Below are 56,194 nucleotides of genomic sequence, written 5' to 3' on the forward strand. Positions count from 1 at the left end.
GGAACGAGTCCGTGGTCGGGTCGAGAACCAGACTGGTGCCCGTGAAGCCGGTGTGGCCCGCTGTGCGCGGGGTGGCCATCGCCCCCATGTACCAGTGCTGGTAGAGCTCGAAGCCGAGGCCGTGCGCGTCGCCGGGGAACGCGGTGTTGAAATCCGTGAACAGCAGGTCAACCGACGCGGCCGAGAGGATCCTCGCGCGGCCGTAGACCCCGCCGTTGAGCAGGGTTCGGGCGAGGATCGCCAGGTCCCAGGCGCAGGAGAAGACCCCGGCGTGGCCTGCGACGCCGTCGAGGCTGAACGCGTTCTCGTCGTGCACCTCACCCCAGACCAGTCCGCGCTCCAGCCCGGACCAGGGGAGACGCGCGTCCTCGGTCGCCGCGATCTTCGGTTTCCAGGAGGCCGGCGGGTTGTAGCGGGTGCGGTGCATCCCCAGCGGAGCGGTGATCCGTTCCCGGAGCAGCACGTCCTCGGTCAGACCGGTGATCTTCTCCAGCACCAGCTGCAACGAGATCAGGTTGAGATCGGAGTAGAGGTACGTCGTGCCGGGCGGGTTCGCCGGTACCTCGTTCCAGATCAGCTCCAGCTTCCCCTCGCGGGTCGGCGCCTTGTACAGCGGGATCCAGGCACGGAATCCCGAGGTGTGCGTGAGCAGCTGACGGATGGTGATGTCCTGCTTGCCGCCGCCGGAGAAGTCGGGGAGGTACGAGGCGACCGTCGCCTCCAGCTCCAGCGTGCCGCGCTCGATCTGCTGCACGGCCAGGATCGACGTGAAGAGCTTCGACACCGACGCCAGGTCGAAGACGGTGTCCTCGGCCATGGGGATCTGCTGGTCCGCCGGGAACTCCACGCCGGTGTCGGTCTTCTCGTCGTACGCCGCATAGCGCACCGCCTTGCCGATCGGCTGGTGCAGGGCCACCGTCCCGCCCCGCCCCGCGAGCAGTACGGCACCCGCGTACCAAGGGTGCTTCGGCACGTCGGCGAGGTATCTCTCCGCTTCGGTGACGAGCCGGTCGAGCGGCTCCTGCAAGAGCCCCGCACGGGCGGCCGAACCGCGCCGGAGCGTCGGCGCGGTCCGGCCCGCAGGGCTCTTTGCCGCGGCCCCTGTGCTCATGTCCGACGACCCCGTCCCCGACTCCGTGGCAGACGCCGCTGCCGCAAACGGGATGGGCGCCAGGGCGAGTGCTCCGCCCAGGGCCAGCATCCCACCGCCCAGCCTCCTTCGGCTGATGCCCCCGCCCGCCGTGTCCTCGGTCATCCGGAACCCCTTCCCCATGCGTGAAAGTAACTTTCGAAATCTCTTCCGAGCGTGAAACTTCCTGCCGAGGCAGAGAGTACTGTCACCCTCCGCCGTCCCGAAGGCCCCGGGAGTCACAAAGAATCTGACACTGCATCAGAAAACCTCTTCCCTCGGTTGTCGGACTGCGGCATCCTGCCGCCCATGGAGACGGAGCTGAGTCAAAAACTGGGGATCGAGCACGCCATCTTCGGCTTCACGCCGTTCCCGGCGGTGGCCGCGGCCATCACCCGGGCCGGTGGATTCGGCGTGCTCGGCGCGGTCCGTTACACCGCCCCCGACGACCTCGCACGCGACCTCGACTGGATGCAGGAACACACGGACGGCAAGCCCTACGGCCTCGACGTCGTCATGCCCGCGAAGAAGGTGGAGGGCGTGAGCGAGGCCGAGGTGGAGGCGATGATCCCGCCCGGCCATCGGCAGTTCGTCCAGGAAACCCTCGCCAGACACGGAGTGCCCGAACTCGCCGACGGGGAGGCCTCGGGATGGCGCATCACGGGCTGGATGGAGGAGGTCGCCCGCAACCAGCTCGACGTGGCGTTCGACTACCCCGTCAAGCTCCTCGCCAACGCGCTGGGCTCGCCCCCCGCCGACGTCGTCGCCCGCGCACACGATCAGGATGTACTCGTCGCCGCGCTCGCCGGAAGCGCCCGGCACGCCCGCCACCACGCGGACGCGGGCATCGACATCGTCGTCGCCCAGGGATACGAGGCGGGCGGCCATACCGGTGAGATCGCCTCCATGGTCCTCGTACCGGACGTGGTCGACGCCGTGGGGCCGCTCCCGGTCCTTGCCGCGGGAGGCATCGGCAGCGGTGAACAGATCGCCGCGGGACTCGCCCTGGGCGCCCAGGGAGTCTGGCTCGGCTCCCTCTGGCTCACCACCGAGGAGGCCGATATGCACTCCCGGGCACTGACCGCCAAACTCCTTGCCGCGGGCTCGGGCGACACCGTCCGCTCGCGCGCCCTCACCGGCAAACCCGCGCGTCAGCTCCGTACCGAATGGACCGACGCCTGGGACGACCCGTCGGGGCCCGGCACCCTGCCCATGCCGCTGCAGGGGCTCCTGGTCGCCGAGGCCGTCTCGCGTATCCAGAAGTACGAGACGGGCGCCCTGCTCGGCACGCCCGTCGGCCAGATCGTCGGCCGGATGAACACCGAACGCAGCGTGCAGGCCGTCTTCGACGACCTGACCCTCGGCTTCGAACGAGCCATCGACCGGATCAACCGCATCGCCGGACGGAGCGCCTCATGAACCAGCCGCCCAACGGCTTCTGGGCCCAGGCCACCGCCGACCCCGACCGCACGGTCCTGGTCGCGCCCGACGGGGGGACATGGACCGCGGGCCGGCTGCACGCCGAGGCCAACCGCATGGTCCACGGACTGCGCGCGGCCGGCCTCGAAGAGGGCGATGCCTTCGCGGTCGTCCTGCCCAACGGCGTCGAGTTCCTCACCGCGTACCTCGCCGCCTCGCAGGCGGGCTTCTACCTCGTCCCGGTCAACCACCACCTCGTCGGGCCGGAGATCGCCTGGATCGTCTCCGACTCCGGTGCCAAAGTGCTGATCGCCCACGAACGCTTCACCGAGGCCGCGACCGCGGCCGCCGACGAGGCGAAGCTGCCCGCGAGCCACCGCTACGGAGTCGGTGCGGTCGACGGCTTCCGTCCGTACGCCGAACTGCTCGCGAACCGGCCGGTGTCGCCCCCGCAGGGGCGCACGCTCGGCTGGGTCATGAACTACACCTCCGGGACCACCGGCCGCCCCCGTGGCATCCGCCGGCCGCTGCCCGGCAAGCTCCCCGAGGAGAGCTACCTGGGCGGCTTCCTCGGCATCTTCGGCATCAAGCCGTTCGACGGGAACGTCCACCTGGTCTGCTCACCGCTCTACCACACCGCCGTACTGCAGTTCGCGGGCGCAGCCCTGCACATCGGCCACCCCCTCGTCCTGATGGACAAGTGGTCGCCCGAGGAGATGCTGCGGGCGATGGACACCCACCGCTGCACCCACACCCACATGGTCCCCACCCAGTTCCACCGCCTGCTCGCCCTTCCCGACGAGGTGAAACGGGGCTACGACGTCTCGTCGATGCGCCACGCCATCCATGGCGCGGCCCCCTGCCCCGACCACGTCAAGCGGGCCATGATCGAATGGTGGGGCCGCTGCGTGGAGGAGTACTACGCGGCCAGCGAGGGAGGGGGAGCCTTCGCCACAGCCGACGACTGGCTGAAGAAGCCGGGCACCGTCGGCCGGGCCTGGCCGATCAGCGAACTCGCGGTCTTCGACGACGACGGAAACCGGCTCGGCCCGGGCGAGCTCGGCACCGTCTACATGAAGATGAGCACCGGCGGCTTCAGCTACCACAAGGACGAGGGCAAGACCAGGAAGAACCGCATCGGCGACTTCTTCACCGTCGGTGACCTCGGCGTCCTGGACGAGGACGGCTACCTCTTCCTCCGCGACCGCAAGATCGACATGATCATCTCCGGCGGGGTGAACATCTATCCGGCGGAGATCGAGAGCGCCCTGCTCAGTCATCCCGCCGTCGCCGACGCCGCCGTCTTCGGCATCCCGCACGCCGACTGGGGCGAGGAGGTCAGAGCCGTCATCGAGGCCGCAGAGGGACACGAGGCGAGCGATGAACTCGCCGCCGAGATCCTCGGTCACTGCGACGGGCTGCTCGCCGGATACAAACGACCCAAGACGCTCGGCTTCATCACCACGATGCCCCGCGACCCCAACGGAAAGCTGTACAAACGGCGGCTGCGCGAACCGTACTGGGAGGGCCACGCCTGACAGCCTCGGCCGGTCCCGCCCACCGAGCCGGCCCCGTCCGCTGGCAGTCACGGCGCATGAGCCCGAGCGCGGCCATCCGGTCACTGACGAGCCGGCGGACCGCGGTCGTGCCGCTGATCGCCGCGCTCGCGCCGGTGTTCAGCAGGGGCGTGAGCCGGCGCCTCTCGTTCGGATCATGCCAGGCCGGCGGGGCCCGGCACGCACACCTGCGGCGTTGTCGTCGGTCACCCGTGCTCCCGCGCGTGAGCACAGGCGCACGGCGGGCGCTCCAGTACGTCCGTCAAGATCCCCGTCGGTATCCGAGACCTTGACCCCGGGGCCCCGCGCCGCACAGGATCACGCCATGACCGGTGTACGCAGCAGCACAGTCGACGGCGTCCTGACCCGCAGCGCACGGCGCACCCCCGAGCGGACCGCCCTGCGGTACGCCGACCGGGCCTGGACCTACCACGGTCTCGACGAGGCGGTCAGCACCGCGGCCGCCGTCCTCATGGACGGGCACGGACTGCGCCCCGGGGACCGGGTCGCCTCCTACGCGCACAACTCCGACGCGTACCTGATCGCGTACCTCGCCTGTGCCCGGGCCGGGCTCGTCCACGTGCCGGTCAACCAGAACCTCACCGGCGAGGATCTCGCGTACATCCTGAGCCAGTCCGGCAGCGCCCTGGTGCTCACCGACCCGGACCTCGCCGGCCGTGTCCCGCCGGGGCATGCCGTACGGCCGCTCCGCGATGCCCCCGGCTCGCTCCTGACCGAGCTCGGCACTCCGCGCCCCTTCACGTCCGCGCACGAACCGTCGGCGGACGACCTCGTCCAGCTGCTCTACACCTCCGGCACCACCGCCCTGCCCAAGGGCGCGATGATGACGCACGGCGCCCTCGTCCACGAGTACGTCAGCGCCGTCACCGCTCTGGACCTGCGCGCCGCCGACCGGCCCGTGCATGCCCTGCCGCTCTACCACTCGGCGCAGATGCACGTGTTCCTGCTGCCCTACCTCGCGGTCGGTGCCGAGAACACGATTCTCGACGCTCCGGACGCGGCCCGGATCTTCGACCTCGTCGAGTCCGGACAGGCGGACAGCCTCTTCGCCCCGCCCACCGTCTGGATCGGTCTCGCCAACCACCCGGACTTCGCGGCCCGCGACCTCGGTGGCCTGCGCAAGGCGTACTACGGGGCGTCGATCATGCCCGTCCCGGTGCTGGAACGCCTCCGAGAACGTCTTCCGGAACTCGCCTTCTACAACTGTTTCGGGCAGAGCGAGATCGGCCCCCTCGCCACCGTCCTGGGACCCGACGAGCACGAGGGCCGGATGGACTCCTGCGGCCGGCCCGTCCTCTTCGTCGAGGCCAAGGTCGTCGACGAGAACGGCAAGGACGTCCCGGACGGCACCGCGGGTGAGGTGGTCTACCGCTCGCCCCAGCTGTGCAGCGGTTACTGGGACAAGCCGCAGGAGAGCGCCGACGCCTTCCGTGACGGCTGGTTCCACTCCGGCGACCTCGCCGTCCGAGACGCGGACGGCTACTTCACCGTCGTCGACCGGGTGAAGGACGTCATCAACTCCGGTGGCGTCCTCGTCGCCTCCCGCCAGGTCGAGGACGCGCTCTACACCCACCCAGCCGTCGCCGAGGCCGCCGTCGTAGGGCTGCCCGACGAGCGCTGGATCGAGGCCGTCACCGCCGTCGTCGTCCTGCGCGGGGAGGCCACGGAGGCCGAACTGATCGACCACGCCCGAGGGAAGCTCGCCCACTTCAAGGCCCCGAAGCGGGTCGTGTTCGTGGACGGTCTCCCGCGCAACGCCAGCGGAAAGATCCTCAAGCGGGAGCTCCGCGACCGTTTGGCCTGAGAGGATCCGGAATCCTGCCGGCGGACGCGCGCGGCCCGGACACGACCGGGCCGCCGGGTTGATCTCCCGAAGCACCCGACGGAGGCCCGACCGGGTCGAGAGCGCCGCCGGCGGCGATACGCCGAGGAACTGGTCGATGCCCGCCCACGCGCCCAGGCGGAAGGTCAACTCCCCGGCTTCGCACGCTCGTCCACGATCCTCCTGAACTTGCCGACGGACCTCTCCAACGTCTCCGGATCGAGGATCTCGACCCCGACCGAGACCCCGATCCCGTCCTTGACGGCGGCCGCGACCGACGTGGCGGCCGCCGCCCGCTGTTCCGGTGTCGCCCCGGCCCGCGCCTCCGCCCGCACCGTCAGCACGTCCAGCCGCCCCTCGCGGGTCAGCCGCAGCTGGAAGTGCGGCGACACCCCGGGTGTGCGGAGCACGATCTCCTCGATCTGCGTCGGGAAGAGGTTCACGCCGCGCAGGATCACCAGGTCGTCGCTGCGCCCGGTGACCTTCTCCATCCGCCGGAAGACCCGGGCAGTGCCGGGCAGCAGCCGGGTGAGGTCGCGGGTCCGGTAGCGGATCACCGGCATGGCCTCCTTGGTGAGCGAGGTGAACACCAGCTCACCCTCCGCCCCCTCGGGCAGCACCTCGCCGGTGAACGGGTCGACCACCTCGGGATAGAAGTGGTCCTCCCAGATGTGCAGGCCGTCCTTCGTCTCCACGCACTCCTGCGCCACACCCGGGCCCATCACCTCGGACAGCCCGTAGATGTCGACGGCGTCGATCGCGAACCTTTCCTCGATCTCCCGGCGCATCTCCTGCGTCCACGGCTCCGCCCCGAAGATCCCCACCTTCAGTGAGGTCGTCCGTGGGTCGACGCCCTGGCGCTCGAACTCGTCCAGGAGCGTGAGCATGTAGGACGGCGTCACCATGATGATCTCGGGCCGGAAGTCCTGGATCAGCTGCACCTGCCGGGCCGTCATGCCGCCCGAGGCCGGAATGACCGTGCAGCCCAGGCGCTCCGCGCCGTAGTGGGCTCCGAGACCGCCGGTGAACAGCCCGTACCCGTAGGCGACATGGACCTTCTGCCCGGGCCGCCCGCCGGCTGCCCTGATCGAGCGGGCCACCACGTCCGCCCAGGTGTCCAAATCCTTCTCGGTGTAGCCGACGACCGTCGGGCGGCCCGTCGTCCCGCTGGAGGCGTGGATCCGCCGCACCTGTTCCTCCGGCACCGCGAACATCCCGAACGGGTAGTTGTCGCGCAGATCGGCCTTGGTGGTGAACGGGAACCGGGCCAGGTCGGCCAGCGAGCGGCAGTCGTCCGGGTGCAGCCCCGCCCGGTCGAACGCCTGTCGGTAGTGACCGACATGGTCGTACGCATGATGCAGGGTGGCCCGCAGCCGCTCCAGCTGCAGCGCCGCCAGCTCCTCGCGGCCCATCCGTTCCGCCGCGTCCAGCAGAACCGTCATGCGGATCTCCCTCGTTCTGTGCACCGTGCAGACGACCGATCATTCGGTCGTTCCTTCCGGGAGCAGTAATTCAGGATCTTCCCCGGTGTGGCAAGGGGTGCGACGCATCCGATCCGCGCCGCGGATACGCCCGTACCGAACACGGGCTGCGTCACCCGGTCGGCCCTGTTTGGATGGGTCCATGCCGACCTTTTGCACGTACGACGGGACCGAGCTCGCCTATCACGTCATGGGGGAGGGCGCGCCGCTGATCTGCCTGCCGGGTGGCGCCATGCGGGCCGGTGCCTACCTCGGGGACCTCGGCGGACTCTCCGGCGTACGGCAGCTGATCGTGCTCGATCTGCGGGGGACCGGGGGCTCCGCCGTACCGGACGACATCTCCACCTACCGCTGCGACCGGCTCGTCGAGGACGTCGAGGCGCTGCGCCGGCACCTCGGGATCGACCGTGTCGACCTGCTCGCCCACTCGGCGGCCGCGGACCTCGCCTCGCTCTACGCCGCGCGCTACCCGCAGGCCCTGCGCAGCCTGATCCTCGTCGCGCCCACCACGAGGGCGGTCGGCTTCGCCTTCGCCGAGCGCGAGGCCCGGGAGGCCGCCGCGCTGCGCAGCTCGGAGCCCTGGTATCCGCAGGCACTCCTGGCTCTGGAAGAGATCTGGGCGGGACGAATGACCCGCGAACTGCGCTCCGCAGCACGGCCGTTCCTCTACGGGCGCTGGGACGATGCCGCGCAGGCCCACGCGGCATCGTCCGCGCGGCAGATCAACACCGAAGCGGCACACGCCTATTACGGGGAGGGGGCGTTCGACCCCGTCGCGACGGTCGCCGCCCTGCGGGCCCTGCCGGCCCCGGTGCTCGTCCTCGCCGGTGAGTACGACGGCGTGACCACGCCCGACCGTGCCGCCGAACTGGCCGCGATCTGCCCGGAATCGGAGTTCGCCGTGCAGCGTGGAGCCGGGCACTTCCCCTGGCTCGACGACCCGGGCGCGTTCGTCCGTACCGTCACCGCATTCCTGGATCCGGACGTGCACAGCGTCCAGGCAGGTGGGATCAGGCTCGCCTACCGGGTGTGGGGCGACCCCTCCGCGCCGCCCGTCGTCCTCGCCCACGGACGCTGCGGCGACGGCACCACCTGGACCACTGTCGCCGAACGGCTCGCCGCCCGACACCGGGTGTACGCCTTCGACTTCCGCGGACACGGACTCAGCGACTGGCCCGGCCGCTACTCCTTCGAGTTGTTCCGCGACGACCTGCACGCCTTTCTGGAGGCCCGCAACCTCTCCGGTGCCACGGTCGTCGGACACTCCATGGGCGGCGCCGCGGCGTATCTGCTGGCCGAACGGCAGCCCGGCCTCATCGGCCGCCTCGTCATCGAGGAGGCGCCGCCGCCCTTTCCTCTCGACCCGCCCCGCGCACCGGCCGAACGTCCCACCGGGGAGCTGGACTTCGACTGGCCCCTCGTGCCCTCCACCGACGCCCAGCTCAACGAACCGGACCCGGCCGGCCGTGAACTCCTCGGCGAGATCACCGCCCCCACGCTCGTCATCGGCGGCGGACCGGGGAGCCAGATCGCCCAGGAGGACCTCGCCTGGATGGCCGGCCGGATCCCCGGCGCCAGGCACGTGACCATCGACGCGGGCCATCTCGTGCACACCGAACGACCGGAGGAATTCCTCGCTGCCCTCCGGTCGTTCGGTGTGGGCTGAGTGCCCGCAGCCCGCCGGCGGCGTCAGTCCCGGCGCAGCAGGGCCACCATCACCTCGTGCAGCGCCGAGTCGGCGTCCTCGACGCCCGACTCCGCCCGCCAGGCGACGAACCCGTCGGGGCGCACCACCACGGCGCCCTCGGCGCTCGTCCCGTGCGCCTCTGCCCAGTCGACACCGTCCTCCGGCTCCAGATCGCCGCCCGGCCCTGTGCCGATCCCGAACGCGTCGAGCCGCACGCCCAGCCGGTCGCCGACCCGCGCCGCCGCCCGGCGCCACGCCACGTCCGCGGCGTCGGTGAGAAGCACGAACGACCGCTCGTACAGGTCCAGCGTGGAGATCCGCTCACCGGCACGGCGGACCCACAGGTGCGGGGCCCTGCTGCCCGGTTCACCCGACAGCTGCACGCCCTCGGGCACCACGGGCCACTCCGGTCCGATGCCCAGCACCGCGCCGTCCACATAGCGGTAGCCCAGCGCCACGTTCAGCATCCCGCCGCGCTTGCCGCCACCCACCGTCGGCGGAGCCGCGTAACCCGGGTGGCTGTGCTCACCGGATCGTGCCGAGGCCCTCTCGCTCGTCGCCCGTGCCACCGGCCGCCGCTCGGCCTCGTACGTGTCCAGCAGGCCCGGGCCCGCCTCCCCGCGCAGCACGGCCGCGAGCTTCCACGCCAGGTTGTGCGCGTCCTGGATGCCGGTGTTGGAGCCGAACGCCCCCGTGGGCGACATCTCGTGCGCCGAGTCGCCGGCGAGGAAGACGCGGCCCCGTGAGTAGCGGTCGGCCACCCGCTCCGCCGCGTGCCACGGCGCCTTGCCGGTGATCTCCACGTCGATGTCCGGCGCCCCCACCGCCTTGCGGATGTGCGCCACGCACCGCTCGTCCGTGAAGTCCTCCAGCGTCTCGCCCCGGGCGGGCTGCCACGGCGCGTGGAACACCCATTCCCGCTCGTTGTCCACCGGCAGCAGCGCGCCGTCCGCTTCCGGGTTCGTCAGGTAGCAGACGATGAAGCGCCGGTCACCCAGCACATCGGCGAGCCCGCGCGAGCGGAAGGTGATGCTCACGTTGTGGAACAGGTCACCGGCACCCGAACGGCCGATGCGCAACTGCTCGCGGACCGGGCTGCGCGGACCGTCGGCGGCGATCAGGTAGTCCGCCCGCACACTCGTGTGCTCACCCGTCTCCCGGTTCTTCAGGACCGCCCCGACCCCCGTCCCGTCCGGGTCGAACGACAGCAGCTCGGTGGAGAACCGCAGATCGCCGCCCTGTTCCCGGGCCCGGTCCAGCAGGACCGGCTCCAGGTCGTTCTGGCTGCACAGGCACCAGCCGCTCGGACTGAAGCGGGCGAGTGCGCCACCCGGGTCGATCTCCTTGAACAGCCACTCCTGGTCGTCGCCGGTCAGTGAACCGGCCTGCAGAATGCCGTGGTTCTCCGCCAGGACGGACGCGGCCGCCCGGATCTGCGGCTCCACCCCGGCCCTGCGGAAGATCTCCATCGTTCGGACGTTGTTGCCGCGGCCCCGTGGGTGTGTAGAGGTGGCGGCGTGCTTCTCGACCAGCAGGTGCTCGACGCCGAGCCGGCCGAGGAAGAGGGACGCGGAAAGGCCCACCAGGGAGCCCCCCACGATGAGGACCGGTACATGGACGTCGACGTTCTCGTTCATCAGTTGCTCCAGCTCGGACGCCGTACAGATGCAGTGTCCATGCCCCCGTCCGAGCCCTGTAGGAGCGGTTCGGACGCCCGCTCACCTGAACGGTTCATAAATCTCGCGTCAGCCGGACCAGCGTTTCACGATCGGTCACGGAGACGTCGCCCATGGTCCGGGCGGACCGTGCGCACCCGCCGGGAGACTCCCCGCTCCGACCCCAGCTCGACGGTTCCCACCGGCACGGCCGGTTTCTCGCCTCGTCTCGAAGGAGTTCGCAAGATGACCACCACGCTCTCGGAACGGACCTCCCAATCCGCCTTCGACGGATCAAGGCTGCGGGTCATCCTGCTGCTTGACCTGCACGACGGCGCCCAGAAGCAGTTCCTGGAGGCGTACGAGCACATGCGCAACCAGGTCGCCTCGATCCCCGGCCACATCAGCGATCAGCTGTGCCAGTCCATCGAGAACCCCTCGCAGTGGCTCATCACCAGCGAGTGGGAGAGCGCGCCGCCCTTCCTCGCGTGGGTCAACAGCGAGGACCACGTCGCCACGGTCCAGCCCCTGCACAGCTGCGTGCGCGACACCCGCTCGCTGCGCTTCAGCGTCCTGCGCGAGACCGGTGCGGCCTTCGAGGAGAGCTTCGAGCCCGTCAAGGGCGGCCTCCAGGCCGCGCCCCGCCTCGGGGACGGGGTGGTGCGCCACGCTCTGACCTTCACCGTCAAGCCGGGCACCGAGGAGATCGTCGCGAAGATCCTCGCCGACTACGACTCCCCGCAGGCCCGGGTCGACGAGCACACCCGACTGCGCCGCACCTCGCTGTTCATGCACGGCAACCGGGTGGTGCGCGCGGTCGAGGTCGAGGGCGACCTCCTCGCGGCCCTGCGCCACGTCTCCCGCCAGCCCGAGGTCCGGGCGGTCGAGGAGGCGATCAACCCGTACCTGGAGCAGGACCGCGACCTGGCCGACCCCGACTCCGCCAGGATGTTCTTCACCCGGGCGGCCCTGCCCACCGTCCACCATGTGACGACGGGCCGGCACGCAGCCGGGGAGCGCAAGCGCCACGCGCTGTTCTACCAGGCCAAGGAGGGCTGCGGAATGGCGCTGGCCCGCCTTCTGGCCGAGCACGACGAGGAGGAGGCCGACAACACCGGCAGCCCCATCGAGAGCAGCACGATCTTCCAGCGCGACGACATCGTGGTGCGTCTGCTGGAGGTGGGTGGTCCGCTTGACGCGCAGCCCGCCAAGGCCCTCGGCATCCACGGCCCCGGCAAGGCCGCCCGGCTCGCCCGCCTCCTCGACGGCGAGGCGAATGCCGTGCCGGCGAGCGACGCGGACGCCGCACGCTTCCTGGCCCGGTCCGAGATGAAGCTGATCACCGACCGCCGGGCCGCGGAGTCCTGAGCCGCGCGGCAGCACCCTGGGGGGTTCTCGCTCAACCCGTCGACTCAACGCGCCAAGCGCCAGGAGGAAAGCACTCATGACCATGCACCGGCCACGCATCGTGGACCTCAGTGAGACCCAGCCCAACACCAGGCGCGGGGGTGACCTGCGCGCCCTTCTCACCCCGACGGCCGTGGGCGCCACCAGCGGCTTCATGGGGCTGGCCATCATTCAGCCCGGCGACCGCATCGCGGAGCACTACCACCCGTACTCGGAGGAGTTCGTCTACGTCGTGGACGGGCTGCTCGAAGTGGACCTGGACGGCGAGCCGTACGCGATGCGACGGGACCAGGGGCTGCTGATTCCCCTGAACGTACGCCACCGCTTCCGCAACGTCGGTGACGTCGAGGCGCGCATGGTCTTCCACCTCGGTCCGCTCGCGCCCCGCCCGGAACTCGGCCACGTCGACACCGAAGTCACCGAGTCGGCCGAGCGGGGCGCGCCGCCGGAACGTACCGAGGCCGCCTCATGACCCGGCGCGTGGCCGTCACCGGCGTCGGAGTCGTGGCCCCGGGCGGGATCGGCACCCCCGCCTTCTGGGACCTCCTCTCCAACGGCCGCACCGCGACCCGGGGCATCACCCTCTTCGACCCGGCCGGCTTCCGGTCCCGGATCGCCGCCGAGTGCGACTTCGACCCGGCGGCGTACGGGCTGGACGAGGAGGAGGTCGCCCGAGCGGACCGCTACGTGCAGTTCGCGATGGTGGCCGCCCGCGAGGCACTCGCCGACGCCGGCCTCGACGTGGAGCGGACCGACCCCTGGCGCGTCGGCGTCTCGCTCGGCACCGCGGTGGGCGGTACCACCCGGCTGGAGCACGACTACGTCGCCGTCAGCGGCAGCGGAGCACGCTGGGACGTCGACCACCGCCCGGCCGGGCCCCATCTGGAGCGCGCCTTCTCACCCAGCTCGCTGGCCTCGGCCGTCGCCGAACAGGTCGGCGCGCACGGGCCGGTGCAGACCGTCTCGACGGGCTGCACCTCCGGGCTGGATGCGATCGGCTACGCCTTCCACTCCATCGAGGACGGCCGCGTCGACGTGTGTATCGCCGGGGCGTCGGACTCGCCGATCACCCCGATCACCGTGGCGTGCTTCGACGCCATCAAGGCGACCTCGGCCAACAACGAGGACCCGGAGCACGCCTCGCGGCCCTTCGACTCCCGCCGCGACGGCTTCGTGATGGGTGAGGGCGGAGCCGTACTCGTCCTGGAGGAACTGGAACACGCCCGTGCCCGCGGTGCGACGGTGTACTGCGAGATCTCGGGCTACGCGACCTTCGGCAACGCCTACCACATGACCGGGCTGACCCCGGAGGGTCTGGAGATGGCCGAGGCCATCAACCGGGCGCTCGGGCACGCCGGGATCGCCGCGTCCGACATCGACTACGTCAACGCACACGGTTCGGGCACCAAGCAGAACGACCGGCACGAGACGGCCGCTGTGAAGCGGGCGCTCGGCGCCCACGCCCACGAGGTACCGATGAGCTCCATCAAGTCGATGGTGGGCCATTCCCTCGGGGCGATCGGCGCGATAGAGATCGCCGCCTGTGTGCTCGCCCTGGTCCACCAGACGGTGCCGCCCACGGCGAACTACGAGTCCCCGGACCCCGAGTGCGACCTCGACTACGTGCCCCGCACCGCGCGTCCGCTGAAACTGCGCAGCGTCCTGTCGGTCGGCAGCGGATTCGGCGGTTTCCAGTCCGCGGTGGCCCTGACCAGAAGCGGTGGGAGGACACCATGAGCACCCGCAAGGCCCGGCGCACCGTCGTCACCGGCATCGGCGTCGTCGCCCCCAACGGCACGAGCACCGAAGCCTTCTGGAAGCGGACGCAGGAAGGCATGAGCGTCCTGGACCGGGTCACCCGCGAAGGGTGCGAGCAACTGCCGCTGCACGTGGCCGGCGAGGTCCGGGGCTTCGACCCGGTCTCGCTGATCGAGGAGCGCTACCTCGTGCAGACCGACCGGTTCACGCACTTCGCGATGGCCGCGGCCGACATGGCCCTGGACGACGCCCGGCTCGGTCGCGCCGACTACGAGGACCGGCCGTTCAGCGTGGGCGTGGTGACCGCCGCCGGTTCCGGCGGCGGCGAGTTCGGCCAGCGCGAGCTGCAGCGGCTGTGGGGCCAGGGCTCCAAGTTCGTCGGCCCCTACCAGTCGATCGCCTGGTTCTACGCCGCCAGCACCGGCCAGATCTCCATCCGTGGCGGCTTCAAGGGGCCGTGCGCGGTGGTGGCCAGCGACGAGGCCGGCGGCCTCGACGCCCTGGCGCACGCCGACCGGTCCGTCCGGCGCGGCACCGACGCGGTCGTGGTCGGCGCGGCGGAGGCCCCGCTCGCGCCCTACTCCGTCGTCTGCCAGCTCGGTTACCGCGACCTGAGCACCGCCGAGGAACCGACGCGGGCCTACCGCCCGTTCACCTCGGACGCCTGCGGATTCGTGCCCGCCGAGGGCGGCGCGATGTTCGTGGTCGAGGAGGAGACGGTGGCCCGCGAGCGCGGTGCCCGGGTCCGCGCCGAGATCGCCGGTCACGCGGCCACCTTCACCACCGCGATGCGCTGGGAGGAGTCCCGCGAGGGGCTCGCCCATGCCATCGAGGGTGCACTGCGCGAGGCCGGCTGCGCGCCCGAGGAGATCGACGTGGTCTTCGCGGACGCCCTCGGCGTTCCGGCAGCCGACCGGGCGGAGGCGCTGGCGCTGGCCGACGCGCTCGGCCCGCACGGCCGGCGCGTCCCGGTGACCGCACCCAAGACCGGTATCGGACGGGCCTACTGCGGAGCCCCCGTCCTGGACACGGCCGCCGCCGTCCTCGCCATGGAGAACGGCCTGATCCCGCCCACGCCCAACGTCTTCGAGGTGTGCCACGACCTCGACGTGGTCATGGGCCGGGCCCGCCCCGCCGAACTGCGCACGGCCCTCGTGCTCAGCCGCGGCCTCATGGGCTCCAACGCGGCGATGGTGCTCCGGCGCCCCGCGTGAGCCCCACCGACACCCCTCGTGAGAAGGAGAAGCCCCTCATGACCGACCGACTGACCTACGAAGAGCTGGCCGCCCTGATGAAGAAGGGCGCCGGACTGACCGTCGACCCGCGGGAGATGGAGAACCGGTCCGGCACGGCCTTCGACGAGTTCGGCCTCGACTCGCTGGGTCTCCTGGGCATCGTCGGTGTCCTGGAGAACCGGCACGGGCAGCCGCTGCCGGCTGACGCCGACCGCTGCAAGACGCCCCGTGAGTTCCTCGACCTCGTCAACAACAGCCTCATGACAGGAGCCTGAAGTGTCCGGACACACCGAGAACGAGATCGTCATCGCCGCCCCCCTGGACCTCGTCTGGGACATGACGAACGACCTGGAGAACTGGCCCCAGCTGTTCAGCGAGTACGCCTCGGTCGAGGTCATCGAGCGTGACGGCGAGCGGACCACGTTCCGTCTGACGATGCACCCCGACGAGAACGGCAAGGTGTGGAGCTGGGTCTCCGAGCGCACCACGGACCGCCCCGGCCGTACGGTCCGGGCCCGCCGCGTCGAACCCGGACCGTTCCAGCACATGGACATCCGGTGGGAGTACTCCGAGGCCCCCGGCGGCACGCGCATGCAGTGGACGCAGGACTTCGCGATGCGCCCCGACGCCCCGGTCGACGACGCGTGGATGACCGACAACATCAACCGCAACTCCCGTGTCCAGATGGAACTCATCCGGGACAAGATCGAGGACCGCGACCGTGAGCGCCGCACTGCCGCGGTCCCGGCCAACTGACACACCGCCCGCCGGCGGCCGGCCGCCCGGCCCTCGTGGCCGGGCCCCGGACCGCGTACCAGAAAGGCCCGCCCGATGCACCACGCTCTGATCGTCGCCCGGATGGCGCCGGAATCGGCGCCGGACATCGCCGAGCTGTTCGCCGCCTCCGACAGCAGTGAGCTGCCGCACCTGGTGGGCGTCACCCGGCGCAAGCTGTTCCAGTTCGGCGATGTGTACCTGCACATGATCGAGTCCGAGCGGCCGCCCGGGCCGGAGATCGCCAAGGTGACCGAGCACCCTGAGTTCAAGGGCCTCAGCGACCGGCTCACCGCCTTCATCAGTCCCTACGACCCGCAGACCTGGCGGGGGCCGAAGGACGCGATGGCGCACGAGTTCTACCGCTGGGAGCGCGACACCAACGCCTGACGACGCAGATCGCCCCGGGTCCGGCCACAAGGCCGGACCCGGGGCGTTCCGGTGCTGTCCGGAAGGAACGCGTCAGTCCGGGATCACGCACTCGAACGCGTGGAGGTACGGGTTGACGGGCCGGATCTCGCCGATCGCCAGCCCTGCGTCGGAGAGCCGCTCGACGAGGCTCTGCCGGGTGTGCTTGGCACCGCCGACGTTCAGGAGCAGCAGCAGGTCCATGGCGGTGGTGAACCGCATCGACGGCGTGTCGTCGACGAGGTTCTCGATGACGACGACACGGGCACCGGGACGGGCGGCCGCGATGACGGCGCGCAGCGCCCTGCGGGTGCTGTCGTCGTCCCACTCCAGGATGTTCTTGATGATGTAGAGATCGGCCGCCACCGGGATGCCCTCGCGGCAGTCACCGGCCACGATGCTCGCCCGGCCGGAGAGCGGACCGCCGTCGCGCAGCCGTTCATCGGCCCGTGCCACCACACCCGGCAGGTCCATCAGGGTGCCGCTGACCGACGGGTGCTTTTCCAGCAGGCTCGCCAGCACGTGCCCCTGACCACCGCCGATGTCGGCGACGACCGACACCCCGGTGAGGTCGAGCAGAGCGGCTACGTCCAGCGCGGACTGCATGCTGGACGTCGTCATGGCCCGGTTGAACACCTGGGCCGACTCGTGGGCGTCCTCGTGGAGGTAGTCGAAGAACTCCTTGCCGAACACGTCCTCGAAGACATTCCCGCCGGAGCGCACCGCGTCGTCCAGGCGGGGCCAGACCTCCCATGTCCACGGCTCCGTGCACCACAGCGAGATGTCCCGCAGGCTGTTCGGGTCGTCCTTGCGCAGCAGCCGGGACATTTCGGTGTGGGCGAAGGTGCCGTCGGCGTTCTCGGTGAAGATGCCGTAGCAGGAGAGGGCGCGCAGCAGCCGTCGCAGCGGGCCGGCTTCGGTCTTCACCACGGCGGCGAGCTCGTCCGCGGTGGCGGGCTTGTCTCCCAGCGCGTCCGCGACACCGAGCCGGGCGGCGGCGCGCACGGCCGCGGAGCGCGCCGCGCCGAACACGATCTCGCGCAGCCGCATGGCCGGCTGGGGGGTGGGGACGGGCTGGACGGGAGTGGTGGTGGGGGTGGTGCTCACGGTGGTCATACCGTCTCGCTTCTCCTTGTGCGGGGGGACACCGGTCAGCACATCCCGGCCGGTGCGGAGGTGGTGCAGACATTGCCGGTGAAGCGGTTGCCCGTACCGGTGTCCTGGTTCGCCAGGTCCGCCGGCCGGTTGCCCAGGACCGTGTTGTCGCTGATGGTGTTGTCGGTGTTCTTCGCGCCCACGAAGCTCTTGAACAGCACGACGCCGCCCGAGAGCGGGGTGGCGCCCACGTTGTCGCGGATCACGTTGGACCGCACCACGGTGGCCTCGGTGCCGGTGAGGACGATCCCCGATCCCTGGATCGCGGGCAGCCGCTCGGTGGCGGCGCAGAACTTGTTGTTGCCGGTGATCCGGTTGGACCGGATGGTCATGGCGCCGGCCTGCGGCTTGCCCTCGTCGCCCACGACGAACACGCCGCTGCAGTTGGCGGTGAAGGTGTTGTGGGTCACCGTCAGGTTCCGCACGCGCCGTGCGGTGAACCCGATCCGGTTGTCGGTGAGTGTGTTGCCGCGGACGCGAGTGCCGCCGGTGTCGGTGGCGCCGCCCTCCTCGTCGACGCTGTTGGCGACGAAGATGCCCGCGTCGCCGTTGGAGCGGGCGGTGTTGTGCCGGATGTCGGAGTGGGTGGACCGCTGCTGCGCGATGCCCCAGACGCCGTTGGACCGGGACGTCACCGAGCGGACCTCCAGTCCGTCCGTCCAGGACGCCCAGACGCCGCTTCGGGTGAAGCCGGACACGGTCAGCGACCTGATGGACACGTCGTCCACGCTGTTCTGTGCCGAGCCCAGCACACAGATTCCGTTGCCGGCCTTCGCGCAGGCGTTCTCCGTCCGGTTCCCCTTCGCGCCGGGCTTGATGACCGTCCGGTCCCCGGAGCCGCGCAGGGTCAGTCCGGGCGTGGTGATCAGCACGCTCTCCCGGTAGGTGCCGGGTCGGATGAAGATGGTGTCACCGGGCTGTGCGGCATCCACCGCTGCCTGGATCGACTGGCCCGGACGCACCACGTGGCCGCCCGCGGCGACGGCCGGGACGGACGGCGCGACGACGCCCAGTCCGGCGGCCGTGGCGGCTGCGATGCTCACGAGGCATTTGATGTTTTGTTTCCTCATGAGCCGAAGCTATGGGCGATCCCACCCCGATGCCACGCAGGGTGCCCGGTTGGACACGGGCCGTGCCCGAATGGCTTACGTCACCGCTGCGGCCCCGCGTCCGCCATGGACGCCGGGCCGTGCACTCGGGTGATTCGCCCCCCGAGGGCGGTCCGGTCTCAGCCGGTGGCCGGGCGGCCGGGTGCGACGACGGAGCGCGCCCACCGGTAATCGGCCTTGCCGCTGGGAGAGCGCTGGATCTGCGGGGCGATCACCAGGTGGCGCGGGATCTTGTAGCCGGCCAACCGAGTGCGGCAGTGGGCCTGGACGTCGTCGAGCGAGGGGGCGTCGGCGCCTTCGCGCAGCTGTACCACGGCAGCGACGCGGTTGCCCCAGCGCTCGTCGGGAGCACCCGCGACCAGTGCGTCGTACACGTCCGGATGTGATTTGAGCGCCTGCTCGACCTCCTCCGGATACACCTTCTCGCCCCCGGTGTTGATGCACTGCGAACCCCGGCCGAGCACCGTCACGATGCCCTCGGCGTCGACCGTCGCCATGTCGCCGAGCAGCACCCATCGCTCGTCACCCTTGCGGAAGAACGTCGCGGCGGTCTTGCCCGGGTCGTTGTAGTAGCCGAGCGGTACATGACCGCGCTGGGCGATCCGGCCCGGCTCGCCCGGAGCCACCGGCTCGTACGTTGCCGGGTCGACGACCGCCGTACGGGCGTTGACCCGGAGCCGGAAGCCGTTCTCCGGCCCGGAGTCGGCGGTCGCGGTGCCGTTGAAACCGGACTCGGAGGACCCGAAGTTGTTCAGCAGCATCACGTGGGGCACCAGCGCCTGGAACTCCGCCCGCACCGAGTCTGACATGATCGCGCCCGAACTGGAGACGGAGAACAGCGACGAACAGTCGGTGCCCTTCAACGGCCCCTTCAGAGCGTCGATCAGGGGCCGCAGCATCGCGTCGCCCACCAGCGACACGCTGGTGACCTTCTCCTTCTCGATCGTGCGGAGCACCTCGTGGGGCACGTACTTGCGGTGCACCACGACCCGCTGGCCGAAGTTGAAGCCGATGAAGGCGGTGAGCGTCGAGGTGCCGTGCATCAGCGGGGGAGTGGGGAAGAAGGTGATGCCCTCTCCGCCTGCCGCCACCCGTTCGGCCAGCTCCTGCGGGGTCTTCACCGGGTCGCCGGTCGGTGCACCACCGCCCAGGCCGGAGAAGAACAGGTCCTCCTGGCGCCACATCACCCCCTTCGGCATGCCTGTGGTGCCACCCGTGTAGATGATGAACTGGTCATCGGCCGAGCGGGGTGCGAAACCGCGTCCCGGATCCCCGGCCGCCTCCGCCGAGGCGAACGCGACGGCCTCGGGCCCGGGTGCCCCGTCCGCCGGCAGGCCCACCCGCACGAGATGGCGCAGCTTCGGTGCCTGTGGAGCGGCAGCCGCGACGCGCTCGTCGAACTCCCCGTCGAAGACCAGCGCCACCAGATCCGCGTCACGGTAGAGGTAGATCAACTCCTCTTCTACGTATCGGTAGTTGACGTTGACGGGGACGATGCGCGCCTTCAGGCAGGCCAGCACGGTCTGGAGGTACTCGATGCCGTTGTAGAGGTGCAGGCCGAGATGTTCGCCGGGGCCGACTCCCGCCTCGATGAGGTGGTGGGCGATGCGATTGGCCGCGGCGTCGAGTTCCGCGTACGTCAGCCTGCGCTCCGCGCCCGTTCCGGGATGGTCGAGGTGGACGAGCGCCTCACGTTCCGGGACGGCGTCGACCACCGATTCGAACAGGTCGGCAAGGTTGTACTCCACCATTCCTCCTGACCCCGGTTACTGAGTGGCTCGGCGGTCATTAGAGCGCCGACCGGCACAAGTGGGAAGAGGGTCCGGAGAAGAAATCTGACTGGCTGTCAGAAAACTATTGAACTGCCTCCCCGCTTACTGCAACCTGTTCTAGCCTCACGACGGGAGACAGACCATGGGCGGTACCGAACACCTCACCGTGCAGCGCGAAGGCGCCACACTGGTGCTCACCCTGAACCGGCCCGAGAGCAAGAACGCGCTCTCGCTGCCGATGCTGGTCGGCCTGTACGACGGCTGGATGGCAGCCGACGAGGACGAGGAGGTCCGCTCCGTCGTCCTCACCGGAGCAGGCGGCTGCTTCTGCGCCGGCATGGACCTCAAGGCCCTTGCCGGCAAGGGAATGGACGGCGAGCAGTACCGGGACCGGATGACCGCCGATCCCGATCTGCACTGGAAGGCGATGCTGCGCCACCACCGCCCCCGCAAGCCGGTCATCGCCGCCGTAGAGGGCCACTGCGTGGCCGGCGGCACCGAGATCCTGCAGGGCACCGACATCCGTATCGCCGGCGAGAGCGCCACCTTCGGACTCTTCGAGGTCCGGCGCGGCCTCTTCCCCATCGGCGGCTCCACCGTGCGGCTGCCGCGCCAGATCGCCCGCACCCACGCACTCGAAATGCTGCTCACCGGCCGCCCCTACACGGCCGGGGAAGCGGCCCGGATCGGGCTGATCGGACGGGTCGTGCCCGACGGCGCCGCACTGGACGCGGCCCTCGCCGTCGCCGAGCAGATCAACGCGTGCGGCCCGCTCGCCGTCGAAGAGGTCAAGGCATCGGTCTACGAGACCGCGGAGATGACCGAGACCGACGGCTTGGCCGCCGAGCTCAAGCGTGGCTGGCCCGTCTTCGCCACCGCCGACGCCAAGGAGGGCGCCCGTGCCTTCGCCGAGAAGCGCCCGCCCGTCTACCGGCGGGCCTGAGGGCTGTCCCGCCAAGGGCTGTCCCGCCGGTCATGGCCGGGTCCGCGACGTCTGGCACGGCACCTCGCCGCGATGCCGAACGGCCCCGTAGCTCCGCTGCCGAGAGGCTCCGGCGCCTTGCGATGCACGGCACCGCACGCCGCGGCCTGATCCGGTCCCGACCGACCAGACCCCCGAACCAAGGAGGCAACCGTGCCCGACGTCCTCAGCGCACCGCTGGTGGTCGAATTCCCCTTCACCCGCTCCCTCGGCCCCGTGCAGAGCGCCTTCCTCACCGGACTGCGTGAACGCACCGTGCTCGGCGTCCGGACCGGCGACGGCAGGGTCCTGGTCCCGCCCGTCGAGTACGACCCCGTCACCGCCGAGGAGATCCGTGACCTGGTCGAGGTCGCGTCCACCGGAACGGTCACCACCTGGGCCTGGAACCCGCACCCCCGCCGGGACCAGCCGCTGGACACCCCCTTCGCCTGGGTGCTCGTCCGCCTCGACGGAGCCGACACAGCGCTCCTGCACGTCCTCGACGCACCCGGGCCCGAAGCCGTCAGTACCGGCATGCGTGTCCGCGTGCGCTGGTCCGAGGCCCGCAGCGGTGCCATCACGGACATCGCCTGCTTCGAGCCGTACGAGGGTGAGCCGGGCGGACCCGCTCCGCACGACGGCGAGTTCGCGGGCCCGGTCACCGGCATCGTCACCCCCGCGCGCCTGGACTACACCTACTCGCCGGGCCGCGCGCAGAGCGCCTACCTCGAAGCACTCGCGGGCCGGCGCGTCGTAGGAGAACGATGCCCGTCCTGCCGCAAGGTGTACGTCCCGCCCCGCGGCGCCTGCCCCACCTGCGGCGTCGCCACCGACGAACGGGTCGAGGTCGGTCCGCGCGGCACGGTCACCACCTTCTGCGTCGTCAACATCAAGGCGAAGAACCTCGACATCGAGGTGCCCTACGTCTACGCGCACATCGCCCTCGACGGCGCGGACCTGGCCCTGCACGCCCGGATCGGCGGCATCCCGTACGACCAGGTGCGGATGGGACTGCGTGTCGAGCCCGTATGGGCCGAGGGCAGCCGCCACCCCGACCACTACCGCCCCACCGGCGAGCCGGACGCCGACTACGACGCGTACAAGGAGCTGGTCTAGATGCGAGACGTAGCGATCGTCGCCTTCGCGCAGACCGACCATCTGCGGCGCACCGACGAACTCTCCGAAGTCGAGATGCTGATGCCCGTGCTGCACCAGGTCCTCGATGCCACCGGCCTGAGGACCAGCGACATCGGCTTCACCTGCTCCGGATCCAGCGACTACCTCGCCGGCCGCGCCTTCTCCTTCACCATGGCGCTCGACGGCGTGGGCGCACACCCGCCGATCTCCGAGTCCCATGTCGAGATGGACGGTGCCTGGGCCCTGTACGAGGCCTGGGTGAAGATCCAGACCGGCGAGGCGGACACCGCGCTCGTCTACGCCTACGGGAAGTCCTCGCCCGGCCAGGTGCGCGATGTCCTCACCCGGCAGCTCGACCCGTACTACACGGGCCCGCTGTGGCCGGACTCCGTCGCCCTCGCCGCCCTCCAGGCCCAGGCGCTGATCGACGCGGGCGACACCGACGAGAGCGCGCTCGCGGCCATCGCCGCCCGCAGTCGCGCGGACGCGTCGGACAACCCGCACGCCCAGCTCAGCGGAGAGGTTTCGGCCGGTGACTACCTCGTCCAGCCGTTGCGGGCCGGCGACTGCCCGCCCATCGGCGACGGCGCCGCCGCCGTGATCCTCGCCGCCGGCGACACCGCGCGGGCCCTGTGCGCGCGCCCCGCCTGGATCCGGGGCATCGACCACCGCATCGAGGCCCACGGACTCGGGGTCCGCGAACTCACCCAATCACCGTCGACCCGGATCGCCGCCGAACGGGCCGGGGTCTTCGAACGCCCCGTCGACACCGCCGAACTGCACGCCCCGTTCACCTCCCAGGAAGTGGTGCTGCGCAAGGCGCTCGGCCTCGGCGACGACGTCCGGGTGAACCCCTCAGGCGGAGCGCTGGCAGCCAATCCGCTGATGGCCGCCGGGCTGATCCGCCTCGGTGAGGCCGCAGCCCGCATCCACCGCGGCGAGTCCGACCGTGCGCTCGCCCATGCCACCTCCGGACCGTGCCTCCAGCAGAACCTCGTCGCCGTACTCGAAGGGGAGAACGCTCATGCCTAAGGAGCCCGTGGCCGTCGTCGGCGTCGGACAGACCAAGCACGTCTCCGCCCGGCGTGATGTCTCCCTCGCCGGACTCGTCCGCGAAGCCGCCGTGGCCGCCCTTCAGGACGCCGGGCTGACCTGGGCGGACATCGACGCCGTCGTCATCGGGAAGGCGCCCGACTTCTTCGAGGGCGTGATGATGCCGGAGCTCTACCTCGCCGACGCCCTCGGTGCCGTGGGCAAACCGATGCTTCGCGTCCACACCGCGGGGTCGGTCGGAGGCTCGACCGCCCTCGTCGCCGCTAACCTCGTCGCGGCCCGCGTGCACCGGACCGTCCTCACCCTCGCCTTCGAGAAGCAGTCGGAGTCCAACGCCATGTGGGGCCTCTCGCTCCCCATCCCGTTCCAGCAGCCGCTGCTCGCCGGAGCGGGCGGCTTCTTCGCCCCGCATGTGCGCGCCTACATGCGCCGGACCGGGGCGCCCGACACCGTCGGCTCCCTCGTCGCGTACAAGGACCGGCGCAACGCGCTCAAGAACCCGTACGCACACATCCACGACCCGGACATCACCCTGGAGAAGATCCAGGCCGCGCCCATGCTCTGGGACCCCATCCGCTACTCGGAGACATGCCCGTCCTCCGACGGGGCCTGCGCGATGATCCTCACCGACCGCACGGGCGCGAACCGTTCACCGCACCCGCCCGCCTGGGTCCACGGCGGAGCGATGCGCAGCGAACCCACCCTCTTCGCCGGCAAGGACTTCGTCTCGCCGCAGGCCGGCAAGGACTGTGCCGCCGACGTGTACCGGCAGGCCGGTATCGGCGACCCGCGCCGGGAGATAGACGCCGTCGAGATGTACGTGCCGTTCTCCTGGTACGAACCGATGTGGCTGGAGAACCTCGGCTTCGCCGACGAGGGCGAGGGCTGGAAACTCACCGAGGCCGGAGTCACCGAACTCGACGGCGACCTGCCCGTGAATCCGTCGGGGGGCGTGCTGTCCACCAACCCCATCGGTGCCTCCGGAATGATCCGGTTCGCGGAGGCCGCGCTCCAGGTACGGGGCCGGGCGGGCGAGCACCAGGTGGACGGTGCCCGGCGGGCGCTCGGCCACGCCTACGGTGGCGGGGCGCAGTTCTTCTCCATGTGGCTCGTCGGCTCCGAACCGCCCACGGGCTGACCCGCGAGGCCTCCCGGACGGGCCGCACCACCGACCGTGTACCGCGGCCTGTTCGGGAACGCCGGCGATGGCTAGGCTCTTCCCGGCCGCAATGACGAGCGCGAGGAGCGGACGTGGCGCGCAGGATGAGGCCCCAGCAGCAGCCCTTTGCCCGCTGGGACAAGCCGGAACTCGACCTCGGCAACGCTCGGTGGCGGTCGGGCAGTCAGGGCATCGGCGACGTCCAGATCGCCTTCGTCGAGGGGTTCATCGCGATGCGCAACGCAGGGCGCCCCGGCAACCCGCCGCTGGTCTTCGCCCCTGCGGAATGGCGCACGTTCGTCGTGAACGCACGGCTGGGCGAATTCGACCCGAGGTGACGGCCGAGACCCTCTGGCGCCGGAACATCTCGGTCACCACGGCGGAGCCGTTCACCACCTCGACGCACCCACCGCAGGCGATCCGCCCTGCTCCGGGTTCGATCGGTGTGGACGGTAGGTCTGCGGCCCACGACTGATGAGGGGATCACCGCAGCAGGGGATCACCGCAGCGGTCTTCCTCGGGGCTGTCCCGCAATGGTCGTCGTGCGCCCGCCAGGAATTGCGGGACAGCCCGTCGGTGATCACATTCCCGCAGGTCGGCCAGGGACAAAAGCTGGTGTCACCGCACGAGCGGCAACGCACTCCGTAGGTAGCGTGGGGGGTGTGACAGGTGAGAGCGATCTTCGCGTCCTGCTGAGCAGCCTGCGTCCCGAGCTGAACCCCGGGCGCTACGTCTACGTGACCGCGCCGGACGGAGCCGTTCCCGACGGTGCCCGCCCCGTCGTCACGGTCCGTGAGGCCGAAGGTCTCACGCTGGTGCTCCTGCAGGCCGAAGCCGCGGCGGCCCGGCTGCCGTACTCCTACGTGGCCGGCTGGATCACCCTCCGCGTGCACTCGGCGCTGGAGGCCGTCGGGCTGACCGCCGCCGTCTCGCTCGCCCTCACCGACGCGGGGATCAGCTGCAACGTGGTGGCCGGTTTCCACCACGACCACCTCTTCGTCCCGTACGACCGGTCCGCCGAGGCCGTCGCCGTGCTGGAGGCGCTGGCCGCGGAGTCGGGTACGGGGTGACCGGGGCGTTGCGACGGGGGCGCTGCCGCAGAGGCCTGCCCGGGCCCGGCTCGGCGGGGCGGGCCCGGACACGTAACATGTCTGCATGTCCTTCCTCCGCCGCCGTAGCGCCGCCACACCCGCGGGCCCCGACTTCGACGTCCTGGCCATGGACCCGGGCGACTGGCCCGGAAACCTCGGCGCCGGTCTGCTGCCCGCCCCCGACGGCAGCTGTCAGGGCGTGTTCCTGCGCTACGACCTGTTCGGCGGCCGCGGCCCCGCGATGATCATCGGCAATCTCCCGGAGGGCTCGCCCGCCCGCGAGACGGAGGAGGGCCAGGTTCCCTTCGAGGTGGCGCAGCTGCTGCTCGCGCTGGAGAACGACGAGCCGGTCGAGGTCACCGGCACCGAGGACATGCCCGTGATGCAGGGCGACAACCTGCTGATCGTCCGCCGTGTGAAGCTCTCCGAGAGCCGTATCTCCTGCGTGCAGTTCGACCGCAGCGACGGTGTCCTCGTCACCATCGCCAGCTGGGACCGGCCGATCACCGACGATCTGTACACCCTCCTGAAGCCGCTGCCTGCCGAGCTCTTCCAGCAGGGCTGAGCCGGTCCGGCCGCTTACGGCTGCGCCACTTCCGTCCAAGTACACGCGGCCTCTGTCCAAGAGGCCGCTTTGTCATGCGTCTTGTCCACACAGTCGTCGGACCTCTAGCGTCGTTCGGCATGACATCCGGGATGACGCGACGCACCACTGTCAAGACGGCGATCGGGGTAACAGGGGCTCTGGCGTGGGGAGTTCCCGCTCTCTCCGACACGGAAGCCGCCGCCAGTACCTCCGATGAATCGGGCAAGGGTAAGCGGAAGGCGGAGCTGCCGAACCCAGAGCTCCACTACCGTGCGCCGGCCGCCGGCTGGGAGCGTGAGTCCCTGCCCATCGGAGGTGGGGCCCTGGGGGCGAGTGTCCACGGAACGCTCGCCTCCGAACTCCTCACCGTCAACGAGAAGACCCTGTGGACCGGCGGCCCCGGTTCGGCCCAGGGCTACGACTTCGGCAACTGGACCACCCCAAGGCCGGGCGCCCTCGCCGCAGTGCAGGACCGCCTCGACCGCGAAGGGGCGGTCGGCGCCGACGAGGTAGCCGCCGAACTCGGGCAGGCACGCCGCGGTTACGGCGCCTACCAGGTCTTCGGAGAGCTGCACCTGGACGTGCCGGGAGCGCCGGCCGCGCCCGACGCCTCCTACCGGCGCGGACTGGACCTGCGCACCGCCCTCGCATCCGTGTCCTACACCCATGAAGGGGTCGCCCACAGCAGGGAGTTCTTCGTCTCCCACCCGGGTGCCGTCATCGCCGGACGGCTGAGCGCGGACCGTCAGGGGCAGGTGGCGTTCACCCTGCGGTACACCTCGCCGCGCAACGACTTCACCGCGTCCGCCACCGGAGACCGGCTCACCGTCCGCGGCGCGCTCAAGGACAACGGACTGCGCTTCGAGGCCCAGATCCGCGTCCGCACGTCCGGCGGCAGGGTCACCGCCGGGGCCGACGGCAGCCTCACCGTCACGGGAGCCGACCGCGCCTGGTTCTTCCTCGCGGCGGGCACCGACTACGCGGACACCTACCCTGACTACCGGGGCGAGGACCCGCACCGAAAGGTCGCGGCCGCCGTCGACGCCGCTGCGGCCAGGTCGTACGAGAGCGTCCGCGGCGCCCATGTGAACGACCACCGCACCCTCTTCGACCGGGTCGCGCTCGACATCGGCCAGGAGCTCCCCGACCTGCCCACCGACCAGTTGCTGAGTGCCTACACCGGCGGGCCGAGCGCCGCGGACCGTGCTCTGGAGGCGCTGTTCTTCCAGTACGGCCGCTACCTGCTGATCGCGTCCTCCCGGGCAGGCTCGCTGCCCGCCAACCTCCAGGGCGTATGGAACAACTCGACCAACCCTCCGTGGTCCGCCGACTACCACAGCAACATCAACCTCCAGATGAACTACTGGCTCGCCGAGGTCACCAACCTCGCCGAGGCCACCGCCCCGTACGACCGCTACATCGAGTCCATGCGCGAGCCCGGCCGCAGAACGGCGAAGGAGATGTTCGGCACCGCCGGCTGGGTCGTGCACAACGAGACCAACCCGTACGGCTTCACCGGAGTGCACGACTGGTCCACCGCCTTCTGGTTCCCCGAGGCCGCCGCCTGGCTCACCCAGCAGTTGTACGAGCACTACCGCTTCAGCGGCTCCACCGCATACCTGCGCTCCACCGCCTATCCGGCCATGAAGGAGGCCGCCGAATTCTGGCTGGCCAACCTGCGCACGGACCCGCGCGACGGACTCCTCGTCGTCACCCCGAGCTACTCGCCCGAGCACGGGGACTTCACCGCCGGGGCCGCGATGTCCCAGCAGATCGTCCACGACCTCCTCACGAGCACCCTGGAGGCCGCCCGTACCCTCGGCGACGCACCGGCCTTCCGCAGCCGTCTCGAAACCACCCTCGACCGCCTCGATCCCGGCCTGCGCATCGGGTCATGGGGGCAGCTCCAGGAGTGGAAGACCGACCGTGACGACCCGGCCGACACCCATCGCCACGTGTCGCACCTCTTCGGCCTCCACCCCGGCCGGCAGATCGAGGCGGGGAGCCCCTGGGCCGAGGCCGCAGAGGTCTCTCTGGGGGCCCGTGGGGACGGTGGCACCGGCTGGTCCAAGGCATGGAAGATCAACTTCTGGGCGCGGCTGCGGGACGGCAGCCATGCCCACAGGATGCTGGCCGAACAGCTGAAGAGCTCCACCCTGCCCAACCTCTGGGACACCCACCCGCCGTTTCAGATCGACGGGAACTTCGGCGCCGCCTCGGGCATTGCGGAGATGCTGCTGCAGAGCCAGCACGATGCCGTCGAGATCCTCCCCGCCCTCCCCGACGCCTGGGCGGACGGATCCGTGCGCGGGCTGCGCGCCCGCGGCGGATTCGCCGTCGACATCGAATGGGCCGCCGGGAAGGCCCGCCGTGTGGTGCTCACGGCGGGCCGTACCCGTGAAGTGACCCTACGCAGCACGCTGTTCACGAGCGGCGAGAAGGTCATCAGGGCCCGCGCCGGGCGGCGCTACACACTGACCCCCGAGAGCTGAACGAACAGCGAGGTCACCTGCGCCGCAGAGGTGCCGAGCCCCGTGGGACCGCCCAGGTGCCACGGGGCCGCGGTGCCCCGCCGCAGATCCTCCTCGCGGTAGCGCCTGCATCCCCGGTGCCAGATCAGGATGCCCGCGAGCCAGTGCTTCAGCTCCTGGACGTAACCGGCCAGGGTCTCCCTCGCCTCCGCGTCCAGATCGAAGTCGTCGTAGAGGATGGGCAGTTCGTGCTCGGCGACATGCAGGAACTGCCGCAGCCTGGACTTCATCAGGTCGTGAAGGATCTCCACCGCGGTCGGGTAGTCCACCCCGAAGAAGTTCTGTACGACCAGGACGCCGTTGTGCACCTCACCCTCGTACTCGATCTCCTTCTGGTACGAGAACAGGTCGTTGAGCAGTCCGGCGTAGTCGGCGGCCGCGTTCTCCAGGGAGCGCAGCGGACCGCTCTCGTAGATCTCCGGCGGCACCTTCCTGCCGTGCCCGAGCCGGCACAGGCTCATCGTCAGGTCCGAGCCGAACGTCATGCGGCGCATCTCGACGTAGTCCACCGGGTCGGGAATCCGGTTCTGTGCCTGGTTCGCCAGCTCCCAGAGCCAACTGGCGGTCATGTCCTCGACGGCCGTGCGGAACGCCCGCCTGCCGCTGCCGTCCATCGGTGCGGCGGTGAGTTCCCAGAGATCGGCGAGCCCGCGCTCCAGCGCGTTGACCGGCTCGGGCACCGCGCTCCCGTCGAGCGGCATGAACAACGAAAGCCTCTCATTCGCGAGCCGGGCACCCGCCAGGTCACGGGTCCGCCCGTGCACCACCGGAAACCAGTCGTCGCCGTACGTCCCCCATGCCAGCCACCGCGATGACAGGTCCAGCCCGTCCGGGGTGGCGTCCGGATGGATGCCGGCCGCGCACAGCGGCAGGTCGATGGCCCGCAACCGCTCCTCGTCCCAGATGTGCGAGCCCGGAACCCCCGGCTGCGCTTCCAGGATGCCCATCCGGCCCGCCCACTCGACCAGCCGCTCCCTGGCCCCGTTCAGATGCGGGCTGAGCGTCGTGCCGAACGGCAGATCGAAGTCGGGCAGCAGGGACGGGCCGACGTGCTGGTGAGGCAGATGGGTGTGGCTGCGGAACCTGGCGGTTTCCGAACGGGGCGTGAAGCGGATCGACGCCGCGGCCATACCGAAGCCCGGCGGGGCCTGTGCGGCACCTCCATCGTTCATGTAGCGACTGGAGCGCATGTGCCACTCATGGCCGCCGGACTGCCAGTCCTGCAGCCCCTTGACGTACGCGAGCACCGCCACGGTCTGGGCCGCGTCCAGACCCTTCGCCGCGCAGAGCGGGCCCAGTTCGGTCAGCGCGGTGTTCTCGAACTGCTGGAGCCGGGACGTCAGCAGGTCGTTCACCGCCTCGGCGGCCTCCTGCGTCGAGCAGTCGAGGAAACGTTCGAGGACCAGGACACCGTTGCTGTTCTCACCCTCGTCCTCGACCTCTCGCTGGTACGAGAAGAGGTCGTTGCGCAGGTGGACCCCGTCGGAGAACGCGTCGCGCAGCACTCGCAGCGCCCGTTCACCGGCCACCGGCTCGGGCACCTCGGCGCCCGCCGCGTACTCCACCAGGCCCGCCGACCACGGGGCCCCGCCCACCTTGCGGCGCATCTCGATGTACTCGACGGGGTTGGCGATGCGGCCCTCGTTGATGTTGGCGAGCTCCCACAACGACTCGTTCAGCAGGTTCTTCGTCGCCTCCGCGAACCGCACCCGCCATGCGTCCGACATGCCGGGCACCGTCCGCGCCCACAGGTCTGCCAGCCCCGCCTCGACCGGGTTCTCCGGGTCCGGCGTCGGGGCACCGCGCTCCATCGGCATGAACGCGGGCAACCGGTCCAGGTATCGCTTGCCGCCCTCGCGGTCGGGGGTGCGCTTGAACAGTTCCAGGAAGTGGTCGTCGAAGAAGAAGACCCACACGTACCAGTCGGTGACCAGGGAAAGCGCCTCGGCCGAGCAGTCGGGGTGGGTGTAGGCGCACAGCAGCGCGTAGTCGTGGGAGTCGAGGTCCTTCTCCTCCCAGATGCCCGAGCCCTCCAGCATCCCTATGGCCCGCGCCCACGTCCTGGTGTGCGTTCGCGCCTCCTCGACGTGCGGGTTGAGGCGCGCCGGATACGGGACATAGAAGTCCGGCAGGGTGAAGGGCTGTGCCATGTGCGTCCGGCCTTTCGATAAGCCTTCGAGTGAGCGTCACGCGGTTCGGTCGTTCCGCGCCAGCACTACCCTTCGGCCGTTCGAGGCACGCACCGCCGCCATTAGTCACACAACAAGTGCGCTCGTTCGAGGGATGACCGGGTGCTGCGCCGACCGGTCGGCGCCAGCGTAAAACTCAGGTAACGCAGTACCGCCAGAAAGCCGTTGCCCCTTTCCCTCCGCAGGTCAGAGCACCCGCCAGTGGTCTGGTCCACTGGTTCGACCCGCAGCCCCCACCACACCCTTGACGTGCCATCACCTCAGGTCAGAGAGTGTGCGCGCACAAAGGAACGCAAGATCGCCACTCGAACACCTCTCGATCCGTACGGCTCCGGTAACGCCCAGCTCCAAGAAGGGTTGTCATGACGTCCAAGCAGAGGACCGGACGCGCACTCGCGCTGACCACCGCCGGCGCGCTGAGTCTCGCGCTGCTCAGTCCCGCGGCACACGCCGGCGCGGACGGGGTGCGGCCGGAATGCCCGCGCGGTCTTGAGTGCGACTGGGTCCCGGCCGCCTACCAGCAGACCGGTGACCCGGCCGACAAGGAGACGTACGGCAACTACGACACCGCGGACCGGCCGAACAGCAACAAGATCAAATTCATCGTCCTCCACGACACCGAGGAGGACTTCGACACCACCCTGAAGATCTTCCAGAACCCGCTGAAGCAGACCTCGGCCCACTACGTGGTGCGATCCGGCGACGGTCATGTCACACAGATGGTGAAGAACAAGGACGTCGCCTGGCAGGCCGGGAACTGGTACCTCAACACCCACTCGATCGGTATCGAGCAGGAGGGTGTGGCCACCGAGGGCGCGCAGTGGTACACCCCCGAGATGTACCGCTCCACGGCGAAGCTCGTACGCTATCTCGCTGCCAAGTACGACATCCCGCTCGACCGTCAGCACATCATCGGGCACGACGGGGTCCCGCCCACCAGCGCCTCCGGCACCAAGAACATGCACTGGGACCCGGGCACGTACTGGGACTGGAACCGTTTCATGGCGCTCGTCGGCAAACCGACCGTGCCGACGGCCCGCAAGGGCAGCGAACTCATCACCGTCAGTCCGCGGTTCAAGGACAACCAACAGGCGTTCCGTGACTGCGAGAAGGCCGTCGACCTGCCCGTGCAGGGTTCCAGCGCCGTGCCGCTCCACACGGAACCGTCCGAGGACGCACCGCTCTTCTCCGACCCGGGCCTGCACACGGACGGATCGCCCGGCACCAACTGCGCGGCCGACTGGGGCAGCAAGATCAGCGCCACCCAGCAGGCCGTCGTAGCCGACCACGCACCCGGCTGGACGGCGATCTGGTGGTACGGCAAGAAGGCCTGGTTCAGCACCCCGGCCCGTACCCGCACCACCATCCCCTCGTCCGGATACGTCGTCAGGCCGAAGGCGGGCAAGGCGGAGGTGCCGGTGTACGGGGTGGCGTATCCGGAGAAGGCCGAGTATCCGGCCGACTTCGCGGACCGGCGGGTGGGCACGGCGCTGCAGTACACCATCAAGGCCGGGCAGTCCTACCCCGGTGGCGGCGAGGCCCCCACCGGCTTCTTCTACGCGCCGACGATCGACTCCTCGTACCCACTGGACCACGCGTACTTCCAGGGCAAGGAGAAGTACGTGACGGTCCAGATCGGCCACCGCATCGCCTTCGTGAAGGCATCGGACGTGGACATCGTCCGCGCACACTGAGCCGCCGGGCCCTGCCCTAAGACAGCACAACAGCGCGCTGCGGGGCCGGTGTGTCGGCACCGGACCCGCAGCGCGCATCCCCCGTCGGTCAGGTCAGCGAGTGCCGACCGCGGCTCGAACGGCACTCCGCGCCATGGCGCAGTCGTCGTGGAGGCGACGCAGCAGCAGTCGCTGCTCCTCACCTGACGACAGCGCACCCGGACGGTCCTGGCCCGTCCTGGCCGGCGCGGTGGTGTCCCGCATGGCCCGTTGAAGAGCCGTCTCGTACGTACGGATCTCCCGCGTGAGTACCAGCATCAGGTTGACCAGGAACGCGTCCCGCGCCGCGGGACCGGCGACCTGGGCCAGCTGGCTGATCTGACGCCGGGCCACCGGCGCGTCACCCAACACCGCCCAGAGCGTCGCCAGGTCGTAGCCCGGCAGGTACCAGCCGGCGTGCTCCCAGTCCACCAGAACCGGACCGGTGGGCGACAGCAGAATGTTGGAGAGCAGCGCGTCACCGTGACAGAACTGCCCCATGCCCTGACGGCCACCGGCGTGGGCGAGTCCGTGCAGCAACTTCTGCAGGTCGCCCAGATCACGGTCGGTGAAGAGACCGAGCTCGTGATACCGCGCGATGCGTGCCGCGTAGTCCAGGGGGGCGTCGAACAGACCGGCCGGCGGACGCCAGGCGTTGACCCGGCTGACCGCTCCGAGCACGGCCCGCAGGTCTGCCCGCGGCGGGGCCTCCGACGGGTGCCTGGTCAGCGCCGCCACCCGGCCGGGCATCCGCTCGATGACCAGCGTGCAGTTCTCCGGGTCCGCCGCGATGAGACGGGGCACCCGCACCGGCGGACGGTGCCGGACGAACGCCCGGTATGCCGCTATTTCGTGGCGGAACCGCTCCGACCACGCGGGGGAGTGGTCCAGTAAACACTTGGCGACGGCGGTCGCGCGGCCGGTGGAACCGACGAGGAGTACCGAACGGCCGCTGCGCCGCAGCACCTGTACCGGATTGAACTCCGGGCAGATCCGGTGCACCGAGGCGATCGCCATCCTCAGCTGCGCGCCCTGCGGACCGGACAGGTCCAGTCTTCCACTGAGTGAGGGGGTACCCGGCCCGGCCACGCGCCGGGTCCGGCCGATGCCGGGCGCGGGGGCTGCGGCGCGGGGGTCGAGATACGGTCCGCCACCCACCCCCAGGGGTCGCAGCGGCCGGGGCGGGGCGGACACGGAGGACGATGCTGTGTACATGGGCGAGACAGATCCCTTCGTGCGCCGACAAGTTGCGTGCGCCGCCCCGGCCGGCGGCCGTTCGGCACCCTGGGGAGTACCTAGGGCTGCCGGGCGGGGTGGCGCATTCCTACCTGACACCGAGAGGCCCATGGCAGACCACGTGGCGACCCCTGGCGAAGGCTGGCGAATAGTCGCAGGGCATCTGACAGGGGGTTACTGTCAACACAGCCGAGAACCTGGGGGCTTGACGTGACCGGAGAACCCAACACCCGCCTTTCCGACCTGTTCGGCCTTGCCGGCTGGTCCAAGGGCGAACTCGCGAGAATGGTGAACAGGCAGGCGGCGGCCATGGGCCACCCGCAACTGGCCACCGACACCTCGCGCGTGAGGCGATGGATCGACATGGGGGAGTCCCCGCGCGATCCCGTGCCCGAAGTGCTGGCAGCTCTGTTCACCGAGCGGCTCGGTCGTGTCGTGACCATCGAGGACCTCGGGTTCGGCCGGCGCGGGCGTGTGGGGAAACGGCGAGAGACCGGGACGGAACACAATCCCGACCAACTCCCGTGGGCGCCCGAGCGGACGGCAGCGGTCCTCACCGAATTCACGGGAATGGACCTCATGCTCAACCGACGCGGCTTGGTGAGCGCGGGCGCCGCGCTCGCCGCCGGCTCCACGATCGCCGGCCCCATGCACGACTGGCTGCACACCGACCCCGTACTGGCGGCCGACGCCCCACGCATCGACGACCCCGTGCTCGCGGACCCGGCCGGCTATGACCGGTACGAGGCCGCACCCATCGGCTCGGAGGAGATCGACGCGCTGGAACGCTCCGTGGAGGTGTTCCGCGCCTGGGACGCCTCCCGCGGTGGCGGCCTCCAGCGCAAGGCGGTGGTGGGCCAGCTCAACGAGGTGGGAGGCATGCTCGCCTACCGTCACCCCGACCACCTGCAGCGCCGCCTCTGGGGCGTCGCAGCCAACCTCGCCGTGCTGGCCGGCTGGATGTCCCACGACATCGGCCTCGAACCCACCGCCCAGAAGTACTTCGTCATCGCCGCACACGCCGCACGCGAGGGCGGTGACCGGCCGAGGGCGGGCGAGGCGCTCTCCAGGGCCGCACGCCAGATGGTCCATCTGGGCCGTCCCGACGACGCACTCGACCTCATGAAGCTCGCCAAGTCCGGCTCGGGCGACATGGTCCTGCCGCGCACCCAGGCGATGCTGCACACCATCGAGGCCTGGGCGCAGGCCTCCATGGGCCGGGGGCAGGCCATGCGGCGCACCCTCGGCCGGGCCGAGGAGCTCTTCATCTCCGACAAGGGCGATGTGCCACCGCCCAGTTGGATGCAGATGTTCGACGAGGCCGATCTGCACGGCATGCAGGCCCTGGCGTTCCGCACGCTGGCCGAGCACGACCCCTCAGTGGCGGTCATCGCCCAGCGCCACGCGAAGCAGGCGCTGGAACTCCGGGTCAACGGACGTCAGCGGTCCAAGATCTTCGACTACATCTCGCTCGCTTCGGCCTGCTTCATTGCCGACGACCCCGAACAGGCCGACCGCTACGCCCGGCTCGCCCTGGTGACGATGGGGGAGACCTCTTCGCACCGCACCTGGGACCGGCTGCGCGAAATGTACCGGCTGACGGGCCAGTTCGCGGGGTACGCGAAGATCGAGGACCTCCGTGAGGAGATCCAGCTCTCACTCCCGCAGAGCACCGTAGTCAAGAGGCCCAGGAGCTCGGAGATCTGACCGTTGGCACCGTGAAGAAGGGGCGCTACGCACCGGAGGGGCGCCATGAATTCAAGAGGCGCCGGGAAGAAGAATCGCCGTTCCCCGGCACCTGTTCGGCTATGCCCCGATGCGGGCGATCAGTACACACGCGTCGTCCAGTCGCTCGGTGCCACCGAACTCCTCGACGACGGTCCGCACGCATTCCTGTGCCGTACGGGCTTCGGCAAAGCGGGGCGCGAGTGCGAGCAGAGATTCCGTGCCCGGGCGGAGACCGCAGTGCGCGTTGCCCGTGCCGCGGGCGAGCCCGTCGGTGTGCAGAACCAGCACATCGCCGGGCAGTAGGTGTACTTCGTCCTGCTCGTAGGCGACCCCGGAGGCCGCTCCCAGGAGCACCCCGTCCGGCGGGGGGACCGGGCGCCCGACTCCGTTGCGGAAAAGCAGTGGGGCCGGGTGTCCGGCCTGGGCCCAGTCCAGTCTGCGGGTGGCGGGGTCGAACCGGCAGCACACCGCACTGCCCAGGGCGGGCTGGATCGACGTCTCCAGTAACTGGTTGAGGTGTCCCATCAGCGCTCCGGGCTCGATCCCGGCCACCGCCATCCCGCGCAGCGCACCCAGGATCATCGCCATGGCGGAGGTCGCCTGGATACCGTGGCCCGTCAGATCGCCGACCGTGAGCAGCGTACGGCCGTCCGGCAGTTCCATCGCGTCGTACCAGCCGCCGCCGATCAGGGCGCTCGAATCAGAGGGCAGATAGTGGGCCGCGATGTCCAGCGAGCCCGGCCCCTGGTCCGGGAGGCTCAGCGACCCCCGCCACGGGGGAAGTACGGCCTCCTGCAGTTCTACGGCCATCCGGCGCTCAGTCCTGGCGATGTGCTGATGGCGGCGTAGCGAGTCCTGGGTTCGGTGTACCACCTGCTGGCTGCGGCGCAATGCACTGACATCGCGCAGGACCGCCCACATGGAAGCGGTACAGCCGTCCGCGTCGAGGACGGGCTCGCCCATCATGTGCAAGGTGCGCATGCGCCCATCGGCGCGCAGGATGCGGAACTCGCCGTCTATCGGCTTGCCGTCGACCAGACAGTCCGTCACCAGCGCCGTGAGCAGCGGCTGGTCCTCGGGCAGGAGCACGGAAGGCAGGTCGTCCAGCGAAAGCGGTCCTGCCTCCGGCGTGCGGCCGAAGATCTGGAGCAGCTCGTCGGACCAGGTCACCTCGTCGGTCAGGAGATTCCATTCGGCGCTGCCAACCCGGCCGATGAGCGAACCCGGAGGCTCGCCGACGAGCGTCTCCCGGTCTGCCGGCTGCGCGGCCTCGGCCGCGATCTGCTCCGCGGCCTCCGACGGCAGCCCCTCCTTGAGCTGTCCCAGATGCGCGCCCAGGTCGTCGAGCTGATGGACCGCGAGGTCGCACAGTGCACGCTGCCAGCGCAGCCGGGGATCGTCCTCGTCGATGAGGACGGTCTCGCGCCGCACCGCGTCCACATCGCCACGCAGTCGCTGCGTCCGGTTGATCAACGCGTCGACGGCATCGCGCTCGGGCGGCCGGGGGGCGGGGCGGTCCGCGGAGGGGTGGGGCGGCATGTCGTACTCCGATACAGGCGCGGTACAACCAGGTCTGAGGGTGGACCGAATACGACTGTTGCACAGGCCGCAGGCCCCCGTAAGGGGTTTGGCAACACTCGACGCGTTCTTGCATCCGGCATATGCCAGCGGCTGGCCGCAAACCTGATTTATCGAACGCCCTTTCTGGCCAGGGGTGTTGATGCAAGTCATCCGGTGCCCGGCGTCTGGCGGGCGCCCGGCCGAGCGCTTCGCGCGGGGGTCGCGAACTGGCGTCCGGGCATATGCGGGCCGGGGCCCCCGCCGTGGCCGGGGCCCCCGCCGTGGGCGGGGGCCCCGTGGTGATGGCCTTCCATGCGGTCAGCAGAGGGCGATGCGGCCGTACGAGCCCATCTTCCACTTCCATTCGAGCGTCTCGCCGGGGGTGGTGGTCCAGCAACTCCTGTCGGGACCGTTGTTGATCACCAGCTGGATGTGCATGTTCCGGCCGCAGTTGTTGGTCGTCCAGGCGGTCTTGTTCTGCTTGATGACCTCGCGTGCCACGCAGGCGGGTGCGGTGTCCCCGGCGGCGGCCGCCGGGCCCGCCGCGATCATCGTGCACGCGGCGATCATCGCGGTGGCCGCGAGAGTGGACAGGGTGTTCTTCAGGCGCATGGTTCACGTTCCTCAGGGAGTCGACTGCGATGTAGGGCGCAGTGATCAACGAGCGTCAGGGCCCCACGTGACGGCCGTCGAAGAGTGCTCGGATGCCTGATGGGGGGTGTCGGGCGGGTCGGGAATGGGGGGTGTCGGGCGGGTCGGGAATGCTTCCGGGAGAGCCCGCGTTACACGACCAGAACGAAAACGAATCCCGTTCCCATCAAGGTTCGGGGTCGGTACAGGAGTCCGGAGGTGCCCATGGCCCGCAGTGAAGCCCGTCCCGTCGTCACCCTCCGCTCGACCGCCGGAACCGGTCAGAGCTATGTGACGCGCAAGAGCCGTCGCAACAATCCCGACCGCTTGGTCCTGCGCAAGTACGACCCTGCTGCCGGTCAGCACGTTCTGTTCCGCGAGGAGCGCTGACCGCGGCCCGACGCCGAGTGCCGGCGCGAGTAGTCCGTACGTCCTAGTACAGGGAAGGAATGTCCATGAACTCCCGAATCCACCCCGTCTCCCGTCCGGTGGTCTTCCGCGACCGCGCCGCAGGGGCGGCCTTCCTCACCCGTTCCACCGCGGATTCCGATCAGCGGGTGACGTGGGAGGACGGCCGGAGCTATCCCGTCATCGACGTGGAGACCTCGTCGGCGAGCCACCCGTTCTACACCGGCACCCGGCAGGTGCTGGACACGGCGGGCCGGATCGAACAGTTCAACCGCCGCTACGGCACCCGGGCGCCCGCCGTCGGCGGATGATGCCGAGGTCCCAGGCCCGGCCGTCCGTGCCCTGGATCACAGTCCAGGGTGCGGATTCCCGGGAACACGACCGGATGATTTATCGTTCACCTATATGTGGATGACGCGCTGAGCGCCCACACCAGAGCCGCCCCGGCTGGATTCCCCCGATCCGGCCGGGGCTCCCCCTTGTCAGGGCCCAGCAGCCCGCGCTACGTCCGGGCGGGAGCCGCGACGGCCCGGCCTCCGGCGGCTTCGACGACAAGGGCGGCGGTTGCGAGAGCAGCAGCCGCCACGCCACCCGACTCGGGCCACAGGCGCACCGACAGCGCGGCCAGTGCCGCCCCCGCCACGACGGAGAGCAGCCGGCCGGCCACCCAACCGTCACCGCGCCCCCGGGACCCGAGAGCCAGCCGTCCGACGAGAGACGTCAGCGTTCCGGTGAAGTAGTTCGTGGGAGTGGCCCGGAGGCGACCCTGGATGCCCATGGCGAGCCCCATGGCCACCAGCAGCCCCAGCCGGTCCATGTCCGACGTGATCAGACCCCACCCCCACAGCAGGGCGCCCGCGGCGAGCAGCACCGTCTCGACCAGCAGCATGACGGGCAGCCGCCGCCACACCCGTTCCCCTGTCACAGCGCCCCAGGCCACCCCGCATGCGTACGCGACCAGCGCGATGACCACACGCAGCGCGACCCCCTCCTCTCCGGCCCCCGCGGCCGCGGCGCCCAGCAGCACCAGATTGCCCGTCATCACACCGGCGAAGACCTGGCCGACACAGATGAAGACGAAGGCGTCCGCCGCCCCGGAGGCGGCCGACAGCAGCAGCAGCGCCGCATGGGCACGAGGACCGTCCGCGCTTTCGCGGCCGCCCGGTCGGGTGGGTGCGGCGGGAGTCGGCACATCAGCATCTTCGCCGCACGCCGGCCGGTGGAGCGGCGTTCGCCGCGGCTCGGCGCGGCGGACGCCGCCAGGTCCTCCTCACCTCGCACGGCTGTCACGCCGGGTGTCGCGCCCGCCGGGCTTCGCGCCCGCCCGAAGCGAGTCGGACCTTCGCCGCCCCCGGACCGTCCACGGGCACCTGTCAGCTCGACACCGGGGCTCCCGCCGGGTCGGGCGGCCCTACCGCCGCTGCCGTCCGGGCGATGTTGCGGGCCATCCCGCCGAACACGACCGAATGGAAGGGCCACACACTCCACCAGTACGCGTGACCGAGCAATCCGCGCGGATGGAACAGCGCCCGCTGCCGGTAGCGCGAGTGGCCGCGGCCGTCGGGCTCCACGTGCATCTCCAGCCAGGCCAGGCCCGGCAGCCGCATCTCGGCGCGCAACCGCAGGAGGCGGCCCGGCTCGATCTCCTCCACCCGCCAGAAGTCCAGCGAATCGCCCACTCGCAGCCGGTCGGTGTCCCGCCGCCCCCGTCGTAGACCCACCCCGCCCACCAGCCGGTCCAGCCCCCCGCGCACCGCCCAGGCGAGCGAGAACGAATACCAGCCGTGGACGCCGCCGATCCCCTCGACGACCCGCCAAAGAGCCTCCGGGGACGCGTCGACGTCGCGCCGGCGCACATCCGTGTACAGACTGCCGCCGGCCCAGTCGGGGTCCGTGGGCAGCGGGTCGCTGGGCACGCCGGGCACCGACGCGGACGACCAGCGAGTGGTGACCCGGGCCTCCCGGACGCGTTGGAGGGCCAGTCGCAGCGCCTTGTCGAGACTGAACGGCTGCTCGGGGCCGTCGGGGACGAACTGCGCGATGTCGTGCTCGCGGCACACGACCTCGTAGCGAAGGGACTCGGCGAGCGGGCGGGCGATCGAGCGCGGAACGGGTGTCACCAGTCCGATCCAGTGGCTGGACAGCCGGGGGGTGAGCATCGGCACGGGCAGGATCAGCCGATGCGGAAGACTGGCGATCTCCGCGTACCGCTGCATCATGTCCCGATAGGTGACGACGTCCGGCCCACCGATGTCGAAGGTGCGGTTGACCTCGCGCTGCATCCGGGCGCTGCCCACCAGATAGCGCAGCACGTCCCGCACCGCGATCGGCTGGATCCTCGTGGACACCCAGCTCGGCGTCACCATGACGGGCAGCCGCTCCGTGAGATACCGCAGCATCTCGAAGGAGGCCGATCCGGAACCGATGATCACTGCCGCCCGCAGCGCGGTGGTCGGGACCCCGGAATCCAGCAGGATCCTGCCGACCTCGGCCCGCGACCGAAGGTGCGGCGACAGTTCCTGTTCGGGTACGCCGGAAGGCGTGAGGCCGCCGAGGTAGACGATGCGGCCGACGTTCGCGGCACGTGCCTCCTCGCCGAAGACGGTGGCCGCCCTGCGGTCCGTCTCCTCGAAGCCACCACCGGACGTCAGGGCGTGCACCAGGTAGTAGGCCACGTCGACGTCCTGCATCGCCGGGGCCAGCGTCCGCGCGTCGGTGACGTCGCCACGGACGATCTCCACCTCGTCGGCCCACGGGTAGTCCCGCAGTCTCTCCGGGCTGCGGGCCAGGCATCGCACCCGGTACCCCGCCGCCAGCAGTTCGGGGACCAACCGCCCCCCGATGTAGCCAGTGGCGCCGGTGACCAGACAGCGAGGCTGATTACCGCGGTCGCTCGTCATGAGATCTCCGCATCGGTTCGTCCTGCCGTGTGCGCCGGGCCGATCGCCCACCCGGCCGCTCCGACCAGTCTGGCCCGCGTCCGGCCGAGACGCACCACGCCCCCGCGGGTCGCCAGGTGTGGTACGACCGGTCGGGGGCATCTGTCGCCCATGAATGCAGAGCCAGAAACAACTGTGCGCACCGGGACACGTCATAGAGCATGGGGTCGTGTTCTGCTGCGGGTCATCATTCTGGTGACGGCCTTCCTGGCCATGGTCGGGTTCTCCGTCGTGCTGGCGAAGGTGACGCTCACACCGTCGCCGGCCTCCGAGGACCTCGTCACGTCGAACCTGCGCCCGGGCCGATCGCTCCGGCAGTACGCCGAGGACTACACCTTCCTCGCCGCCTGCAAACAGGCCGGCGGCAATCTGGTGCTGGGGATGCCGTTCGGCGTGTTGCTGCCCGTCCTCGTGCCCCGGCGGCTGCGCATGATCCGCATGGTCCTGCTGACCGTCCTGGTCATCATCGTGGTCGAACTGGTGCAGGGGGCGCTGGTCCCGGGCCGCGCCTTCGACATCGACGACGTCATCCTCAACACGACGGGCGCACTGCTCGGTTATCTGCTGCTGGGGCGGCGCCTGAGCCACCGCTACCACGTGCTCGCCGCCGGACCGCAGCGCGCCGACCAGCCGGCCCCGGCCCGGCAGCCCAAGCCCGTCCGGCCGCGGACCGCAGGGCGAGCCGGAAGGGCGACCGCGGCGTGGACGCGGGTGCGGCAAGGGGTGCGGGCGGGCTTCACCCGCAAGCGCGTCCGCAGGGGATGAACGGGCTCCGGGCCCGAGGGCGGCGAGACCGCCCCACCCGGGGCCGGGCACCCGATCGGCCCGTGGCCTATTGCGGGGCGCCCCGTCCGGTCGCAGCGTGAGGTGACGCCGCAGTGTCCAGCGGGCGTACGGATCACCCGCCGAAGAGGAGCGACATGGCCGACGCGCAGTGGAGTCCAGGGCGCAGGGCGGGCGACGCCTACGAGTTCCTGCCGGTGCTGGACATCGTCGAGCCGGCCCGGCAGCGCCGGCTCACCGTCCTTTTCCGCCTCCTGCTGTTGATCCCGCACTTCATCGTGCTGTTCTTCCTGGAGATCGCGGCCTTCTTCACCGTCGTGTTCGGCTGGTTCGCCGCCCTCGTCCTGGGGCGGCTGCCCGAACCCGTCTTCCGTTTCCTCACGGCGACCCTCGCCTACCGCACGAGGGTCGCCGCGAGCGTCATGCTCCTCGTCGACAGCTATCCGCCGTTCACGCTGACCCAGCCGCCGGAGTATCCGGTGCGGATCGACGTCCGGCCGACGCGGCTGAACCGGCTGGCCGTGTTCTTCCGGCTGATCCTGGTGATTCCCGCCGCCATCGTGCAGAGCCTCGCCACGTCCGGGTGGTGGGCCCTGGCGATCGTGTGGTGGCTCATCACGCTGGTCCTCGGACGCATGCCCCGCCCGCTCTTCGAAGCCACGGCGGCCACTCTCCGCTACGAGATGCGCGTGTCCGCGTACGTGACGATGCTCAGCCCCGCCTACCCCAAGGGCCTCTTCGGCGAGGACGCCCTGTCCGTACCGGAACAGCAGGGGCGTTCCGCCACCAGACCCCTGGTCATGAGCACTGCGGGCAAGGCGCTGCTGGTCCTCTTCCTCGTCCTGGGACTCGTCGGCAGCATCACGACGTCCGTGACCCGCTCGTCGTCCGACGACACCGATTACTGGATGCGGGCGTAAAGGGCTCGTGCGAACCACCGCTCGACCGGCATGATCGTCCGATGACATGGACAGCACCTGAAGCCACCCGTACCGATGGTTCGCTCGTAGCAGCAGAGCGGGAGATGCTCACCGGGTACCTGGGATGGTTCCGCGCCACCCTCCTGCGCAAATGCGCCGGCCTGACGGGCGAGCAACTCGCCGAGCGGACCACGCCGCCGTCGAACCTCTCGCTGCTCGGCCTCCTCCGTCACATGGCCAAGGTCGAACGCACGTGGTTCCGCCAGCGGTTCGCCGGTCAGGACCTCAAGCCGATGTACGACCCGCAGAAGGGCAAGGACGCCGACTTCGAGGACCTCGATCCGGCGCGCGCCGCCGAGGAGTACGCCCGGCTGGTCGAGGAATGCCGCCTGGCGGACGAGATCGTCGCCGGGGCGTCGCTCGACGACACGTTCGTCCACAACGGCGAGGTCTTCTCGCTGCGTCTCGTGCACGTCCACATGATCGGCGAGTACGCGCGCCACATCGGCCACGCCGATCTGCTGCGCGAGCGGCTGGACGGTGTCACCGGGGACTGAGTGACAACCACGAACGCGAACGTGGTCTCCGCGCGCACGCAGCCGTGCGGAACGGTCGGTCGACCTGCGTACGCCGTGGGGGTCCCCGCCCTGCTCAGGGTGGGAATCCCACGGCGTCGCCGGTACACGGCCCATCTGACGTGCGGGGGACGGAGGAGCACCTCATGGCCGACCTGTGGGTGCGGCTGGAACCCGACCCGACAGCATTCGCCGCCGACCGGTTCGAACGGCACGTGGCCAGGTGCCATGCAGAGGGCACGCCTGACGACCTCCGCCGAGCTGGGCGACACTCCGGAACACCGCTCGACACGTCGGCCGGACCGGGATTTTCTGTCGTCCGGCGCTGTTGAAGCAATGATGAGGGTCCGCGGCCGACAGGACGCCGCGGACGGACGTCGACGACGGGACAGCTGCCATGCCGCTCCAGGGTGAGTACGAGCCGAGCCCCACCCCTTGGGTTCGCGACCAGGTCGAACAGTACGAGAAGTCGGGCGGGACGGAGGGGACGACCATGCGGGACATGCCGGTGATCGTCCTGACGACGCTGGGCGCCAAGAGCGGGAAGATCCGCAAGACGCCCCTGATGCGGGTCGAGCACAACGGTTCGTATGCGGTGGTCGCCTCCTTGGGCGGGGCCCCGAAGCACCCCGTCTGGTACCACAACCTCACCGCCGACCCGCGCGCCGAACTGCAGGACGGCCCGGTGCGTCAGGACATGACCGCCCGTGAGGTGACCGGGGACGAGAAGGCGCTCTGGTGGGAGCGCGCCGTCGAGGCGTATCCCGACTACGCCGACTACCAGGAGAAGACCGACCGGCAGATCCCTGTCCTCGTCCTGGAGCCCGTGGAGGGCGGCCACTGAACGACACGGAAACGTGCGGACGGGCCGCAGGCGCCCCGGTGCGGGCGCGTGCCGGCCCGTCTGGCTGTGCGGAATCGGAAACCACGCCCGACGGCCGGTCGTTGCGGACATGGGCGGACAGCACGGCGGGATATTCTCCAGCACGGCTCCTGAGGCGTGGGGCCGAGCGGAAGGATGCACAACCAGATGACAGACAACTCCGAGCTGGTCGCGTTCGTCCGGGCGCGACTGGACGAGGAAGAAGGGGTCGCACGCGCGGCCGGCGGCGAGGGGTGGCGGTGCCCGGCCGAAGTACCGGGCGAGATCCACGACCGGACCGGTGCCATCGCGTTCGCCCTGAGGACGCACGCCTACGACCACCACATCGCCTTTCAGGATCCCGCGCGAACCCTCCAGCGCATCGAGACCAGCAGAGTGCTGCTGGACGAGTACGCGGAGGTCGCCGGCCTCGACGTCGACCGCCCCCAGCGGGACTTTTCCTCAGGCCGGGCCTTCGGCCTGGGATTCGTGGTCCGGCAGCTGGCCGCGGAGTACGCCGGGCACCCGGGGTACCAGGTGAAGTGGCTGCCCAGGTTCACGCAGTAGTCGGCCCTGCCGCGTGAGGCAGGGCCGGTCACCCAGGAATGGGGGAGCGCCGGGCCGGCCCCTTCGGCACCGGTCACGTCGGCCTCGGGACGGCCGCCCCTCGCACCGCATCGAGGGGCCACCGGCCGGCGGCAGTCGCGGGCGGTCAGAGGGGGTTCGTGCCGCCGTCGCCCTTGGTGGACACCTGCTCGCTCCGTTCCTGGAGCCGGCGCGCCTTGTCCTCCAGGCGCCGGCGTTCCTGCGGATCGGACACACGCTCGGCTGCTTCCTTCATCTCCTGTGCCTTGGCGCGAATACGCTCGGCGCGGCCGCCGGTTTCGTCCGCAACACTCATGATCACTCCTGGGTCTCGGGGGAGAGCCGACCACACCAGCGAATCAGCGTGCCCGCGCACCTGCATCTCGAACGGTCACCCGCGGCTACGGAACGCGGTGCTCTAACCGTTCGTGTCCGTGCCCCGCGACTGCCTATGCTCAGCGCGTCGGGAGCGCGCGATCCCGTAGGTTGCGAGGCCGTGGCAGAGCGGCCCATTGCGATCGCCGGGGGGGAGGTCCCCCTCCCGACGACTGACGGGATGCGGGCGGCCCTGCCCCTGCCTGTCCGCGGGTTCGAATCCCGTCGGTCTCGCAACCGTCCCCGGCGCACACCGGGACCCGGACGGGGGCACGGCCTGCGGCGAGGCCGGACAGGCCCGTGCGGCACCCGGGCGCGCGACGTCTTGCCGCGGCCGCCCCGCCTCCGGCACGTGCGATCGATCGCGGCCGACGCACTGTCGTAGCCGCGTCGGCACTTCAGTTCTCGTCACAGCGTGCCGATCTGCTCCGTCAGAGAGTGGTATTCATCGACGACGGCACAGGAGCGCACCATGGATGCTCGCTTGAACCTGTTCGGCAACCCGGCCGGGGGCAAATTCCTCAGGTACATCAACTCGGCGGACAAGGTGGTCGTGGGCTCGACCCTGCCGGCCGCCACCCAGGAGCTGGTGAAGCTCCGGGCGAGTCAGATCAACGGTTGTGGCTTCTGCACCGACATGCACACCAAGGACGCCACGCACGCCGGGGAGACCGCGATCCGACTCCATCTGGTAGCCGCCTGGCGGGAGGCGACGGTGTTCACGGACGCCGAGCGGGCCGCGCTGGAGCTCGCGGAGCAGGGCACCCGCATCGCGGACGCGGCCGGCGGTGTCACGGACGAGGCCTGGGCGAACGCGGCCAAGCACTACGACGAGGACCAGCTTGCCGCCCTGGTGATGCTCATCGCCCTCATCAACGCCTACAACCGGGTGAACGTCATCGTCCAGCAGCCCGCCGGCGACTACCAGCCCGGCCAGTTCGGATAGCCGGGACGGCGGGGCTCCGGGTGGTGGGCCGTCGGCCACAGCCCCCTGGAACGGCCCCGCCCCCCCTCTGGCAAGATCGTGCGCCTGAACGCACAGCCCGGCCCCGGGAGTCACGACTCCCGGGGCCGGGCGCACGAGCATGTTGAACGGGGAACGAGGAAGTTATGCGTACGTGGACTCGCGCCGTGCCGGCGGCGATGGGCGCGCTGGTACTGGCCGTGGTGCTGAGCGGCTGCAATGGTACGGATTCGGGCAAGGGCAGGAAGGGGTCCGGCTCCAGCTCCTCGGACGACAAGAGGGTCTACAGCCTGGGCGAGGCCAGCCCGCCGCAGAAGAGCACCATGCAGAAGACGAAGGACAGCACGTACACGGTCACGCCCACGAAGGTGGAGACGGGGACGAGGGCCGACATGGACAACTCCGGCCTGGACAAGGACAAGGACGAGAGTCCCAAGATCCCCGTATACGTGTGGGCGACCGTCACGCACAAGAGCGGCAAGGCCATGGAGGTCGGCGACATGGACGGCGACCTGATCGTGAAGACCGACAAGGGCCAACGCACGAAGGCCCTCATCGTCATCATGGGCGAGGCCAAGTGGCCCGATTGCCCGGCACCCGACACGGGCAAGGAACTGAACGCGGGACAGTCGGAGAAGATCTGCAAAGCCTTCCTGATCCCGGAGGGCCAGAAGGCCACCGCGGTCCAGCTGAGCCAGGGCTTCTACGCCGAGCCGCTGGAATGGCCGGTCAAGAGCTGACGACCGGCCGGATGATCCGCGGTCCGCGCGCGGGATCCGAGCATGGACGGAGTGTACGTACCCGCGAGCACGGGTACGTGCGTTCCGCCGTGTCCGAGAGGGGATCACGCAAGACGGACGCGGCCCCCGCGGCACCTGCACGACCGCGTCGCAGGGCGGAGCGAGCCCGCCCGGAAGGTGCGCCTGCCCTCTGCGGCATCATGTGGTCAGTGATCACCATTCATCTGAAGTACGAGATCGACCCCGACCGCATCGAGGACTTCGAGGAGTACGGCCGACGATGGGTCGTCCTCGTCAACCGGTTCGGCGGCACCCACCACGGATACTTCCTGCCCAGCGAAGGTGACAGCGACATCGCCTACGCGCTCTTCTCGTTCCCCGGCTTCGCGGAGTACGAGCGGTACCGGGCCGACAGCGCCACCGACCCCGAGTGCCAGGCCGCCATCGAGCTGGCGCGCCGCACGGGATGTATCCGGCGGTACGAACGCCGCTTCCTGCGCCCCCTCGACGCCGAGACGACAGAGGCCCCCGAGTAAGGGAGAAGCGGGCATCATGACGGCACGCGTGACCGCTGTGAGCAGCAACGGGACGTACTCCTTCAGCAAGCCGAACCGGGCGGTCATCACGCTGCTCGCCGGCCTGGGCGTCGAGGACGACGTCCACGCCGGGCCGACCATCAGGCACCAGTTCCGCATGACGTACGAACCGGAGCTGCGCAACCTGCGCCAGGTGCACCTCATGCACGAGGAGCTCTTCGACGAACTCGCGGGAAAGGGGTACGCCGTCGCCCCGGGCGAACTCGGCGAGAACGTCTCGACCCGGGGGATCGACCTGCTCGGCCTCCCCACGGGGTCGCTGCTGCACCTCGGGGGGGACGCGATCGTGGAGGTCACCGGACTGCGCAACCCGTGCGCGAAGATCAACACCTTCCGGGCGGGTCTGCTGAACGAGATGTTCGAGATCGATGTCGCGACAGGGGACTTCACCTTCAAGGCCGGGATCATGGGCGTGGTCCGGCGAGGGGGGCGGGTGCGGCCCGGCGACGTGATCGGCGTGGGACTCCCCGACGGGCCGCGCCGTCCTCTTGAGCGCGTCTGAAGCGTGTTGTACGGGTGGGGTGTTGCGGGCTGAGGTGTTGGTGGATCAGTGCGCGGGGTCAGCGGCGGTGCATCGCAAGTCGGACAGGTACCCCCGTACTGGGCGCATTCGGGCGTTTCGGCAACGCGGCGAGGTGCCGTAGCTGTCGTCGCGCGCCCGCCAGGAGTTGCGGGCCGGCCCTTGGGGGCTGTCCGGCTGATCATGTGATTACTGGGATCAAGGGGCGCCCGACCCCTGTTGACCAGTGCTGACGGAATGGGTGGAGGCGGCAGTGGCGAACGATGCGGATCCGGTGCTTCCCGCGGCGGACATTGAACGGGGGCCCATGGGGGGCCGACGGCTGTACGGAGGTCTCGGGACGGCGGTCGGGCTGGCTCTCACGGTCTCTGCCGCCATGCTCCTGGGCAGGTCGTGGAACGCCTGTGACGTCGGGGTGAACAACGCGGCCAACAGCGGCTTCCTGCTGTGGCTGTTCATCCCGGGCCTCTGGGCGGTCCTGCTGCTGGTCTGGGTTGCGGTGGGCGCCCTTCTTGGGAACCGCCCCCTTCTCCATGCCCTTGCCCTCGCGGTGACGCTCCTCGGTGTTGTCTGGTGCGTCGTCTCCATCTTCTGGGAGGGCGCCGCCACGCCTCCGTGCCCCAGCGGCGTGCCCCATTGGTGGCCGAGCTTCATCCCTGCCCCGGGATTCTGAGAGGTCGGTCCGGTGTCTCAGGGCGCCCGCCGTCTTCTGCGTGATACCGGGGTCTGACAGCATCCGCCGACAGAGGTACGGTCAAGTAGCCCTGGGGGCGGACGTGTTGTGAACCAACAGCGCATAGCTTCGACTGCATGATCCCCAGACACCGCAGGGTCACCCTGGCCACTCTGCTCACCCTGACCCTGTCTGCGCCGCTGTTGGGCGCCGCACCGGCCGTCTCCGTCGACGCGGCGCAGGTTGCGCCCCGAGTCCCGTACGGCAGCGGGTTGGAACTGCCGTCCCTCACCGGTCCGTACCCTGTGGGCCGCCGCACCCTGCACCTGGTCGACCGTAACCGCAGCGATCCCTGGGTGCCGACCGCCGGAGCCCGCGAGCTGATGGTGACGGTGTCCTACCCGGCACGTTCGGCGAGCGGGTCGCCGGCGGCATACATGACCGACGAGGAGGCGCGGCTCCTCCTGGAGGCGAGGGGACTCGGCGGTGTCGTGCCCCCCGAAAGGGTTGCCGGCGCGCGTACGCATGCACACGTGGGCGTTCGTCCGGCGCCGGGGCGGTTCCCGCTGGTGCTGCTCTCCCCGGGATTCTCGATGCCGCGCTCCACACTCACCTCGCTCGCCGATGATCTCGCGAGTCGCGGCTACGTCGTCGCTGCCGTCGACCACGCGTACGAGTCTGTCGGCACCGCCTTTCCCGGGGGCCGGGTGCTGACCTGTGTGGCCTGCGAACGGGTCGACACGTCGCGTGAGCAGGCGGCCGTCGTGCGCGGCCGGGCCAGGGACATGTCCTACGTGATCAGCGAGTTGACCACCGGCCGACATGCCGGGGCGCTGGCCGGCGCGATTGACCTGAGCCGGATCGGAATCGGCGGGCATTCGATCGGGGGTGCGACCGCGGCGGCAACGATGGCCGCCGATCAACGGGTGCGGGCGGGGGCCGACCTGGATGGCGACTTCTTCCTGCACCCTGCTGCGGCAAGGCTCGGCGGGCGCCCGTTCATGATGCTCGGCGCCGAGTCCACCCACGACCCCAGCAGCCGGACGACCGACTGGCCGGAGGCGTGGAAGCACCTGAACGGCTGGAAACGCTGGCTGACCGTGGACGGCGCTGAACACTACTCCTTCACGGACCTGCCCTACCTGGGCGAGCAGTTGGGGCTGTCGGATCCTTCCGTACCGCTGTCCGGAGAGCGCGGGTGGCGCATAACCCGTGACTATGTGTCAGCCTTCTTCGACCTTCACCTGCGTGGCATTTCGCAGCCGCTCCTCGATGGCCCCGGGGTCACGTATCCCGAGGTCGCATTCCATCAGCCGCGGCCTGGCGCCCGATAACAAACGCGGCGACCACGTGTGTTCGACGGCTGTTCACGCCGTGGTCTTGCCGGCGCTCGCCCCCAGCGCATGCCCTTCTCGCCGGGGCGGCCCCGCTATGCGCGTCGGCGTCCTGTACGTCGAGGTGGCGGCCGTCGGGGATGGGTCACCGCGGGCCGGGCCTGCAGGGCCAGGCTCTGCGCTGTGGGGCCGGCCGGGGCGGTTGTCGTGGTGAACCTGTGCGGCCGGAGAACCGGCAGGGGTAGCACTGGTGAGCCGGCGACTCTGCGCGCAGCCGCTCTACTTTCCCAACTTCTCGGCGACGGCTGCCCGTCGGGCGAATGTCTCGTCCTTGGATGCCGCCATCTCACGCAGGGCCGCCTTTCGCTCCCGCTGGGCAAGCCGGTCCAGATACAGATGGCCGCGAAGGTGATCGGTCTCGTGCTGAAGGCATCGCGCGAAGTACCCCCGCCCTTCGATGACCAGCGGCTCACCGTTCCGGTTGACGCCTCGTACGACGGCACGGTCGAGGCGGGGCACCATCCGGTAAGGGCCGGGGACGGACAGACACCCTTCGGACTCCTCGATCAGGCGACGCTCCCCGGCAGAAACCTCCATCAGGACCGGGTTGGCGATATGCCCGACATGGCGCACCCCCCACTCGTCCGTGATGTCCCACACGAACAGCTGCAGGTCGACGTCCACCTGGTTGGCGGCAAGCCCCGCGCCCTCCGCCACCTGGTTCGTGGCGAACATGTCGTCGATGAGCCCCGACAGTTCCGGCGTCCCGAACCGGGTGGCCTCCCGGCACCGGCGTCGCAGGATCTCCTCCCCGACGACGGTGATGCGGCGCACCGCACCCCGTGCCGCCTCCGGTGCGATCCGCGGATACGAATCCACGGGTTCTCCCAGTACGCGCACCCGACGGTCCCGCGCAGTGCTGTCGAACCGACCCGTCATGGAGTATCAACGCCTTCCGCGCATGTCCCGGACGGCCGGAGCCGCCCCGTGGCACAGCTTGACCGAATGCTTTGCAAAGTAGCACCCTTTGCAAAATGAGCGACGAGAACCGCCAAGTCCCCTGCGTGCAACCGCTGCTGGATCGCGCGCGCCCGCGCCTGCCCGATCATCCGGTGCGCGTGGCTCTCCTTGACCTGCTCGCCGAGGCCGGTACGGTGACGTCCACCCAGGCCGCCGCCCGCCTCGGCCACAGCTCAGGCCTGTGCTCGTTCCACCTGCGGCAACTGGCCCGGCACGGCCTCATCGAAGAAGTGCCGCACAGCGGTGGCCGCGCTCGGCCATGGCGGCTTCGCTGGACGCCCACCCAGGGGCCGGACGGTCCGGACACCGAAGCGCAGGAGGAATTTGCCTCCCTGGCAAGCGGGTTGGTGGACGACGGCCATCAGCAGCGGCCGGCTCGTCGTGAGCAGGAGCCGGGTCAGTGGCACCACGACGAGTCGTTCAGCACCGTGCTCCACCTCACCCCGGCGGAGATGGCCGAACTCGGCTCTGCGATCCGGCGCCTGCTGGCCTGCTACCGCGACCGGGAGACCCCCGCGCACCCCTCCGACGTGGTGGCCGTGGTTGCGGTCAGCCGGTTGTTCCCGTCACTTTGAGTGTCAACCGGGGCGCGGCTCTCCCAGGCGTCCACGGCCCCTTCCGGACTGCGCTGGCGGCACGCTCGTCGATCAAGCGGGCGATCAGGCCGGGGGTCTGTGCGCCGCGTCAGCGGGCGTCCCCGGGCGAGCGGTGGCGAAGCACCCCCAGAGCCTGCGCCGCGGGGGCGGGCGGTGATGTCGCCGCCGCGGGACAGCCCTGAGGGCCTGCTCGACACCACCGAACCGTAAATCCCGGCGCGCGGACACGCGAGGTCCCCCGGTGCGCGTTCGAGGTGTCCGCCGACCGAACCCGGGCGGGCCCCGGACCCACGCGGACGCGGGTAACGGCTGCCGCTGCCCCGGCCGCACAGCCTTCGGAGGCTCCGCACCATCGCCCGTGCTGCTCGCCTCAGGACCCGTGCATCACACGGGGGCCGCAGTGGCACACAGCAGGTCTCGCAGTTCCAGGGCGGCAGGGAGGGGGGAGACCGGCAGAGCGACGTGGACGGTACGGCGCAGGGCGGGGTCGGTGAGACGGCACACGGCAAGTGTGCGGGGGACCGCCCGGGCGGCCAGCGAGGGGACGAGTGCCACACCCAGCCCCGCCGCGACGTAGCCGAACTTGCCGGTCCATTCCGCGATGCGAATGACCTTTCTGGGGCTGAAGCCCGCCCGGGCGCAGGCGTCCGCGAGCATGGTCGGGCGGTCCCCGTACGCGCTCTGGAGCCAGGCCTCGTCGCGTAGTTCGCGCAGGTCGAACGTACCGGTCCCGGCGAGGCGGTGCTCCCGGGGGAGCACGACGCGCAATTCGTCCTCGCACAGCACCGTGGTGGTGACGCCATCGGCCTGGGGCAGACCGGACGGGTAGTCGCTGACAACAGCCAGATCCAGGGCGCCGTCCGTGAGTCGCTGCATGAGGATGTCGGTCGGGCCTTCGGAAGCCACCACCTCGACCTCCGGGCTGGTGTCGCGGAGCGACCGCAGCGCGTGGGGAACCAGAAAGATGTTGGCGGTGGCGAACGCACCCACGTGCAGCAGCCCGCCCTGCCCGGCGTGCAGTACGGCCAGCTCCCGCTCCGCCCTCGCCAGTCGGTCCAGCACCTCGGTGGCGTGCCGGTGAAGGGCGCGGCCGGCGGGAGTGAGTCGTACGCCCCTGGCCAGCCGGACGAACAGCGGTCCGCCCGCCTGTTGTTCCAGTGCGGCGATCCGCCGGGACACGGCGGACTGCGTGTAGTTGAGGCGAACAGCCGCCTGCGTGAAGGAACCACACTCCGCCACTGCCACGAGCAGCCGAAGAGCATCGTTGTCGAACACCCGCTCACCACCTCCAGGTTGTCGGGGTCGCCCGTCATTCTCGCGCCGGGCATTCCCTGCGCGCATGGCATCCATGCAATCCAGTCGCTGGTGGAATGCCGGGCTCGGTCCTAACGTCGATCGCACGGTGGCGTGGTCGTGGCGATACGCGCTCTGCCGCCTCATCCATATTCCAAGTAGCCCTAGGGGGAAGTGTGTTGGTATCTGGCGTGGCATTGGCGAGGTGGGCCCGGTGACGGGGGAGGGAGCCTTCTCGCTGTCGGCGATGCTGTCCGATCTGGAGGCACTCGTGCGGTGCGAGTCCTTCTCGGCCGACCTGGCTGCGGTGGCGCGCAGCGCGGACGTGGTCGCCGCCCTCGGGGCGAGACTGCTGGGGACCGCCCCCCAACGGATCGTGATCGGAGGCGTGAGTCACCTGCGATGGTCCTTCGGTACCCCGAAGGTCCTGTTGATCGGGCATCACGACACGGTGTGGCCCATGGGGTCGATCCGGCGCCGCCCCTGGTCGGTGGAGGGTGGCAGAGCGCGCGGTCCCGGAGTTCTGGACATGAAAGCCGGCCTGGTGCAGATGTTCCACGCGCTGGCCTCTCTCCCCTCTCCGGAGGGGGTGTGCGTGATCGTCAACGGGGACGAGGAGGTCGGCTCCACGACCTCGCGGCAGTTGATCGAGCAGGCCGCCGGCGGGTGTACGGCCGCCTTCGTGCTGGAGGCCTCGGCCGACGAGAGGGGTGCGCTCAAGACCGCCCGCAAGGGCACGTCGCGCTACGAGATCGTGGTGCACGGCAAGGCCGCGCACGCCGGTCAGGAGCCCGAGATGGGGGTCAACGCCACGATCGAGGCCGCTCACCAGGTGCTGTCCCTCGCCGGACTCGGCTCTTCGGCCGCGTCTGCCTCCGACGGTGGCCCCCTGGGTGACGCCACCATCACGCCGACCCTGCTGTCGGCAGGAAGCGCCCGCAACACCGTCCCCGCACTGGCGCGTCTGACAGTCGACGTACGGGCACCCGACGCGGCGGTGCAGGAGGCGATCGACGTGCTGGTCCGGGGGCTGACCCCGCGGAACCTCGATGCGCGACTGGAAGTGCGGGGCGGCAGCCAGCGGCCCCCCATGGGACCGGAGTCCTCCGCCGCACTGTTCGCCCTGGCGTCGCGGATCGCCACCGAACAGGGGCAGGCGCCGCTGCGAGGGGCGCCCGTCGGGGGAGCCTCCGATGCCAACTACACAGCAGCGATGGGGTGTCCGACGCTGGACGGCCTCGGGGCCGTGGGAGCCGGAGCCCACGCGGACTCCGAGTACGTCGACATCGCACGGATGGCTCCCCGGGCCCGGCTGCTCGCCGGGCTCGTCGCTCGGACGAGGCGATGACGTGCGGCTCGAAGCGACCAGGCAGAACGTGGCGACCCTTGAGAGAGACGATGCAGATGAGGCAGACCGGGAACGGATTCGGGCTGGGCGAGGCGTGCGGCGACTTCGCGATCGCGGGTGTGGCGGGTGCGCTCGCGCAGGTGGCACGCAGGGCGCTCACAGGACTGTGCGCGGTGCTGCTGGTGCTCCTCGTCGTTAAGAGACCTTCGGAGACGTTGGCCAGGAGTTCCCTCGTCATCGTGATCGTGCTCCTCCTGTGGGGACTCACCGCCGCGTGGCGCCTGTTGTCCGCCCGGCTCGGGCTCCGCAGGTGCTACCTGTTCGCGGGGGGCCTGGTGGTCACCGGTCTGTCCGGCAGGCCGCGCGGGGTGGTCGCGTGGAGCGAGGTGACGGGGCTGAACATGCTGGTCTCCCAGTCGCTCCTCATGGCCTTTTACCGGTTCGAAGTGGATCGTCGCGGTTCCCGGCGCCTGGCGTTCCTGGCCATGGGGGTGCAGCCGGCCCTGGTCGAGCCGTTGCTGAGGCGGGCGGCGGAGAACGGCGTGCGCCGCTGATCGGGCTGGGGTGGGGGCTCCGGGGGAGGCTGCTCCATTCAGCACCCGTCCTGCCGCGGCCGAGTGGCGGACGGCCCGGGCGACACCTAGCGTCACGCACGCCGAGGGGCATTTCTCGCTTGTGTGGACAAAAGGACCACGGCTGCTTCTCGAGAATCCGGAGAACCACCATGCGCGTGATACGTGTCGCTTCTGTCGCTCTGCTCGGTGCCGCCGCCTTCGGGGTGGCTGCTCCCGCGGCCCTCGCCGACGACGGGAACCACAACATCACGTCGTTCGGCTTCACCGTCTCCCCCTCGACGGTGGCCCCCGGCGGCACCGTGACCCTCAACGCCACGGGGTGCGAGGTTCCGTCGGTGACGGTCACCTCCGGTGTCTTCGACACCGTCACTCTCGAGGAGGGGCGCTCGGCCACCGCGCGCGTCGATGACGACGCCAAGCCCGGTGCCGAGTACGACGTGACCTTCGACTGCAAGGGCGAGAAGGGGACCACGCCCCTGACCATTCGTGAGAGCTCCGGCCCCAACGACCACATGGGCCCGGTGATGCCCGGCAACGGCGTCCGGGCCGGCGCCGGGGGCAGTCTCGCCGGTATGAGTCCGGGCGCGATCGGTGCGGGATCCACCCTCGTCGCGGGCGCGCTCGGATTCGGGGCCTACAAGGTGCGCCGTCGTTCGGGCAGCAACACCTGACCGCAGGAGCGTCGACGGACCGGGCCCTGTCGCGGGACCCGGTCCGGGGGCCGGAGGACCGGAAAGCGGAGTAGACGTGCACAGAGCTGTGTGGCACGAGTGGATCGAGCCCGCCGAACCCCCCGAGCCGGTGCGCCGGGGCCTGTTCGGACGCCGTACGGTCGCGGACCGCGGGGACGGAAGCGAGAAGGCAGGCGCCGGCCGTCGTGGACCTGGCTGGGGCACTCTGGCCGTCGCTCTGCTGTTGGGCCTCGCCCTGATTCGGCAGGGCCTCGGAGGCGACAGCGGGCCCCCGCAACCCGCGTCGGCCGTGGGTGACCGGCCCGACGCCTCACATGCCGGAACCTGGCCGAAGGGTCCGCCCCCCGAGCCCCTCACCCGCGCGGTGCCCGAACGGATCACGATCCCCTTCCTCGACGTGGACGCCCCGGTCGGGAAGGTGGGTCTGGGCGCGGA

Annotated in this window: 54 protein-coding genes and 1 tRNA gene (2 of these 55 only partly in view); 40 read left to right on the forward strand and 15 right to left on the reverse strand. The window is 70.3% G+C overall.

The genetic code is table 11. The annotated features are described in order from the left end of the window. Positions 1-1,255, reverse strand: partial view of a serine hydrolase gene (locus tag OG538_RS34730; RefSeq protein WP_406099593.1) — the 5' portion only. Its footprint begins 596 nt before the window's first position; the window shows 1,255 of its 1,851 coding nt (coding positions 1-1,255); the start codon lies at positions 1,253-1,255; the stop codon falls past the left edge of the window. A gap of 183 nt (positions 1,256-1,438) precedes the next feature. Between OG538_RS34730 and OG538_RS34735 the strand changes: the two genes are divergently transcribed. The 3 genes from OG538_RS34735 to OG538_RS34745 all read left to right on the forward strand — a co-directional run bounded on the left by OG538_RS34735 (position 1,439) and on the right by OG538_RS34745 (position 5,929). Next, positions 1,439-2,548, forward strand: coding sequence for an NAD(P)H-dependent flavin oxidoreductase (locus OG538_RS34735; protein WP_406099595.1), 1,110 nt, complete (start codon positions 1,439-1,441; stop codon positions 2,546-2,548). Next, complete coding sequence (locus OG538_RS34740; RefSeq protein ID WP_406099596.1) at positions 2,545-4,086, forward strand: acyl-CoA synthetase; 1,542 nt, start codon at positions 2,545-2,547, stop codon at positions 4,084-4,086. Before OG538_RS34735 ends, OG538_RS34740 begins: the two co-directional genes overlap by 4 nt. 343 nt (positions 4,087-4,429) lie before the next feature. After that, positions 4,430-5,929, forward strand: a complete 1,500-nt coding sequence (locus OG538_RS34745) for an acyl-CoA synthetase (RefSeq protein ID WP_406099597.1) — start codon at positions 4,430-4,432, stop codon at positions 5,927-5,929. 164 nt (positions 5,930-6,093) lie between these two features. Here the strand turns inward: OG538_RS34745 and paaK are convergent, their stop codons facing one another. Further along, positions 6,094-7,389, reverse strand: coding sequence for a phenylacetate--CoA ligase PaaK (paaK, locus tag OG538_RS34750; RefSeq protein ID WP_406099598.1), 1,296 nt, complete (start codon positions 7,387-7,389; stop codon positions 6,094-6,096). Positions 7,390-7,570: 181 nt separating this feature from the next. Here paaK and OG538_RS34755 point away from each other — a divergent pair, with 181 nt between their 5' ends. Continuing rightward, complete coding sequence (locus tag OG538_RS34755; RefSeq protein ID WP_406099599.1) at positions 7,571-9,094, forward strand: alpha/beta fold hydrolase; 1,524 nt, start codon at positions 7,571-7,573, stop codon at positions 9,092-9,094. Positions 9,095-9,117: 23 nt separating this feature from the next. Here the strand turns inward: OG538_RS34755 and OG538_RS34760 are convergent, their stop codons facing one another. Then, positions 9,118-10,752 (reverse strand): FAD-dependent oxidoreductase, encoded by a 1,635-nt coding sequence (locus OG538_RS34760; protein WP_406099600.1) that lies wholly within the window; start codon positions 10,750-10,752, stop codon positions 9,118-9,120. Between the two features lie 264 nt (positions 10,753-11,016). On the opposite strand from OG538_RS34760, the gene OG538_RS34765 reads away from it, so the two are divergent. From OG538_RS34765 to OG538_RS34795, 7 genes are all read left to right on the forward strand, one after another. Beyond that, positions 11,017-12,138, forward strand: coding sequence for a SchA/CurD-like domain-containing protein (locus OG538_RS34765; RefSeq protein ID WP_351391398.1), 1,122 nt, complete (start codon positions 11,017-11,019; stop codon positions 12,136-12,138). A gap of 76 nt (positions 12,139-12,214) precedes the next feature. Beyond that, positions 12,215-12,649: a cupin domain-containing protein gene (locus OG538_RS34770; RefSeq protein ID WP_136326870.1), complete on the forward strand. Its 435-nt coding sequence runs from the start codon at positions 12,215-12,217 to the stop codon at positions 12,647-12,649. After that, positions 12,646-13,914 carry a beta-ketoacyl-[acyl-carrier-protein] synthase family protein gene (locus OG538_RS34775; RefSeq protein ID WP_406099601.1) on the forward strand — a complete coding sequence of 423 codons (1,269 nt, stop codon included), beginning with the start codon at positions 12,646-12,648 and terminating at the stop codon, positions 13,912-13,914. The genes OG538_RS34770 and OG538_RS34775 overlap by 4 nt, the downstream gene beginning before the upstream one ends. Then, complete coding sequence (locus OG538_RS34780) at positions 13,911-15,149, forward strand: ketosynthase chain-length factor (RefSeq protein WP_406099602.1); 1,239 nt, start codon at positions 13,911-13,913, stop codon at positions 15,147-15,149. The genes OG538_RS34775 and OG538_RS34780 overlap by 4 nt, the downstream gene beginning before the upstream one ends. Before the next feature lie 38 nt (positions 15,150-15,187). Further along, positions 15,188-15,445 (forward strand): acyl carrier protein, encoded by a 258-nt coding sequence (locus tag OG538_RS34785; RefSeq protein ID WP_359079804.1) that lies wholly within the window; start codon positions 15,188-15,190, stop codon positions 15,443-15,445. Between the two features lies 1 nt (position 15,446). Continuing rightward, positions 15,447-15,926, forward strand: a complete 480-nt coding sequence (locus OG538_RS34790; protein ID WP_406099603.1) for an SRPBCC family protein — start codon at positions 15,447-15,449, stop codon at positions 15,924-15,926. Positions 15,927-16,001: 75 nt separating this feature from the next. Further along, entirely contained in the window at positions 16,002-16,334 is a 333-nt protein-coding gene (locus tag OG538_RS34795; protein ID WP_406099604.1) for a TcmI family type II polyketide cyclase, read from the forward strand. Between the two features lie 72 nt (positions 16,335-16,406). Here the strand turns inward: OG538_RS34795 and OG538_RS34800 are convergent, their stop codons facing one another. From OG538_RS34800 to OG538_RS34810, 3 genes are all read right to left on the reverse strand, one after another. Then, the gene (locus OG538_RS34800; RefSeq protein ID WP_406099605.1) at positions 16,407-17,468 is read right to left on the reverse strand and encodes a methyltransferase; all 1,062 of its coding nucleotides are present in this window, start codon (positions 17,466-17,468) and stop codon (positions 16,407-16,409) included. A 35-nt stretch (positions 17,469-17,503) separates the two neighbouring features. After that, complete coding sequence (locus OG538_RS34805; protein WP_406099606.1) at positions 17,504-18,577, reverse strand: nitrous oxide reductase family maturation protein NosD; 1,074 nt, start codon at positions 18,575-18,577, stop codon at positions 17,504-17,506. 158 nt (positions 18,578-18,735) lie between these two features. Further along, on the reverse strand, positions 18,736-20,364 hold the full coding sequence (locus OG538_RS34810) for an acyl-CoA synthetase (protein ID WP_406100417.1): 1,629 nt from the start codon (positions 20,362-20,364) through the stop codon (positions 18,736-18,738). A 166-nt stretch (positions 20,365-20,530) separates the two neighbouring features. Between OG538_RS34810 and OG538_RS34815 the strand changes: the two genes are divergently transcribed. The 8 genes from OG538_RS34815 to OG538_RS34850 all read left to right on the forward strand — a co-directional run bounded on the left by OG538_RS34815 (position 20,531) and on the right by OG538_RS34850 (position 28,867). After that, positions 20,531-21,331 carry a crotonase/enoyl-CoA hydratase family protein gene (locus tag OG538_RS34815; RefSeq protein WP_406099607.1) on the forward strand — a complete coding sequence of 267 codons (801 nt, stop codon included), beginning with the start codon at positions 20,531-20,533 and terminating at the stop codon, positions 21,329-21,331. A 192-nt stretch (positions 21,332-21,523) separates the two neighbouring features. Next, the gene (locus OG538_RS34820) at positions 21,524-22,465 is read left to right on the forward strand and encodes a Zn-ribbon domain-containing OB-fold protein (protein WP_406099608.1); all 942 of its coding nucleotides are present in this window, start codon (positions 21,524-21,526) and stop codon (positions 22,463-22,465) included. Further along, positions 22,466-23,518 carry a thiolase domain-containing protein gene (locus OG538_RS34825; protein WP_406099609.1) on the forward strand — a complete coding sequence of 351 codons (1,053 nt, stop codon included), beginning with the start codon at positions 22,466-22,468 and terminating at the stop codon, positions 23,516-23,518. Further along, positions 23,511-24,677 (forward strand): thiolase domain-containing protein, encoded by a 1,167-nt coding sequence (locus OG538_RS34830; RefSeq protein ID WP_406099610.1) that lies wholly within the window; start codon positions 23,511-23,513, stop codon positions 24,675-24,677. The genes OG538_RS34825 and OG538_RS34830 overlap by 8 nt, the downstream gene beginning before the upstream one ends. Before the next feature lie 125 nt (positions 24,678-24,802). Continuing rightward, the gene (locus tag OG538_RS34835) at positions 24,803-25,036 is read left to right on the forward strand and encodes a DUF397 domain-containing protein (protein ID WP_406100418.1); all 234 of its coding nucleotides are present in this window, start codon (positions 24,803-24,805) and stop codon (positions 25,034-25,036) included. Between the two features lie 324 nt (positions 25,037-25,360). Then, a complete protein-coding gene (locus OG538_RS34840; RefSeq protein WP_406099611.1) occupies positions 25,361-25,768 on the forward strand; it encodes an ACT domain-containing protein in 408 nt (135 codons plus the stop codon). Positions 25,769-25,853: 85 nt separating this feature from the next. Further along, entirely contained in the window at positions 25,854-26,354 is a 501-nt protein-coding gene (locus OG538_RS34845) for a hypothetical protein (protein ID WP_018550733.1), read from the forward strand. Positions 26,355-26,473: 119 nt separating this feature from the next. After that, positions 26,474-28,867: a glycosyl hydrolase family 95 catalytic domain-containing protein gene (locus OG538_RS34850; protein WP_406099612.1), complete on the forward strand. Its 2,394-nt coding sequence runs from the start codon at positions 26,474-26,476 to the stop codon at positions 28,865-28,867. Here the strand turns inward: OG538_RS34850 and OG538_RS34855 are convergent. Then, the gene (locus tag OG538_RS34855; protein WP_406099613.1) at positions 28,843-31,056 is read right to left on the reverse strand and encodes a germacradienol/geosmin synthase; all 2,214 of its coding nucleotides are present in this window, start codon (positions 31,054-31,056) and stop codon (positions 28,843-28,845) included. The genes OG538_RS34850 and OG538_RS34855 overlap by 25 nt on opposite strands. Before the next feature lie 401 nt (positions 31,057-31,457). Between OG538_RS34855 and OG538_RS34860 the strand changes: the two genes are divergently transcribed. After that, the gene (locus OG538_RS34860) at positions 31,458-32,789 is read left to right on the forward strand and encodes an N-acetylmuramoyl-L-alanine amidase (RefSeq protein ID WP_406099614.1); all 1,332 of its coding nucleotides are present in this window, start codon (positions 31,458-31,460) and stop codon (positions 32,787-32,789) included. Between the two features lie 93 nt (positions 32,790-32,882). On the opposite strand, the gene OG538_RS34865 is transcribed toward OG538_RS34860, so the two are convergent. Then, entirely contained in the window at positions 32,883-34,022 is a 1,140-nt protein-coding gene (locus OG538_RS34865) for an aminoglycoside phosphotransferase family protein (RefSeq protein WP_406099615.1), read from the reverse strand. 231 nt (positions 34,023-34,253) lie between these two features. On the opposite strand from OG538_RS34865, the gene OG538_RS34870 reads away from it, so the two are divergent. Further along, positions 34,254-35,750 (forward strand): hypothetical protein, encoded by a 1,497-nt coding sequence (locus OG538_RS34870; RefSeq protein ID WP_406099616.1) that lies wholly within the window; start codon positions 34,254-34,256, stop codon positions 35,748-35,750. Positions 35,751-35,849: 99 nt separating this feature from the next. Here the strand turns inward: OG538_RS34870 and OG538_RS34875 are convergent, their stop codons facing one another. Next, the gene (locus OG538_RS34875) at positions 35,850-37,310 is read right to left on the reverse strand and encodes a PP2C family protein-serine/threonine phosphatase (RefSeq protein ID WP_406099617.1); all 1,461 of its coding nucleotides are present in this window, start codon (positions 37,308-37,310) and stop codon (positions 35,850-35,852) included. A gap of 339 nt (positions 37,311-37,649) precedes the next feature. Beyond that, positions 37,650-37,943, reverse strand: a complete 294-nt coding sequence (locus OG538_RS34880) for a hypothetical protein (protein ID WP_406099618.1) — start codon at positions 37,941-37,943, stop codon at positions 37,650-37,652. Positions 37,944-38,186: 243 nt separating this feature from the next. On the opposite strand from OG538_RS34880, the gene rpmG reads away from it, so the two are divergent. Then, entirely contained in the window at positions 38,187-38,351 is a 165-nt protein-coding gene (gene rpmG / locus OG538_RS34885; RefSeq protein WP_326734205.1) for a 50S ribosomal protein L33, read from the forward strand. A 65-nt stretch (positions 38,352-38,416) separates the two neighbouring features. Then, a complete protein-coding gene (locus OG538_RS34890; RefSeq protein WP_406099619.1) occupies positions 38,417-38,680 on the forward strand; it encodes a type B 50S ribosomal protein L31 in 264 nt (87 codons plus the stop codon). A gap of 191 nt (positions 38,681-38,871) precedes the next feature. Here OG538_RS34890 and OG538_RS34895 read toward each other — a convergent pair whose 3' ends face one another. Beyond that, on the reverse strand, positions 38,872-39,561 hold the full coding sequence (locus OG538_RS34895) for a YoaK family protein (RefSeq protein WP_406099620.1): 690 nt from the start codon (positions 39,559-39,561) through the stop codon (positions 38,872-38,874). A 181-nt stretch (positions 39,562-39,742) separates the two neighbouring features. Further along, positions 39,743-41,269, reverse strand: coding sequence for an SDR family oxidoreductase (locus OG538_RS34900; protein WP_406099621.1), 1,527 nt, complete (start codon positions 41,267-41,269; stop codon positions 39,743-39,745). A gap of 234 nt (positions 41,270-41,503) precedes the next feature. Between OG538_RS34900 and OG538_RS34905 the strand changes: the two genes are divergently transcribed. The 5 genes from OG538_RS34905 to OG538_RS34925 all read left to right on the forward strand — a co-directional run bounded on the left by OG538_RS34905 (position 41,504) and on the right by OG538_RS34925 (position 45,015). After that, positions 41,504-42,073: a VanZ family protein gene (locus OG538_RS34905; protein WP_406099622.1), complete on the forward strand. Its 570-nt coding sequence runs from the start codon at positions 41,504-41,506 to the stop codon at positions 42,071-42,073. 155 nt (positions 42,074-42,228) lie between these two features. After that, positions 42,229-43,011: a DUF4389 domain-containing protein gene (locus OG538_RS34910; protein WP_406099623.1), complete on the forward strand. Its 783-nt coding sequence runs from the start codon at positions 42,229-42,231 to the stop codon at positions 43,009-43,011. Between the two features lie 41 nt (positions 43,012-43,052). Further along, the gene (locus tag OG538_RS34915) at positions 43,053-43,568 is read left to right on the forward strand and encodes a DinB family protein (RefSeq protein ID WP_406099624.1); all 516 of its coding nucleotides are present in this window, start codon (positions 43,053-43,055) and stop codon (positions 43,566-43,568) included. Between the two features lie 415 nt (positions 43,569-43,983). Continuing rightward, positions 43,984-44,430 carry a nitroreductase family deazaflavin-dependent oxidoreductase gene (locus OG538_RS34920; RefSeq protein WP_406099625.1) on the forward strand — a complete coding sequence of 149 codons (447 nt, stop codon included), beginning with the start codon at positions 43,984-43,986 and terminating at the stop codon, positions 44,428-44,430. Positions 44,431-44,616: 186 nt separating this feature from the next. Continuing rightward, entirely contained in the window at positions 44,617-45,015 is a 399-nt protein-coding gene (locus tag OG538_RS34925; RefSeq protein WP_406099626.1) for a DUF6221 family protein, read from the forward strand. Positions 45,016-45,160: 145 nt separating this feature from the next. Here OG538_RS34925 and OG538_RS34930 read toward each other — a convergent pair whose 3' ends face one another. After that, entirely contained in the window at positions 45,161-45,349 is a 189-nt protein-coding gene (locus OG538_RS34930) for a DUF6381 family protein (protein ID WP_406099627.1), read from the reverse strand. A gap of 174 nt (positions 45,350-45,523) precedes the next feature. On the opposite strand from OG538_RS34930, the gene OG538_RS34935 reads away from it, so the two are divergent. From OG538_RS34935 to OG538_RS34965, 7 genes are all read left to right on the forward strand, one after another. Further along, a tRNA-Gln gene (locus tag OG538_RS34935) sits at positions 45,524-45,642 on the forward strand. Positions 45,643-45,880: 238 nt separating this feature from the next. Next, complete coding sequence (locus tag OG538_RS34940; RefSeq protein ID WP_406099628.1) at positions 45,881-46,354, forward strand: carboxymuconolactone decarboxylase family protein; 474 nt, start codon at positions 45,881-45,883, stop codon at positions 46,352-46,354. Between the two features lie 164 nt (positions 46,355-46,518). Then, positions 46,519-47,112, forward strand: a complete 594-nt coding sequence (locus tag OG538_RS34945) for a hypothetical protein (protein WP_406099629.1) — start codon at positions 46,519-46,521, stop codon at positions 47,110-47,112. Between the two features lie 209 nt (positions 47,113-47,321). Continuing rightward, complete coding sequence (locus OG538_RS34950; protein ID WP_406099630.1) at positions 47,322-47,648, forward strand: NIPSNAP family protein; 327 nt, start codon at positions 47,322-47,324, stop codon at positions 47,646-47,648. 16 nt (positions 47,649-47,664) lie between these two features. Then, positions 47,665-48,210, forward strand: coding sequence for an MOSC domain-containing protein (locus OG538_RS34955; RefSeq protein ID WP_406099631.1), 546 nt, complete (start codon positions 47,665-47,667; stop codon positions 48,208-48,210). 271 nt (positions 48,211-48,481) lie between these two features. Further along, a complete protein-coding gene (locus tag OG538_RS34960; RefSeq protein ID WP_406099632.1) occupies positions 48,482-48,901 on the forward strand; it encodes a hypothetical protein in 420 nt (139 codons plus the stop codon). Between the two features lie 137 nt (positions 48,902-49,038). Further along, positions 49,039-50,235 (forward strand): alpha/beta hydrolase family protein, encoded by a 1,197-nt coding sequence (locus tag OG538_RS34965; protein ID WP_406099633.1) that lies wholly within the window; start codon positions 49,039-49,041, stop codon positions 50,233-50,235. A 279-nt stretch (positions 50,236-50,514) separates the two neighbouring features. On the opposite strand, the gene def is transcribed toward OG538_RS34965, so the two are convergent. Beyond that, entirely contained in the window at positions 50,515-51,174 is a 660-nt protein-coding gene (gene def / locus OG538_RS34970; protein ID WP_406099635.1) for a peptide deformylase, read from the reverse strand. Positions 51,175-51,269: 95 nt separating this feature from the next. Between def and OG538_RS34975 the strand changes: the two genes are divergently transcribed. Beyond that, a complete protein-coding gene (locus OG538_RS34975; protein ID WP_406099636.1) occupies positions 51,270-51,830 on the forward strand; it encodes a winged helix-turn-helix domain-containing protein in 561 nt (186 codons plus the stop codon). Between the two features lie 405 nt (positions 51,831-52,235). On the opposite strand, the gene OG538_RS34980 is transcribed toward OG538_RS34975, so the two are convergent. Next, positions 52,236-53,126, reverse strand: coding sequence for a LysR family transcriptional regulator (locus tag OG538_RS34980; RefSeq protein WP_406099637.1), 891 nt, complete (start codon positions 53,124-53,126; stop codon positions 52,236-52,238). Positions 53,127-53,391: 265 nt separating this feature from the next. Between OG538_RS34980 and OG538_RS34985 the strand changes: the two genes are divergently transcribed. The 4 genes from OG538_RS34985 to OG538_RS35000 all read left to right on the forward strand — a co-directional run. Further along, entirely contained in the window at positions 53,392-54,492 is a 1,101-nt protein-coding gene (locus OG538_RS34985; RefSeq protein WP_406100420.1) for a M20 family metallopeptidase, read from the forward strand. Positions 54,493-54,548: 56 nt separating this feature from the next. Continuing rightward, positions 54,549-55,046, forward strand: coding sequence for a hypothetical protein (locus OG538_RS34990; protein ID WP_406099638.1), 498 nt, complete (start codon positions 54,549-54,551; stop codon positions 55,044-55,046). 170 nt (positions 55,047-55,216) lie between these two features. Next, on the forward strand, positions 55,217-55,738 hold the full coding sequence (locus tag OG538_RS34995) for a hypothetical protein (protein WP_406099639.1): 522 nt from the start codon (positions 55,217-55,219) through the stop codon (positions 55,736-55,738). A gap of 142 nt (positions 55,739-55,880) precedes the next feature. After that, positions 55,881-56,194, forward strand: partial view of a class F sortase gene (locus OG538_RS35000; RefSeq protein ID WP_406100422.1) — the beginning only. It continues 376 nt past the right edge of the window; 314 of the gene's 690 nt are visible here — the first part of the coding sequence; it begins with the start codon at positions 55,881-55,883; its stop codon lies off the right edge, out of view.

It is taken from the genome of Streptomyces sp. NBC_01013 (assembly GCF_045162765.1).
Classification (GTDB): domain Bacteria; phylum Actinomycetota; class Actinomycetes; order Streptomycetales; family Streptomycetaceae; genus Streptomyces.

What these genes read in the sequence shown, in the direction of transcription:
- OG538_RS34735 (WP_406099595.1), top strand. Translation starts at nt 1,439, where the DNA reads ATGGAGACGGAGCTGAGTCAAAAACTGGGGATCGAGCACGCCATCTTC.
- OG538_RS34740 (WP_406099596.1), top strand. Translation starts at nt 2,545, where the DNA reads ATGAACCAGCCGCCCAACGGCTTCTGGGCCCAGGCCACCGCCGACCCC.
- OG538_RS34745 (WP_406099597.1), top strand. Translation starts at nt 4,430, where the DNA reads ATGACCGGTGTACGCAGCAGCACAGTCGACGGCGTCCTGACCCGCAGC.
- paaK (WP_406099598.1), bottom strand. Translation starts at nt 7,389, where the DNA reads ATGACGGTTCTGCTGGACGCGGCGGAACGGATGGGCCGCGAGGAGCTG.
- OG538_RS34755 (WP_406099599.1), top strand. Translation starts at nt 7,571, where the DNA reads ATGCCGACCTTTTGCACGTACGACGGGACCGAGCTCGCCTATCACGTC.
- OG538_RS34760 (WP_406099600.1), bottom strand. Translation starts at nt 10,752, where the DNA reads ATGAACGAGAACGTCGACGTCCATGTACCGGTCCTCATCGTGGGGGGC.
- OG538_RS34765 (WP_351391398.1), top strand. Translation starts at nt 11,017, where the DNA reads ATGACCACCACGCTCTCGGAACGGACCTCCCAATCCGCCTTCGACGGA.
- OG538_RS34770 (WP_136326870.1), top strand. Translation starts at nt 12,215, where the DNA reads ATGACCATGCACCGGCCACGCATCGTGGACCTCAGTGAGACCCAGCCC.
- OG538_RS34775 (WP_406099601.1), top strand. Translation starts at nt 12,646, where the DNA reads ATGACCCGGCGCGTGGCCGTCACCGGCGTCGGAGTCGTGGCCCCGGGC.
- OG538_RS34780 (WP_406099602.1), top strand. Translation starts at nt 13,911, where the DNA reads ATGAGCACCCGCAAGGCCCGGCGCACCGTCGTCACCGGCATCGGCGTC.
- OG538_RS34785 (WP_359079804.1), top strand. Translation starts at nt 15,188, where the DNA reads ATGACCGACCGACTGACCTACGAAGAGCTGGCCGCCCTGATGAAGAAG.
- OG538_RS34795 (WP_406099604.1), top strand. Translation starts at nt 16,002, where the DNA reads ATGCACCACGCTCTGATCGTCGCCCGGATGGCGCCGGAATCGGCGCCG.
- OG538_RS34800 (WP_406099605.1), bottom strand. Translation starts at nt 17,468, where the DNA reads ATGACCACCGTGAGCACCACCCCCACCACCACTCCCGTCCAGCCCGTC.
- OG538_RS34805 (WP_406099606.1), bottom strand. Translation starts at nt 18,577, where the DNA reads ATGAGGAAACAAAACATCAAATGCCTCGTGAGCATCGCAGCCGCCACG.
- OG538_RS34815 (WP_406099607.1), top strand. Translation starts at nt 20,531, where the DNA reads ATGGGCGGTACCGAACACCTCACCGTGCAGCGCGAAGGCGCCACACTG.
- OG538_RS34825 (WP_406099609.1), top strand. Translation starts at nt 22,466, where the DNA reads ATGCGAGACGTAGCGATCGTCGCCTTCGCGCAGACCGACCATCTGCGG.
- OG538_RS34830 (WP_406099610.1), top strand. Translation starts at nt 23,511, where the DNA reads ATGCCTAAGGAGCCCGTGGCCGTCGTCGGCGTCGGACAGACCAAGCAC.
- OG538_RS34835 (WP_406100418.1), top strand. Translation starts at nt 24,803, where the DNA reads ATGAGGCCCCAGCAGCAGCCCTTTGCCCGCTGGGACAAGCCGGAACTC.
- OG538_RS34845 (WP_018550733.1), top strand. Translation starts at nt 25,854, where the DNA reads ATGTCCTTCCTCCGCCGCCGTAGCGCCGCCACACCCGCGGGCCCCGAC.
- OG538_RS34850 (WP_406099612.1), top strand. Translation starts at nt 26,474, where the DNA reads ATGACATCCGGGATGACGCGACGCACCACTGTCAAGACGGCGATCGGG.
- OG538_RS34855 (WP_406099613.1), bottom strand. Translation starts at nt 31,056, where the DNA reads ATGGCACAGCCCTTCACCCTGCCGGACTTCTATGTCCCGTATCCGGCG.
- OG538_RS34860 (WP_406099614.1), top strand. Translation starts at nt 31,458, where the DNA reads ATGACGTCCAAGCAGAGGACCGGACGCGCACTCGCGCTGACCACCGCC.
- OG538_RS34865 (WP_406099615.1), bottom strand. Translation starts at nt 34,022, where the DNA reads ATGTACACAGCATCGTCCTCCGTGTCCGCCCCGCCCCGGCCGCTGCGA.
- OG538_RS34875 (WP_406099617.1), bottom strand. Translation starts at nt 37,310, where the DNA reads ATGCCGCCCCACCCCTCCGCGGACCGCCCCGCCCCCCGGCCGCCCGAG.
- OG538_RS34880 (WP_406099618.1), bottom strand. Translation starts at nt 37,943, where the DNA reads ATGCGCCTGAAGAACACCCTGTCCACTCTCGCGGCCACCGCGATGATC.
- rpmG (WP_326734205.1), top strand. Translation starts at nt 38,187, where the DNA reads ATGGCCCGCAGTGAAGCCCGTCCCGTCGTCACCCTCCGCTCGACCGCC.
- OG538_RS34890 (WP_406099619.1), top strand. Translation starts at nt 38,417, where the DNA reads ATGAACTCCCGAATCCACCCCGTCTCCCGTCCGGTGGTCTTCCGCGAC.
- OG538_RS34900 (WP_406099621.1), bottom strand. Translation starts at nt 41,269, where the DNA reads ATGACGAGCGACCGCGGTAATCAGCCTCGCTGTCTGGTCACCGGCGCC.
- OG538_RS34910 (WP_406099623.1), top strand. Translation starts at nt 42,229, where the DNA reads ATGGCCGACGCGCAGTGGAGTCCAGGGCGCAGGGCGGGCGACGCCTAC.
- OG538_RS34915 (WP_406099624.1), top strand. Translation starts at nt 43,053, where the DNA reads ATGACATGGACAGCACCTGAAGCCACCCGTACCGATGGTTCGCTCGTA.
- OG538_RS34920 (WP_406099625.1), top strand. Translation starts at nt 43,984, where the DNA reads ATGCCGCTCCAGGGTGAGTACGAGCCGAGCCCCACCCCTTGGGTTCGC.
- OG538_RS34925 (WP_406099626.1), top strand. Translation starts at nt 44,617, where the DNA reads ATGACAGACAACTCCGAGCTGGTCGCGTTCGTCCGGGCGCGACTGGAC.
- OG538_RS34930 (WP_406099627.1), bottom strand. Translation starts at nt 45,349, where the DNA reads ATGAGTGTTGCGGACGAAACCGGCGGCCGCGCCGAGCGTATTCGCGCC.
- OG538_RS34940 (WP_406099628.1), top strand. Translation starts at nt 45,881, where the DNA reads ATGGATGCTCGCTTGAACCTGTTCGGCAACCCGGCCGGGGGCAAATTC.
- OG538_RS34945 (WP_406099629.1), top strand. Translation starts at nt 46,519, where the DNA reads ATGCGTACGTGGACTCGCGCCGTGCCGGCGGCGATGGGCGCGCTGGTA.
- OG538_RS34955 (WP_406099631.1), top strand. Translation starts at nt 47,665, where the DNA reads ATGACGGCACGCGTGACCGCTGTGAGCAGCAACGGGACGTACTCCTTC.
- OG538_RS34965 (WP_406099633.1), top strand. Translation starts at nt 49,039, where the DNA reads ATGATCCCCAGACACCGCAGGGTCACCCTGGCCACTCTGCTCACCCTG.
- def (WP_406099635.1), bottom strand. Translation starts at nt 51,174, where the DNA reads ATGACGGGTCGGTTCGACAGCACTGCGCGGGACCGTCGGGTGCGCGTA.
- OG538_RS34975 (WP_406099636.1), top strand. Translation starts at nt 51,270, where the DNA reads ATGAGCGACGAGAACCGCCAAGTCCCCTGCGTGCAACCGCTGCTGGAT.
- OG538_RS34985 (WP_406100420.1), top strand. Translation starts at nt 53,392, where the DNA reads ATGCTGTCCGATCTGGAGGCACTCGTGCGGTGCGAGTCCTTCTCGGCC.
- OG538_RS34990 (WP_406099638.1), top strand. Translation starts at nt 54,549, where the DNA reads ATGAGGCAGACCGGGAACGGATTCGGGCTGGGCGAGGCGTGCGGCGAC.
- OG538_RS34995 (WP_406099639.1), top strand. Translation starts at nt 55,217, where the DNA reads ATGCGCGTGATACGTGTCGCTTCTGTCGCTCTGCTCGGTGCCGCCGCC.